The sequence below is a fragment of the Ruegeria sp. AN11 genome (assembly GCF_056536005.1).
Window position 1 is genome coordinate 1,294,092 of sequence record NZ_JBQFJD010000001.1, and the last position, 56,976, is coordinate 1,351,067.

General features: G+C 58.3%; 53 protein-coding genes (1 of these 53 cut by a window edge). 27 read left to right on the forward strand and 26 right to left on the reverse strand.

The window, feature by feature from the left end:
• Positions 1 to 46 precede the first annotated feature (46 nt).
• On the reverse strand, positions 47 to 436 hold the full coding sequence (locus ACR3EQ_RS06385) for a nuclear transport factor 2 family protein (protein ID WP_170610947.1): 390 nt from the start codon (positions 434 to 436) through the stop codon (positions 47 to 49).
• A 153-nt stretch (positions 437 to 589) separates the two neighbouring features.
• Here ACR3EQ_RS06385 and ACR3EQ_RS06390 point away from each other — a divergent pair, with 153 nt between their 5' ends.
• The 4 genes from ACR3EQ_RS06390 (at position 590) to ACR3EQ_RS06405 (ending at position 2,811) form a co-directional block, all read left to right on the forward strand.
• Positions 590 to 1,012: a DUF2852 domain-containing protein gene (locus tag ACR3EQ_RS06390; protein ID WP_170619150.1), complete on the forward strand. Its 423-nt coding sequence runs from the start codon at positions 590 to 592 to the stop codon at positions 1,010 to 1,012.
• Positions 1,013 to 1,078: 66 nt separating this feature from the next.
• Positions 1,079 to 1,510, forward strand: a complete 432-nt coding sequence (locus ACR3EQ_RS06395; protein ID WP_480490121.1) for an RDD family protein — start codon at positions 1,079 to 1,081, stop codon at positions 1,508 to 1,510.
• 77 nt (positions 1,511 to 1,587) lie between these two features.
• Complete coding sequence (locus ACR3EQ_RS06400; RefSeq protein ID WP_480490123.1) at positions 1,588 to 2,412, forward strand: arginyltransferase; 825 nt, start codon at positions 1,588 to 1,590, stop codon at positions 2,410 to 2,412.
• Positions 2,413 to 2,421: 9 nt separating this feature from the next.
• Entirely contained in the window at positions 2,422 to 2,811 is a 390-nt protein-coding gene (locus tag ACR3EQ_RS06405) for a VOC family protein (protein ID WP_170610438.1), read from the forward strand.
• 131 nt (positions 2,812 to 2,942) lie between these two features.
• On the opposite strand, the gene ACR3EQ_RS06410 is transcribed toward ACR3EQ_RS06405, so the two are convergent.
• The 3 genes from ACR3EQ_RS06410 to ACR3EQ_RS06420 form a co-directional block, all read right to left on the reverse strand.
• Positions 2,943 to 5,297: a TRAP transporter large permease subunit gene (locus ACR3EQ_RS06410; protein ID WP_170677533.1), complete on the reverse strand. Its 2,355-nt coding sequence runs from the start codon at positions 5,295 to 5,297 to the stop codon at positions 2,943 to 2,945.
• A gap of 17 nt (positions 5,298 to 5,314) precedes the next feature.
• Positions 5,315 to 6,241, reverse strand: a complete 927-nt coding sequence (locus tag ACR3EQ_RS06415) for a TRAP transporter small permease subunit (protein ID WP_170610432.1) — start codon at positions 6,239 to 6,241, stop codon at positions 5,315 to 5,317.
• Positions 6,242 to 6,361: 120 nt separating this feature from the next.
• Positions 6,362 to 7,444, reverse strand: a complete 1,083-nt coding sequence (locus tag ACR3EQ_RS06420) for a TRAP transporter substrate-binding protein (protein ID WP_170805523.1) — start codon at positions 7,442 to 7,444, stop codon at positions 6,362 to 6,364.
• 249 nt (positions 7,445 to 7,693) lie between these two features.
• Between ACR3EQ_RS06420 and ACR3EQ_RS06425 the strand changes: the two genes are divergently transcribed.
• Together ACR3EQ_RS06425 and ACR3EQ_RS06430 are read left to right on the forward strand one after the other, a co-directional pair.
• Positions 7,694 to 9,127, forward strand: coding sequence for a cache domain-containing protein (locus ACR3EQ_RS06425; RefSeq protein WP_170805522.1), 1,434 nt, complete (start codon positions 7,694 to 7,696; stop codon positions 9,125 to 9,127).
• Positions 9,124 to 9,771: a response regulator transcription factor gene (locus ACR3EQ_RS06430; RefSeq protein WP_170610423.1), complete on the forward strand. Its 648-nt coding sequence runs from the start codon at positions 9,124 to 9,126 to the stop codon at positions 9,769 to 9,771. Before ACR3EQ_RS06425 ends, ACR3EQ_RS06430 begins: the two co-directional genes overlap by 4 nt.
• Before the next feature lie 71 nt (positions 9,772 to 9,842).
• On the opposite strand, the gene ACR3EQ_RS06435 is transcribed toward ACR3EQ_RS06430, so the two are convergent.
• Positions 9,843 to 10,232: a bleomycin resistance protein gene (locus tag ACR3EQ_RS06435; protein WP_170815606.1), complete on the reverse strand. Its 390-nt coding sequence runs from the start codon at positions 10,230 to 10,232 to the stop codon at positions 9,843 to 9,845.
• Between the two features lie 50 nt (positions 10,233 to 10,282).
• A complete protein-coding gene (locus ACR3EQ_RS06440) occupies positions 10,283 to 11,128 on the reverse strand; it encodes a HalD/BesD family halogenase (RefSeq protein WP_170610419.1) in 846 nt (281 codons plus the stop codon).
• 422 nt (positions 11,129 to 11,550) lie between these two features.
• Between ACR3EQ_RS06440 and ACR3EQ_RS06445 the strand changes: the two genes are divergently transcribed.
• From ACR3EQ_RS06445 to ACR3EQ_RS06455, 3 genes are all read left to right on the forward strand, one after another.
• Entirely contained in the window at positions 11,551 to 13,302 is a 1,752-nt protein-coding gene (locus tag ACR3EQ_RS06445; RefSeq protein ID WP_170610417.1) for an acetolactate synthase 3 large subunit, read from the forward strand.
• A gap of 67 nt (positions 13,303 to 13,369) precedes the next feature.
• A complete protein-coding gene (gene ilvN, locus ACR3EQ_RS06450; protein WP_170610415.1) occupies positions 13,370 to 13,930 on the forward strand; it encodes an acetolactate synthase small subunit in 561 nt (186 codons plus the stop codon).
• A 316-nt stretch (positions 13,931 to 14,246) separates the two neighbouring features.
• Entirely contained in the window at positions 14,247 to 14,975 is a 729-nt protein-coding gene (locus tag ACR3EQ_RS06455) for a helix-turn-helix domain-containing protein (protein WP_480490126.1), read from the forward strand.
• A 27-nt stretch (positions 14,976 to 15,002) separates the two neighbouring features.
• On the opposite strand, the gene ACR3EQ_RS06460 is transcribed toward ACR3EQ_RS06455, so the two are convergent.
• The 3 genes from ACR3EQ_RS06460 to prfB all read right to left on the reverse strand — a co-directional run bounded on the left by ACR3EQ_RS06460 (position 15,003) and on the right by prfB (position 18,524).
• Positions 15,003 to 15,785: a DUF2189 domain-containing protein gene (locus ACR3EQ_RS06460; RefSeq protein ID WP_170610400.1), complete on the reverse strand. Its 783-nt coding sequence runs from the start codon at positions 15,783 to 15,785 to the stop codon at positions 15,003 to 15,005.
• 24 nt (positions 15,786 to 15,809) lie between these two features.
• Positions 15,810 to 17,210: an amidase gene (locus ACR3EQ_RS06465; protein ID WP_480490128.1), complete on the reverse strand. Its 1,401-nt coding sequence runs from the start codon at positions 17,208 to 17,210 to the stop codon at positions 15,810 to 15,812.
• Positions 17,211 to 17,396: 186 nt separating this feature from the next.
• Positions 17,397 to 18,524, reverse strand: a complete 1,128-nt coding sequence (gene prfB, locus ACR3EQ_RS06470; RefSeq protein ID WP_170610394.1) for a peptide chain release factor 2 — start codon at positions 18,522 to 18,524, stop codon at positions 17,397 to 17,399.
• Between the two features lie 130 nt (positions 18,525 to 18,654).
• On the opposite strand from prfB, the gene ACR3EQ_RS06475 reads away from it, so the two are divergent.
• A complete protein-coding gene (locus ACR3EQ_RS06475) occupies positions 18,655 to 19,014 on the forward strand; it encodes an aminoglycoside phosphotransferase family protein (protein ID WP_480490130.1) in 360 nt (119 codons plus the stop codon).
• Positions 19,015 to 19,036: 22 nt separating this feature from the next.
• Here the strand turns inward: ACR3EQ_RS06475 and ACR3EQ_RS06480 are convergent, their stop codons facing one another.
• The 3 genes from ACR3EQ_RS06480 to ACR3EQ_RS06490 form a co-directional block, all read right to left on the reverse strand.
• The gene (locus ACR3EQ_RS06480; protein WP_170610366.1) at positions 19,037 to 21,526 is read right to left on the reverse strand and encodes a PBP1A family penicillin-binding protein; all 2,490 of its coding nucleotides are present in this window, start codon (positions 21,524 to 21,526) and stop codon (positions 19,037 to 19,039) included.
• A 95-nt stretch (positions 21,527 to 21,621) separates the two neighbouring features.
• Positions 21,622 to 22,842, reverse strand: coding sequence for an N-acetylmuramoyl-L-alanine amidase (locus ACR3EQ_RS06485; protein ID WP_170816580.1), 1,221 nt, complete (start codon positions 22,840 to 22,842; stop codon positions 21,622 to 21,624).
• Positions 22,843 to 22,908: 66 nt separating this feature from the next.
• Positions 22,909 to 24,072: an aminotransferase class I/II-fold pyridoxal phosphate-dependent enzyme gene (locus ACR3EQ_RS06490; RefSeq protein WP_170824475.1), complete on the reverse strand. Its 1,164-nt coding sequence runs from the start codon at positions 24,070 to 24,072 to the stop codon at positions 22,909 to 22,911.
• On the opposite strand from ACR3EQ_RS06490, the gene ACR3EQ_RS06495 reads away from it, so the two are divergent.
• Both ACR3EQ_RS06495 and ACR3EQ_RS06500 read left to right on the forward strand, forming a co-directional pair.
• Positions 24,071 to 25,450, forward strand: a complete 1,380-nt coding sequence (locus tag ACR3EQ_RS06495; protein WP_480490133.1) for a M48 family metalloprotease — start codon at positions 24,071 to 24,073, stop codon at positions 25,448 to 25,450. The genes ACR3EQ_RS06490 and ACR3EQ_RS06495 overlap by 2 nt on opposite strands.
• Positions 25,447 to 26,205 (forward strand): DsbA family protein, encoded by a 759-nt coding sequence (locus tag ACR3EQ_RS06500; protein ID WP_480490135.1) that lies wholly within the window; start codon positions 25,447 to 25,449, stop codon positions 26,203 to 26,205. The genes ACR3EQ_RS06495 and ACR3EQ_RS06500 overlap by 4 nt, the downstream gene beginning before the upstream one ends.
• A gap of 59 nt (positions 26,206 to 26,264) precedes the next feature.
• Here the strand turns inward: ACR3EQ_RS06500 and ACR3EQ_RS06505 are convergent, their stop codons facing one another.
• The 4 genes from ACR3EQ_RS06505 to hemA form a co-directional block, all read right to left on the reverse strand.
• On the reverse strand, positions 26,265 to 27,113 hold the full coding sequence (locus ACR3EQ_RS06505) for an SDR family NAD(P)-dependent oxidoreductase (protein ID WP_170610350.1): 849 nt from the start codon (positions 27,111 to 27,113) through the stop codon (positions 26,265 to 26,267).
• 14 nt (positions 27,114 to 27,127) lie between these two features.
• Positions 27,128 to 28,249, reverse strand: coding sequence for a flavodoxin-dependent (E)-4-hydroxy-3-methylbut-2-enyl-diphosphate synthase (gene ispG / locus ACR3EQ_RS06510; RefSeq protein ID WP_170610347.1), 1,122 nt, complete (start codon positions 28,247 to 28,249; stop codon positions 27,128 to 27,130).
• Positions 28,250 to 28,320: 71 nt separating this feature from the next.
• Positions 28,321 to 29,535 (reverse strand): helix-turn-helix domain-containing protein, encoded by a 1,215-nt coding sequence (locus ACR3EQ_RS06515; RefSeq protein WP_170610344.1) that lies wholly within the window; start codon positions 29,533 to 29,535, stop codon positions 28,321 to 28,323.
• 130 nt (positions 29,536 to 29,665) lie between these two features.
• Positions 29,666 to 30,889 carry a 5-aminolevulinate synthase gene (hemA, locus tag ACR3EQ_RS06520; RefSeq protein ID WP_170610341.1) on the reverse strand — a complete coding sequence of 408 codons (1,224 nt, stop codon included), beginning with the start codon at positions 30,887 to 30,889 and terminating at the stop codon, positions 29,666 to 29,668.
• A gap of 327 nt (positions 30,890 to 31,216) precedes the next feature.
• Between hemA and ACR3EQ_RS06525 the strand changes: the two genes are divergently transcribed.
• Positions 31,217 to 32,602 carry a dipeptidase gene (locus ACR3EQ_RS06525; protein ID WP_480490137.1) on the forward strand — a complete coding sequence of 462 codons (1,386 nt, stop codon included), beginning with the start codon at positions 31,217 to 31,219 and terminating at the stop codon, positions 32,600 to 32,602.
• A 136-nt stretch (positions 32,603 to 32,738) separates the two neighbouring features.
• On the opposite strand, the gene lpdA is transcribed toward ACR3EQ_RS06525, so the two are convergent.
• Positions 32,739 to 34,133, reverse strand: a complete 1,395-nt coding sequence (gene lpdA / locus ACR3EQ_RS06530) for a dihydrolipoyl dehydrogenase (RefSeq protein WP_170610335.1) — start codon at positions 34,131 to 34,133, stop codon at positions 32,739 to 32,741.
• A 215-nt stretch (positions 34,134 to 34,348) separates the two neighbouring features.
• Here lpdA and ACR3EQ_RS06535 point away from each other — a divergent pair, with 215 nt between their 5' ends.
• The gene (locus tag ACR3EQ_RS06535; protein WP_170610332.1) at positions 34,349 to 34,783 is read left to right on the forward strand and encodes a hypothetical protein; all 435 of its coding nucleotides are present in this window, start codon (positions 34,349 to 34,351) and stop codon (positions 34,781 to 34,783) included.
• On the opposite strand, the gene ACR3EQ_RS06540 is transcribed toward ACR3EQ_RS06535, so the two are convergent.
• From ACR3EQ_RS06540 to ACR3EQ_RS06555, 4 genes are all read right to left on the reverse strand, one after another.
• Complete coding sequence (locus ACR3EQ_RS06540) at positions 34,780 to 35,358, reverse strand: DUF924 family protein (protein WP_170610329.1); 579 nt, start codon at positions 35,356 to 35,358, stop codon at positions 34,780 to 34,782. The two genes, ACR3EQ_RS06535 and ACR3EQ_RS06540, sit on opposite strands and share 4 nt — an antisense overlap.
• A gap of 108 nt (positions 35,359 to 35,466) precedes the next feature.
• Complete coding sequence (locus ACR3EQ_RS06545; protein WP_170610327.1) at positions 35,467 to 36,738, reverse strand: MFS transporter; 1,272 nt, start codon at positions 36,736 to 36,738, stop codon at positions 35,467 to 35,469.
• Between the two features lie 112 nt (positions 36,739 to 36,850).
• Positions 36,851 to 37,897: a tRNA preQ1(34) S-adenosylmethionine ribosyltransferase-isomerase QueA gene (queA, locus tag ACR3EQ_RS06550; protein WP_170610938.1), complete on the reverse strand. Its 1,047-nt coding sequence runs from the start codon at positions 37,895 to 37,897 to the stop codon at positions 36,851 to 36,853.
• Positions 37,898 to 37,941: 44 nt separating this feature from the next.
• Positions 37,942 to 41,322, reverse strand: coding sequence for a YhdP family protein (locus ACR3EQ_RS06555; RefSeq protein WP_480490140.1), 3,381 nt, complete (start codon positions 41,320 to 41,322; stop codon positions 37,942 to 37,944).
• A 72-nt stretch (positions 41,323 to 41,394) separates the two neighbouring features.
• Between ACR3EQ_RS06555 and ACR3EQ_RS06560 the strand changes: the two genes are divergently transcribed.
• The 4 genes from ACR3EQ_RS06560 to ACR3EQ_RS06575 all read left to right on the forward strand — a co-directional run bounded on the left by ACR3EQ_RS06560 (position 41,395) and on the right by ACR3EQ_RS06575 (position 44,761).
• Positions 41,395 to 41,856 carry a peroxiredoxin gene (locus ACR3EQ_RS06560; RefSeq protein WP_170610321.1) on the forward strand — a complete coding sequence of 154 codons (462 nt, stop codon included), beginning with the start codon at positions 41,395 to 41,397 and terminating at the stop codon, positions 41,854 to 41,856.
• 94 nt (positions 41,857 to 41,950) lie between these two features.
• Entirely contained in the window at positions 41,951 to 42,763 is an 813-nt protein-coding gene (locus tag ACR3EQ_RS06565) for a ferritin-like domain-containing protein (RefSeq protein ID WP_170610934.1), read from the forward strand.
• A 182-nt stretch (positions 42,764 to 42,945) separates the two neighbouring features.
• Positions 42,946 to 44,271: a DUF5930 domain-containing protein gene (locus ACR3EQ_RS06570; RefSeq protein WP_170610319.1), complete on the forward strand. Its 1,326-nt coding sequence runs from the start codon at positions 42,946 to 42,948 to the stop codon at positions 44,269 to 44,271.
• Positions 44,261 to 44,761 (forward strand): bactofilin family protein, encoded by a 501-nt coding sequence (locus tag ACR3EQ_RS06575; protein WP_170610317.1) that lies wholly within the window; start codon positions 44,261 to 44,263, stop codon positions 44,759 to 44,761. The genes ACR3EQ_RS06570 and ACR3EQ_RS06575 overlap by 11 nt, the downstream gene beginning before the upstream one ends.
• 77 nt (positions 44,762 to 44,838) lie before the next feature.
• On the opposite strand, the gene ACR3EQ_RS06580 is transcribed toward ACR3EQ_RS06575, so the two are convergent.
• Positions 44,839 to 45,486: a hypothetical protein gene (locus ACR3EQ_RS06580; RefSeq protein WP_480490142.1), complete on the reverse strand. Its 648-nt coding sequence runs from the start codon at positions 45,484 to 45,486 to the stop codon at positions 44,839 to 44,841.
• Positions 45,487 to 45,959: 473 nt separating this feature from the next.
• On the opposite strand from ACR3EQ_RS06580, the gene aqpZ reads away from it, so the two are divergent.
• Positions 45,960 to 46,649, forward strand: a complete 690-nt coding sequence (aqpZ, locus tag ACR3EQ_RS06585) for an aquaporin Z (protein ID WP_480490144.1) — start codon at positions 45,960 to 45,962, stop codon at positions 46,647 to 46,649.
• A 21-nt stretch (positions 46,650 to 46,670) separates the two neighbouring features.
• On the opposite strand, the gene ACR3EQ_RS06590 is transcribed toward aqpZ, so the two are convergent.
• The 3 genes from ACR3EQ_RS06590 to ACR3EQ_RS06600 form a co-directional block, all read right to left on the reverse strand.
• On the reverse strand, positions 46,671 to 47,636 hold the full coding sequence (locus ACR3EQ_RS06590) for a DUF3179 domain-containing protein (RefSeq protein WP_480490145.1): 966 nt from the start codon (positions 47,634 to 47,636) through the stop codon (positions 46,671 to 46,673).
• 362 nt (positions 47,637 to 47,998) lie between these two features.
• Positions 47,999 to 48,556, reverse strand: a complete 558-nt coding sequence (locus ACR3EQ_RS06595; protein ID WP_480490147.1) for a peptidylprolyl isomerase — start codon at positions 48,554 to 48,556, stop codon at positions 47,999 to 48,001.
• Positions 48,549 to 49,055, reverse strand: coding sequence for a peptidylprolyl isomerase (locus tag ACR3EQ_RS06600; RefSeq protein WP_170610303.1), 507 nt, complete (start codon positions 49,053 to 49,055; stop codon positions 48,549 to 48,551). Before ACR3EQ_RS06600 ends, ACR3EQ_RS06595 begins: the two co-directional genes overlap by 8 nt.
• Positions 49,056 to 49,189: 134 nt before the next feature.
• On the opposite strand from ACR3EQ_RS06600, the gene ACR3EQ_RS06605 reads away from it, so the two are divergent.
• The 7 genes from ACR3EQ_RS06605 (at position 49,190) to ACR3EQ_RS06635 (ending at position 55,590) form a co-directional block, all read left to right on the forward strand.
• Entirely contained in the window at positions 49,190 to 50,380 is a 1,191-nt protein-coding gene (locus tag ACR3EQ_RS06605) for a phosphoglycerate kinase (protein ID WP_170610301.1), read from the forward strand.
• A 69-nt stretch (positions 50,381 to 50,449) separates the two neighbouring features.
• The gene (locus ACR3EQ_RS06610) at positions 50,450 to 50,794 is read left to right on the forward strand and encodes a lysozyme inhibitor LprI family protein (protein ID WP_170610298.1); all 345 of its coding nucleotides are present in this window, start codon (positions 50,450 to 50,452) and stop codon (positions 50,792 to 50,794) included.
• A gap of 132 nt (positions 50,795 to 50,926) precedes the next feature.
• The gene (locus ACR3EQ_RS06615; RefSeq protein ID WP_170610294.1) at positions 50,927 to 51,226 is read left to right on the forward strand and encodes a septum formation initiator family protein; all 300 of its coding nucleotides are present in this window, start codon (positions 50,927 to 50,929) and stop codon (positions 51,224 to 51,226) included.
• Between the two features lie 180 nt (positions 51,227 to 51,406).
• Entirely contained in the window at positions 51,407 to 52,396 is a 990-nt protein-coding gene (gene pdhA / locus ACR3EQ_RS06620; protein ID WP_170610291.1) for a pyruvate dehydrogenase (acetyl-transferring) E1 component subunit alpha, read from the forward strand.
• A 15-nt stretch (positions 52,397 to 52,411) separates the two neighbouring features.
• Positions 52,412 to 53,782 (forward strand): pyruvate dehydrogenase complex E1 component subunit beta, encoded by a 1,371-nt coding sequence (locus ACR3EQ_RS06625; protein ID WP_480490150.1) that lies wholly within the window; start codon positions 52,412 to 52,414, stop codon positions 53,780 to 53,782.
• 3 nt (positions 53,783 to 53,785) lie between these two features.
• Entirely contained in the window at positions 53,786 to 54,271 is a 486-nt protein-coding gene (locus ACR3EQ_RS06630) for a hypothetical protein (RefSeq protein WP_170610286.1), read from the forward strand.
• A 14-nt stretch (positions 54,272 to 54,285) separates the two neighbouring features.
• Complete coding sequence (locus tag ACR3EQ_RS06635; RefSeq protein ID WP_480490153.1) at positions 54,286 to 55,590, forward strand: pyruvate dehydrogenase complex dihydrolipoamide acetyltransferase; 1,305 nt, start codon at positions 54,286 to 54,288, stop codon at positions 55,588 to 55,590.
• Positions 55,591 to 55,987: 397 nt separating this feature from the next.
• Here ACR3EQ_RS06635 and cysE read toward each other — a convergent pair whose 3' ends face one another.
• Positions 55,988 to 56,797 (reverse strand): serine O-acetyltransferase, encoded by an 810-nt coding sequence (gene cysE, locus ACR3EQ_RS06640; protein ID WP_170610280.1) that lies wholly within the window; start codon positions 56,795 to 56,797, stop codon positions 55,988 to 55,990.
• An 84-nt stretch (positions 56,798 to 56,881) separates the two neighbouring features.
• Here cysE and ACR3EQ_RS06645 point away from each other — a divergent pair, with 84 nt between their 5' ends.
• Positions 56,882 to 56,976, forward strand: partial view of a TraR/DksA C4-type zinc finger protein gene (locus tag ACR3EQ_RS06645; RefSeq protein WP_170619146.1) — the beginning only. The gene runs 244 nt beyond the window's last position; the window shows 95 of its 339 coding nt (coding positions 1–95); the start codon lies at positions 56,882 to 56,884; the stop codon falls past the right edge of the window.

Below are 56,976 nucleotides of genomic sequence, written 5' to 3' on the forward strand. Positions count from 1 at the left end.
CGCAGGTTGCGCATCACCGTTGAGCAACGTCAATGAGACAATCCGGTCACTCTCCGGTCAAAGGCGTGTCCTGACTGAAACTGTTCACCCAAACGCCGTGCCGCCTTTCCCAAAGAGATGAAATCAACATCGCCTCTTTCATCTTCGAATTCGGGCGCGTGTAGTCAGCGCGATAACTCAGCAATACGATGTCCTCCGTCAAAACCCGGAGCCTCGCATCGCCGAGTTCAAAACTGGCCATCGTCGGCGCATCCGCGAACTGCCCGACATGAGCGTCACGGTTCGCAAAGCCCGTTGGGTATACGCCTAAGAAATCCGGGCTCAGCAAGGCCCGGTCAGCCGTCGCGTCCCCCTCGACCAGCGCCGTCCAGACCTGGCGTTCAAGCGAAAGGATTTCTTCCAATGTCGGGGCGGATTTGTATTCGCGGTCATCCATAGCCGGAACCTGCGTGCGTGACGCCCCTGCGTCAACCGCAGTTGAGGAAATTGCCAAAATGTAAATCTTTTTCACATTACCCCTTGCAACCCGGTTTTACCGCTCCCATCTTGGTGATGTGAAGACGATTTACATCAACCCCGGAGACCTGAAATGACCGCATTGTCCGACCACGCCACTCCCCAAAACCCGGGATGGCTGCACCGTTCCGAGGCCTGGCTTGACGACAAAGGCAAAGGCGCCTGGATCGCCGTCATGGTGCTTGGTTTCATCATTTTCTGGCCGATTGGCCTGGCCCTTCTGGCCTACATGATCTGGAGCAAACGTATGTTCAGCAAATCCTGCAGCCGCCGCAAAACCTGGCACAGCCACATGAGCGCCATGAAACCTTCGGGCAACAGCGCATTTGACGCCTACAAGGCCGACACGCTGGCCCGACTGGAGCGTGAACAGGCAGATTTCGAAGCATTTCTGCATCGCCTGCGCGAAGCCAAGGACAAGGCCGAATTCGACCAGTTCATGGATGAACGCGCCCGCGAAAACCATGATGAGCCGGAAAACGGCGAGCGCGCCTGATCCAGCCTTGCCCTGTCCCGTCATTCGGGACAGGGTACACCTGCATAACCTCCCGGAATTCCTTTGATGACCCACCTGCCCGATCCCGACCGCCAGCCTGAATTCTATCAGTCCGTGGCGACCAAACGCTTTGTCGCATGGCTTTTCGACATCGCCTTCATCTCGCTTCTTTGCATCGTCCCGGTCTTCCTGACATTTGGAATGGGCGTTTTCTTCCTGCCCCTGATCTACGGGATCATCAGCTTTGTGTACCGGGTTGTCACCATCTCTAACGGATCCGCGACGCTGGGAATGCGCTTCATGAACATTGAATTGCGCGATGCCTTCGGTGCACGGATGGATACCGGCAAAGCACTGGCCCATACCGCCGGCTATTTTGTCAGCATGGCATTCTTCGTGATCCAGATCATCTCTGTCATCATGATGCTGACCAGTTCCCGCTGCCAGGGGCTGACCGACGCGTTCCTTGGAACCGTCATGATCAACCAGCGGGCATAAAAGAACCGACGCCTTAAATCACTTGGCGGCTCGTGGAAGCGTTGCTATCATCGCGTTGCGGGAAACACGGGACTTTCATGCGACACACGCTGCCAATAGCGCCACAGTTCTATGTGACGGCACCACAGCCCTGTCCTTATCTTGAGGGCAGGATGGAGCGTAAATTGTTCACCGCCCTTCAGGGTGATGGCGCCGATCAGTTGAATAACTCGTTGTCCCAACAGGGTTTTCGCCGATCTCAAAATGTACTCTACCGCCCGTCCTGCACGGACTGCGCCGCCTGCCTGTCCGCCCGGATCGACGTGTCGACCTTTCAACCCAACAAAAGCCAGAGGCGCGCCGCAAAACGCAATGAGGGTCTGGAGCGCCGCGCCAATTCCCCCTGGGCGACGGACGAACAGTACGAGCTGTTTCGCCGCTATCTCGATACCCGCCACGCCGATGGCGGTATGGCGGACATGGACGTTTTCGAGTTCGCCGCGATGATCGAGGAAACGCCGATCCGCAGTCGCGTGGTTGAATATGCTGACCCCAAAACCGGCGATCTGATCGCTGTCAGCCTGACAGATGTGCTCGATGACGGGCTGAGCATGGTTTATTCCTTTTACGACCCCGCCCAACCGTCCAACTCGCTTGGCACCTACATGATCCTCGATCATATCGATATCGCGCGCGAGGCTGGCCTGCCTTACGTATACCTGGGCTACTGGGTTCCGGGCAGTCCCAAAATGGGATACAAGGCCCGGTTCTCGGGTCTGGAAGCGTATATTCAAAACGAATGGAAACCTATCCGGGATCCTGATGGCCTGCCTGACGCACAGCATCATCCATTGTCTACAGCTCCGATTGCGGAACAAGTCGCCAATATCCAGCTGCCTGACCGCCACCCGACCAAAGGCTGAAAAGCATCCATGCACCAAAACCTGCACGCCGTCACGCTGGTGGTTCCGGATTATGACGAGGCGATTGCATTCTATACCGAAACACTGAATTTTGCGCTGTTGCAGGATATTGCGCTTGGCGAAGGCAAGCGATGGGTTCGTGTTGCGCCACCGGGTTCCGGAGGCGCATCGCTTTTGCTCGCACAGGCTGACGGTCCCGACCAAAAGGCCGCCATCGGCAATCAAACAGGCGGCCGTGTCGGCTTTTTTCTGGAAACTGACAACTTCCAACGCGACCACACCGCAATGCGTGAAAACGGTGTCCATTTCGAAGAGGACCCCCGCCACGAACCCTATGGCACCGTCGCCGTCTGGTGCGATCCGTTCGGCAATCGCTGGGACCTGATCCAGTTCACCTGATCCGTATCTTCATCTGGCTGAAAATATCCCGGGGATGAACCGGCCAAAGGCCAGGAAGGGGCTGGCCCCTTCCTACCAAGTTCAAAGCAAAGGGGGCCCGAAGGCCCCCTTTTCATTTTGTCAGTCTTTGATCAATTCGGGATCAGATCCGGCACAATGGTTACAATCGATGGGAAGAACCACAGGATTCCGATGCCCACGACCTGAATTAGGACAAACGGAACGATCCCACGATAGATATGACCTGTTGTCACCTCTTTGGGCGCGACGCCCCTCAGGTAGAACAGCGCAAACCCAAATGGCGGTGTCAGGAACGAGGTCTGCAGGTTCACCGCCACCATGATCGTCACCCATTTCGGATCGAACGACCCGCCATAGATCACTGGGCCCACGATCGGGATCACGATGTAGATGATTTCCAGGAAATCCAGCACGAACCCAAGGATGAACAGCACCAGCATCACGATCAGGAAGACCGTGAACTCGTTGTCGAAACTCTTGAGGAATTGCTGGATATAGTGCTCGCCCCCGAACGAGATCACCACCAGGTTCAGCAATTGCGAGCCGATCAGGATCGTGAACACCATCGAGGTCACTTTTGCGGTTTCCCGCACCACAGGTGTCAGAACGCCGCTGGAGAACAACACCCAGCATCCGAACAGCAACCCGAACAAAGCGAAAAGATAGGTGCCGTAGGCCAGGAAGAAGGCGACCCAGGTCTCAGCGGTGACACCGCCCTGATTGATCCTAAGGTCGAAATTCACCCCAAGCAGCAAGCAGATGATCACGGCAAAGGTCGACCAGATGATGATATTGCCCGACCGTTCCTGATCCTTCAGCTTGCGGTATGCAGCCAGCATGATCGCACCACCAGCCCCCAGCGCGGCTGCCGGTGTCGGGTTGGTCACACCACCAAGGATCGAGCCGAGAACGGCGATGATCAGAACCAGCGGCGGGAACACCACGCGGATCAGATCATTAGTCGCACAGCGCGCGGCGGCCTCCTTGCAGCCATAGATGGCCAGCGCAAAAGGCAACGCTAACAGCACGAACGTGGCCCCTGACGTGGTCGTTGGCGCAACCAGCAGCACATCGACCAGCAGCATCAGCAACAAGCCAATCCCACCCACGATCAAGGGCTGCACGGGACGGGATGGCGCGATGCCGCGGCCCAGCACCAGCGTCAGGCCCAACAGTACCACGACAATCGCAACGCCGGTTCCGATCGGCGCTGCGGCAGCGATCTTGGCTTCCTGCGCCGCGGCCAGTTCTTCCTCGCTCAGCCGCTGCGCCTCAGACACGCCACCGGCGGCGTCAATCGCCTCTTGCTCGGCGACGGCCTGATCCCATGCTTCCTGGCCATGCAAATCGATCATCGACGCCTGACATTCGGCCGACACGCTGGTCCGCAGCGAAGCGCCCTGCCCGATATCCGAAAACCCGGAGACAGTGATATTCTGGCTTCCGATAACGCCAACACTGCTCAGCAGAAAGGCACCGGCGATCAATGCCACCGGAGCACCCAACAGCCATGTCAGACCCTCGGCGCGCGTGATTGGTTCACCGCCACCGCCGGACATCTCGACCGCGGGCGCCTTTTCCGGGTTGAGCAGAGCGTAGCCAAAGGCATAAAGCGCATAGAGCAACGCGAGCATGATACCCGGCAGCAATGCCGCCTGAAACAGCGTACCCACCGAAACCACAGCAGGCTCACCCAGGTAGGTCAGCGCGTCGGTACACCCGGCCTCAACCGCCCGGGTTTCCTGTGCGGTGGAATACAGATCACCCGCCAGCGTTCCCAGCAGAACGATCACGATGGAGGGCGGAATGATCTGCCCCAGCGTGCCCGAGGCAGCGATCACACCTGTCGCAAGTTCCGGCGAGTAGTTGTTGCGCAGCATAGTGGGCAACGCCAGCAGACCCATGGTCACTACGGTCGCGCCCACGATACCGGTCGAGGCAGCCAGAAACGCGCCCACAACCACGATCGAAACGGCCAAACCACCGGGCAGCGGGCCAAAGACACGGGCCATGGTGGTCAGCAGGTCGTTCGCGATTTTCGAGCGTTCCAGGGTGATGCCCATCAGCACGAACATCAAAACGGCCAGAAGGGTTTCAATCGACTGCCCCGCCAGAACACGCTCGTTCATCCGGTTCACGATGAAGGATACGTTCCGGTCCAGCGCTGTTTCCCACCCTGCGGTAAAGACCGGTTCTGCGATTCTCGGCAAGTCCGGATATCGAAACACCGAGATCACATCTGGTTTGACACCCGAATTCACGACGTCCCGATAGGCTTGTGACCCGGTGTCGATTGCCTGATGGACCAGCAACCCGGCGCTGTCCAGTGCCGCGATGATCCCGAACGAGATCACCCCGGCCCCACCAATGGCGAAGGCCACCGGAAAGCCGCTCAGAATGCCTCCGAAAAGGCAGAAGAATACGATAATGAGGCCTATCTCGACGCCATCAAGTCCGAATAGCATTGTCTTGGTCTCCGTCCTTAATGTGCGCCTTCGTAGGCTTCTTCACCCTCACCAAGGCTGTCCTTGTCGAGGTATTTTCCTTCGCTTTCCGGCCCTTCCACAAATTCCAGGTAAGACCGGTAAAGGAATGCAATCGCGTGCAGGAACACCATTGCTGCAAAGGCAATCAGCAGAATTTTGAACAGGAAGTAGCCATTGAAACCATTGGGGCTGAAACCGATGGTTTCGACGTTCCAGCGCATCGCGCGGGATTTCATGACCAGCCTGTCCAGCGTGTCGCTGGCCGATGGTTTCGGCACGATCAGGTGCCGCCACATGAAGTACCAGCCGTACATCCAGGTCAGTACCGCCATCGGCATCATGAACAGGACCGACCCCAGCATATCGACCACACGCTTGGCCCTGTAACTGATCCCGGCATAGATCAGGTCGACGCGTACGTGACCGCCCTGCACAAATGTGTAGGTGCAGCACAGGCATACGACCATGGCGTTGTAAAGTTTAAGCTCTTCAGCATACCAACTGATGTCCATCTGGATCGGAATACCGAAACCAAATGCCATGTCCGGACGCGCGAACACGCGCTGCATGAAAACGATGACGATCTGCTGGATGACCATCAGCAGACCGGCCCAGGCAAAGAACCGGCCAGTGGTGTTGGCGAACCCTTCGAGACCGCGCACCATCCCCCACATAAAGTTCCTGAAATACAGCCCGACGGCCGTCAGAACCAGAAAGATGGTGAAAACCACAAAGAAGAACTCGACCGACCCGCCGTAGTAGACAAAGCGCATGATCGCCTCTTTGTCCGACCAGTTCAGCCAGAGCTGCGGATGCGTGATGGCGTATCCGAAATTATAGAAGGCTTCGGCAATGTTCTGAATGAACCACACCAGTCCATTCCACAGGGCGCCGAAGAACGAGATACCGTTTTCGTCCTGCATGTTGTCCCCAGGTCGCGTCAGTTGCACTTGTTATTATAGCCGGTTTGAAATCACCGTGCATGTGCAACAGGAAAGGTTCCCCCGCGTGTGCGGGGGAACCATGTGAGTGTGAGCCGGATGTTAGCCGCGGACGCGGTCGCGCTGCGAGGTATAGACGCCCGACGACAGGTTGAGCCATGCCGAAGACGCGGTCGACGAAGCAACCGCGCTGTCGTGGATCTTCTTGAACAGCTCGTCGCCCATGTTCTCGTCCAGCACTTCCTGGCTGGCTTGGCCAAATGCATCCCAGACGCTGTCAGGGAATTCCATGACCTTGACGCCACCCGACTGCAGACGCTGCAGTGCTGCACCGTTGTTGGCCAGGAACTGCGACAGGTTCCACTGGTGACATTCGCCTGCAGCGATCTCGATGATCTTCTGCTGGGCGGGTGTCAGGCTTTCGAACACGTCGCGGTTGGTTGCCAGCGACAGGCCCGCATTCGGTTCATGGAAGCCGGCGGTGTAGTAAACCTTGGTGATTTCCTGGAAACCGGCCTTTTCGTCGGCCCACGGACCGATCCACTCGGTTCCGTCAATCGCGCCCGAGGACAGCGCCTGATACACTTCCGAACCCGGAATGTTCTGAACCGAAGCGCCCAGTTTACCCAGTGCTTTACCGCCCAGACCCGGCATGCGGAACTTCAGACCGTTGAAATCTTCGGGGCTGTTGATCTCTTTCGAGAACCAGCCGCCCGCCTGTGCACCGGTGTTACCGGCCAGGAACGACTTCAGACCAAAGATCTGACCCAGTTCGTCATGCAGCTCCATGCCGCCATCCTGGTAGTACCAGTTCACCATTTCCTGCGCGGTCATGCCGAACGGAACAGCGGTGAAGAAGGCATAGCCCGGGTGCTGACCAACGAAATAGTAGTCAGCGGCGTGGTACATGTCGGCCTGACCGGACGATACCGCGTCAAACACCTCGAACGCGCCAACCAGTTCGCCTGCAGCTTTGATGTCAACGGTCAGATTGCCATCAGACATTGCCGTGATGCTGTCGGCGCAACGCTGGGCGCTGTCGAAAACACCAGCCAGACCACGACCCCACGAAGTCACCATGGTCAGCGTGCGCTTGCCCTGCGCGTAAGCCGGTGCCGCCAGCGTGGTGGCTGCAGCTGCCGAGCCGCCCAGTGCAGATGTTTTCAGAAATGAACGACGATCCATATGAGTGTTCCTCCCCTACATATTCAAAAACCCGGCGACAGCCGGGTCAGTCGTTTTCGGTGCGCGTCAGCCTAAATGTCGTCGCGGGAATGTGAATACCAAGTACTACGTAGACGATCAGTTTTTTTCATCTCGCCAGATGCAAATACCGTGCTTATCAGGCCCGTTCCGCTGAATTTCCGCCAAATCTGATTTTCCGTCCCCGCAATCCTTTTGCTTTTCCGGCCGGGCTTGCGTATCGATTCGAACATGGCAGGGCTTCGACATCTGGTCTCACTCACCTATGCGCAAAAGCTGTCGCTTGTTGCGGCAATTCCTTTGGTTTTGGCAGTGGCCGCGATTGCTTTGGTCGTCGCTTATGAATCGCGCGCAACTGCCGAAAGCGAGATACAGGCGCTTGAGCGGCGCCTGATCGAGGCCAAAAAGGAAGAACTGCGCAACTACGTCACACAGGCCCGCAACGGATTTGCCTACATCTATGGTCGCGCCGAGCCTGATGATGACACGGCTAAAAGTCTTGTGACGCAAATCCTGGCAGCGATGATCTATGGCAAGGACGGGTTCTTCTTTGTTTATGACTATGACGGCAACAACCTGGTCAGTCCGCGCCAGACCGAGTTCATCAACCGCAACTGGGTCGGCCTGACCGACAGTGACGGCACCCCTGTCGTGGATGAGTTCATCCGCATGGCCCGCCAGGGCGCAGGCTGGCACAGTTTCATGTGGCAAAAGCCCTCGACCGGGGAAGAAGCGCAAATGATAGCCTATGTGGTCGGACTGCAGGACTGGCGCTGGGTTGTCGGCACCGGCGTTTTTATCGATGACATCGTCGCCACGGTCGCCAACGCAAGGGCCGAGGTCGAAGCGAGGGTGCGACGAACATTCATGTATATCGGCGGCATTGTTCTGGCGGCGGTGCTGATCGTGTTCGCATCGGGCATGTTGCTAAATTTCCGCGAGCGGCGGCTGGCGGACGCCAAGCTGAAAGAGCTGACCCAACGCGTGTTTGACGCGCAAGAGGAAGAACGGGGCCGCGTGGCGCGCGAGTTGCATGACGGGATCAGCCAGATTCTGGTCGGTGTTCGATACGCGCTGGACAATGCGCGCCGACGTCTGCTTCGCGGTGATGATGACGGTGCCCGGGACCCGCTCGACAAGGGGATCGACAACCTGGGCTCTGCCATCACCGAAGTCCGCCGCATCAGCCGGGACCTGCGTCCCGGAGTACTGGACGATCTGGGCCTTGGCCCTGCCCTCAAGGCGCTGACCGACGATTTTGCCGAGCGCACCGGGATTGAAACCGAATTCACCACAGTCGTTTTCCGAAATCGACTGGATCAGGACAGCAAGATCGCGCTCTACCGTATCGCACAGGAGGCACTGACCAACATCGAACGTCACTCCGGGGCGACCCGTGTTACAATCGACCTGCGCGGGCACAAGAAGGGTGCGACCATGCGCATCACCGACAATGGCTGCGGCCTTCGCACCGGGCCGGACCAGTCCAGTGCCGGGATTGGATTGCGTAATATGCAGGAGCGTATCGAACAGCTTGACGGATCGCTGCGCATTCTGTCATCACGCGGCGCGCAAAGCGGAACCGTAATAGACGTCGACCTGCCCCTCAGCCACCTCTTGTCCCCTCAGGACGACGCGACACCGAACCGAAAGGCCGGGACATGACCGAGCAAACAATCCGAGTCCTTATCGTTGATGACCATCCCATGGTCGCCGAAGGCATCCAGTCCATCCTCGAAAGCTATGACGGGATCGAAGTCGTCGGAACCCTCGGCAGCGGGCAGGACGCAGTGGATCAGGCTGCGCGGTTGAACCCGGACGTTGTTCTGATGGATCTCAACATGCCGGGCATGGGCGGGCTCAGCGCCACTGAAATCATTCTGGAACGCCTGCCCGACATTCGTATCCTGATCCTGTCCATGCATGACAGCCCCGAGTACATTTCGACCGCCCTGAGTCATGGCGCGAAAGGATACATCCTAAAAGACGTCCCGACCGATGAGATAAAACATGCCATCGACGCGGTGATGAAGGGCGAACAATATCTGTGCACCGGGGCCAGCGGGTCGCTGAAACCAAAAGGCGACAACGCACGCGAAGCGCTGACCGGGCGGGAACAGACGATCCTGCTGGAACTTGCGCAAGGTAAATCGAACAAGGACGTCGCGCATGCGCTGGATATTTCCGTGCGCACCGTCGAAACGCACCGCAAGAACATCAAGCGCAAACTCGGCATCTCATCGACTGCCGGTCTGACCCGTTATGCGCTGGAACATGGCATGTTGCAGGGGACAAGCCCCGGCTTTTGATACGCGCGCAGCGCTGCCCGCCCCAACGAGAGGAGATGCGCCAAAGGCGTATTGACGATGGGCGGGAGGGTTTATCCCTGCGGTCTCTCTCTGATGTCCTCACCAAAGAAAACCAGTGTCCCGTCTTCATCTATCACGTGGAATTCGCGCTGCTCATAGGGCTGGTCAAACGGTGGGCGCACGCGGCCCGCTGGCAGGTCGGCCAATCCCGCACGCAGGCTTTCGAACAGATCGTCGATGCCCTCGACATCGATGTAAAAGGACTGATCATCGCCCAAAGGGCGGCCATCATCGCGTTGCGGGCATTGCAAAAGGCGGATCGCGACGGCTCCGTGCCTCAGGAATGCATAATTGTCCTGCCTGAAATTGCAGGTAAACCCAAGTCGTTCGGTGTAGAAGCGGATCTGGGCATCTAACGAAGAACACAAAACGAATGGTGTCAGTTGCAAAATTCGCGGCATGAGGCTCCTTTCGGCCGATAGATCACGGGTTCCCAAATCCCGATATGGGGTCAATCCAGCAACTGATCTCGCCGATTCCCTTCGCGTTCATAATGATGCGGCAATACGCGACCGTAAAGTTGCCGGGTCCGCTCGACACCGCCGCACATCCCTGCCGTCTCGACAAACGAGAATATCCCGACGTAGCGGTTGCGCGGTCCCTTGACCGGAGCAACCCGATGCAGCGCATACCGCCCCTTGAATATCTGCAGATCCCCCGGCTGAAGTTCCAGTTCACGTACCTGCGCCCGGTTGCCATCCAGTATCGAGGCCACCTGGCTGAAATTCTCGTCTTCTGCCGTGCGCAAATTGGGCACATATTCAAATGTTCCGCCGGTTTCGCCGTTCTGGATGGCAAGCGTAACGGTGAAATTGTTGGTATCGAAGTGCCACGGAAAGCCCTGCCCCTCCTCGACCACGTTGATAATCACGTCCGCCAGGGGATCGTCGTAACGGAAAAACCGGTCCTCGGACTCGTCAAGCGCATCCCGCACGAACGGCATGAAGCCTTCATATTCGTAAATCCGGCGCAAGGGGCCGGAATCCGGGAAATTGTCCGCCGGAACAAACGCGTTTGATCGGTCATAGAAGCGTCGTATCGGATGGCCGATCCCGAACCGGGGATCGTCCTTGGTGAAATAGGCGTTTGTCCGGTTGAACGAGCGATGTGCCTGGGGGGCGACCGCATCGGCTTCGCGCACCAGCAAGTCCAGCCCCGCCTGATGCACAAACCCGGGCAAAACCGCGCATCCGTCCCTGTCCAGATCCCGCCGCAGATCGGCGATCATCTGATCATAGGCGCGCGAGTCCGGCCGGTCGATCGGATACCGTCCCAGATCCACCAAATCCTGTAGCATGGTTCGCCTCCTGAAACTGTTGACCTGGGTTCAGCGTGACCCAGTCAATTGCACCTCTCATGTCAATTTCAGACATGGGGCTGACGCAATTAGACCACTGCTGACATGGCAAGGATTGACCCCAACCGGCCCAATTTCACGGAAATTCCGGGCATGCGGCAATCTGCGCAACAAAATGTCGCAAAAACCCTGCCCTGAGATAGAAAATTGGCACAATTGCCTGTTGACGCCCCTTCCCCCCGCTCATAATGTCCCCCCACGCAAAGAAGGAGCCTCTGGCGATGAAAACGCTAGTCGTAATCGTAGGAACCACGCGCATGGGCCGGTAACGGTAAACCATAATCGAACCCATGCGCCTCCGAAAATCTCGGGGGCTTTTTTTTGTCAAACGCAAGACACATGTCGCGAACGGAGCAAAGCAGATGACACGTGAGATGACCGGCGCAAAGATGGTGGTTCAGGCCCTCAAGGATCAGGGCGTGGACACAGTATTCGGATACCCCGGCGGCGCCGTGCTACCGATCTATGATGAGATCTTTCTGCAAAACGACATTCGCCACATCCTGGTACGTCACGAACAGGGCGCGGTTCATGCAGCCGAAGGCTATGCCCGCTCGACCGGGAAGCCCGGCGTTGCGCTGGTGACGTCCGGCCCCGGTGCCACAAACGCGGTAACGGGTCTGACGGATGCATTGCTGGACTCGATCCCGATCGTCGTTCTGACCGGTCAGGTTCCCACATTCATGATCGGCTCGGACGCCTTTCAGGAGGCCGACACCGTTGGCATTACCCGCCCATGCACCAAGCACAACTGGCTGGTCAAGGACACGGATTCTCTGGCCGCGACCATGCACGAGGCCTTTCATGTCGCCAAATCGGGCCGCCCCGGTCCGGTGCTGATCGACATCCCGAAGGATGTGCAGTTCGCCTCGGGCGAATACAGCCCGCCCAAGCCCTCGACTTCGCATTACCAACCGGTGCTGAAAGGTGATCTGGAAGAGATCACCGAACTTGTCGCGGCAATGGAAACCGCGAAAAAGCCCGTGTTCTATACCGGCGGCGGCGTGATTAACTCGGGCCCTGCCGCCAGCCAATTGCTGCGCGAACTGGTGGATGCGACGGGCTTTCCGATCACTTCAACCCTGATGGGTTTGGGTGCCTATCCGGCGTCGGGTAAGAACTGGCTGGGTATGCTGGGCATGCATGGTCTTTATGAAGCCAATCTAGCGATGCACGATTGCGATCTGATGATCAATATCGGCGCGCGGTTCGACGACCGGATTACCGGTCGGATCGATGCGTTCTCGCCCAAGTCGAAAAAAGCCCATATCGACATTGATCCTTCGTCGATCAACAAGGTGATCCGTGTGGACATCCCGATTGTTGGCGACGTCGCCCATGTTCTTGAGGACATTCTGAAAGTCTGGAAAGCCCGCGGGCGCAAAACCAATGCCGCTGCCGTCAAGAAATGGCAGGCTCAGGTCGATGAGTGGCGCAAGGTCAACTGCCTCGCCTATACCAACAGCGAAAAGACCATCAAGCCGCAATACGCGCTGCAACGGCTGGAAGAACTGACGAAGGACCACGACCGTTACATCACAACCGAAGTGGGCCAGCATCAGATGTGGGCCGCGCAGTATCTTGGGTTCGAAGACCCCAACCGCTGGATGACCTCAGGTGGCCTGGGCACGATGGGCTACGGCTTCCCCGCCTCCATCGGCGTACAGATGGCGCATCCCGACGCGCTGGTCATCAACGTTGCCGGAGAGGCATCCTGGTTGATGAACATGCAGGAAATGGGCACCGCAGCGCAGTATCGTCTGCCGGTGAAACAGTTCATCCTGAACAACGAACGTCTTGGCATGGTACGTCAGTGGCAGGAATTGCTGCATGGCGAACGCTATTCCCATTCGTGGTCCGAAGCGCTGCCCGATTTCGTCAAGCTCGCCGAGGCGTTCGGAGCCAAGGGTATCCTGTGCACTGACCCGGCCGATCTGGATGATGCGATCATGGAGATGATCAACTATGACGGCCCGGTGATCTTCGACTGTCTGGTTGAAAAGCACGAGAACTGCTTCCCCATGATCCCGTCGGGCAAGGCGCACAATGAGATGCTGCTGGGCGAGGCCGAAACGCAGGGCGTCATCGACTCCAAAGGCTCGGTTCTGGTCTGACAAAAATCGACAAATTTTGTCGGGCGCCTCTTGTGCCCGGCACTATGTGATGACGAAAGGGACATAAATGTCTGCCCTACATATCAAAAAAGGCGCGAACCGCCATTCGGCCTATAACCTACGCCCGACTTTCTCGGACGTGCAGGAACAGCATACGATCGCCGTTTTGGTCGAGAACGAACCGGGTGTTCTGGCCCGCGTGATCGGACTGTTCTCGGGCCGCGGTTACAACATCGAAAGCCTGACAGTGGCCGAGGTGGATCATACCGGCCATCTCAGCCGTATCACCATCGTCACCACCGGCACGCCGCAGGTGATCGAGCAGATCAAGGCGCAGCTGGGTCGGATCGTTACCGTCCATGACGTGCATGACCTGACCGTCGAAGGTCCCTCGGTCGAGCGTGAACTGGCGATCATCAAGGTTGTGGGCGAAGGCGACAAGCGGGTCGAAGCGCTGCGTCTGGCGGACATCTTCCGTGCCAACGTGGTCGACAGCACGCTGAATTCCTTCATCTTCGAGATCACCGGCGCCCCGGACAAGATCGACGCCTTCGCCGATCTGATGCGTCCTCTGGGCCTTTTGGAGATCGCCCGTACTGGCGTTGCCGCACTGCTGCGCGGCGACTGAGCTGAAAACTCCGCTCCGGACACAAGATCATTGCGACCAGGGCGGGCCAGCCCGCCCTGGTTAGCGCCCCAATTGACTGCAACGCGCACGTCGGTGTGGCTGCGGTTCAACTGCCATACGCCTCAGAAATCGAAAATAAGACCACTCAAATGGCGATTTAGCCTATTGCGTTTATTCCTTTGGGCGTTAGCCTCTACACGCAACGAGACGTGAACACACGTCCGTCAGGTGTTTAGTCACGATTTCAGACGCAGCGCGCCCTATGAGCCGCACGTGTCCTTGGTTCCAAAAAGAATACGTGAGTTCCGGGACGAGAATGACGAATGACTTCCGCAGCCCTGCTGAATTGCGCAGAATGTTCGGCGCAAATCTGAGATTGCTGTCTCACCAGTACCCCTCTGTCTCAGAGCTTTGCCGCCAGCTTGGTATCAACCGGACGCAGTACAACAGATATCTTAGCGGCGAGAGCTTTCCCAGGCCCGACGTACTGGACCGCATTTGCCGCTTTTTCAAAGTCGACGCCCGTATCCTGCTGAAACCACTGGACGAGATCGCCCAGCCTTTCCGCCACCCCGCAGCCTCGGCCCTGACCGAGTTCCTGGGGTCTGGCCCGAATGCCTTGCCCGAGACCCTGTTTCCTGCCGGATTCTACTATGCGACGGAATCGGCGCTGGACAGCAACAACGCGCTGCGGCATCGGTTGTTCTACGCCCGCAGACTGCCGCAATGTACGCTTGTGCGCAGCTACGAGCCTCGTCCCACCATGCCCGAGGCGCCGCCCAAAGAACGTGAGGTTCAGGGCATTGCCGCCTGCGCTGGTCGTCAGATCTATATCCTGATGTCACAGCGCGACGCGCAAAACAGCCGGATGTTCCTGATCTCTCATCATTCCGGAGATCAGGCCGGTCAACTGCGGGGCGTGGCAATCAGATTGTCGGACACATCCACGGACCCCAGCGGGACACGGCGGATCATGTTGCGGCATCTGGGATCGGACCGGTCCGCAGTCTTCGGCGCGGCAAGGGCCGCACGCGCCTGGCTATGATCCTGTACTTGGAACAAGCCCCCTGCCTTACTCGGAAACAGCATTCTGTTCCTGCGTGATCAGCCGGTACAGATGCCAACTGGCGTGCCCCAGTAACGGCAACACAAGAAACAACCCAAGAAACCAAGGCAACATCGCCACAAAGGTCAGAACCGCAATAAACATGCCCCATCCGACCATGACCGGGAAATTGTCACGAACATAGCTGAAGCTGGCGATCATGGCGGTTACGAAATCCAGTTCGCGATCCAGCAGCATCGGAATCGAAAGCACTGTGATCATATACAGCACGGTCGCGAATATTGCGCCAACGACCGAGCCGATGGCCAGCATCGCCAATCCGTTCGCAGTCAAAAACACCTCAATCGAGGAAGAGACATTCGTCATGGTGGAAAGCCCCATGAACAAAGCGAAAATCATGTGCCCCAGAAAGAACCAGAACAGAAACATCACTACGATGATCGCACAGATTGAGGGCAACTGGCGGCGGCCCTGCTGCAGCACCACGCCAAAAATCGACCCGAAATCCAGCGGTTCTCCCTGCTCAAGCCGATGGGATACTTCGTAAAGTCCAACCGCCGCAAATGGCCCAAGCAGCGGGAAACCGATCGCGGCAAGAACAAGCCAGTAGGTGGTTCCTGTTTTCAAAGTGACCCATGCCATTGCCCACCCGGCCAACACGTAGAATCCCGCGAACAGAAACCCGAATACCGGCGCCTGACGATAATCGGCCCATGCCTGACGAATAGCCTGCCGCAGCATCGCCGTATCGGCCTGCTGCATTGTCGGAACGCCAAAGGGTTTTTCCATGTCTGTCTCTCCTCCCCAGCGACCCTATTGCAGGGCCGGTCGTTTTTGGGGCCAGCCGGTTGCATCGTGATAGCTTGCCCCGATGGACAAAAGCTTTGCATCAGCGCCGCGCGGCCCGAAAATCTGCATTCCCATTGGCAGACCGTTCTCTCCAAAACCCACAGGAACCGACAGGCAGGGCAACCCGATCAGGCTGACCGGTGTGACGACCTGCATCCAGCGGTGATAGGTGTCCATCGCCTGCCCGTCTATTTCGGTCGGATACGCAGTTTCGACGGCAAAAGGCCACACTTGAGCCGTTGGCAGCACCAGCGCATCATACGTCTCAAACAAACGGGCGGCACATCGATACCACTCGGATCGCAGAACGCTGGCGTGATGCACGTCCATCGCACTTAGCGCCAGTCCCCGATCCAGCTCCCATTGTGCGGTATCCTTCAGCACGTCCCGATGCTCGGACAGTTCCAAAAGCCCAGCCGCAACGCTCCAGGATCGCAGTGTAATCCAGCTGTCCCAGATCTGGCTTGCGTAAAAAGGCGGTTTTGTTTCTTCGACCTCGGCCCCCAAATCCGAAAACACGGTCAGCGCGGACCGGCACAGATCGGCGATCCCGGTTTCGAACGGAAAGGCACCGCCCCAGTCACCCAGCCAGCCAACACGCAAACCGGTGAGATCAACCGGCAGCACAGGTGATACAGCGCCGCCATCAACTGACATTGGCTGACCTGCATCCGGACCTGCCATGACGTCCAGCAAAATACCCAAATCTTGCGGGCTGCGGGCCATGGGGCCCAATGTCGAAAGCTGATGCAGAAAACCGTCTCCGATCGGTTCACTCGGAACCCGGCCCCAGCTTGGCCGGAACCCGTATACATTGTTCCAAGCCGCCGGGTTGCGAAGGCTGCCCATCATGTCCGAGCCATCCGCCAAGGCCACCATACCCGTGGCCAACGCCACCGCCGCGCCGCCGGACGAACCACCGCAGGTTCGGGCGGGGTCGTACGGGTTGCGCGTGGCGCCATACACCGGATTGAACGTATGCGATCCCAGCCCGAACTCGGGTGTATTGGTTTTGCCGATCAGAATGGCGCCGGCAGCCCGCAATCTTTCTGCGATCAGATCGTCCCGCTCGGGCACGTTGTTTCGGTAAATCGGCGATCCATGAGACGACACAATCCCGGCCACATTGACCAGATCCTTGACCGCCATGGGCAGTCCATGCAGCGGGCCGCGCCGGGGACCGGCATCCAGCGCCTCAGCCTCGGACATCAACTCATCCTCATCGCGCAGGGCGACGATGGCGTTGACCTCTCCATTAACGCTGGCAATCCGATGCAAGGTTTCGCGCATCAACTCAGCAGCCGTCAATTGCCCCGAGGACAGCGCAGACAGCAATGCAACGGCGGAAGTTTGGCTCAGATCCATGGGAGTTCATCAGCTCAGATACAACGTGGTCGCCACCAGCCTAGCCGGGGCAACCTGCCAATTAAACCCACTGTTTACATGTATCTTTTCGGGACCCCCAGGCACCCCGACGGATCCGCTTCATCTGGCCAAAAATATCCCGGGGGAGTCGCGGCCCGCCGCGACGGGGGCAGAGCCCCCTTGGTATCAGCCGTCGCCCTGCGCTTCGGACCGGCTTTTGCCGGCAACGTTCTGGGCCAGCGTGGCTGCCATAAACCCATCCAGATCACCGTCCAGAACCCCTTTGGTATCCGAGGTTTCGTGATTGGTCCGCAGGTCCTTGACCATCTGATAAGGCTGCAACACGTAAGACCGGATCTGATTGCCCCACCCGGCATCGCCCTTGGCTTCGTGCGCCGCGTTGATATCGGCGTTGCGACGGTCCAGTTCCTGCTGGTACAGGCGCGATTTCAGCGCCTTCATGGCGATGTCACGGTTCTGATGCTGCGACTTCTCGGACGATGTCACAACGATGCCCGTGGGGATGTGCGTGATCCGAACCGCCGAGTCCGTGGTGTTCACGTGCTGACCACCGGCACCCGAAGAGCGGTAAGTATCGATGCGGATGTCCGACGGGTTCACCTCGATCTCGATATTGTCGTCTACCACCGGATAGACCCAGACCGAGCTGAACGACGTGTGCCGCTTGGCCGCCGAGTCATAGGGCGAGATGCGCACAAGCCGGTGCACCCCGCTTTCCGACTTTAGCCAGCCATAGGCGTTGTGGCCTGAAATCTTGTAGGCGGCAGACTTGATCCCCGCCTCTTCACCCGCGGTCTCGGACTGCAATTCGACCGTATAGCCCTTTTTCTCGGCCCAGCGCACATACATCCGCGCCAGCATCGAGGCCCAGTCACAACTTTCGGTGCCCCCCGCGCCCGAGTTGATCTCAAGGAACGTGTCATTGCCGTCTGCCTCGCCATCCAGCAGGGCCTCAAGCTCTTTCTTGGCGGCCTTGGCCTTCAGTTTCCTGATTGCGTCCTCGGCGTCGGCGACGACTTCTTCGTCCTCTTCCATCTCGCCCAGTTCGATCAGTTCGACATTGTCACTCAGGTCGGTCTTGATCGACTCGTAGGTTTCGATGGCATCGACCAGCATCTGGCGCTCGCGCATCAGCTTCTGAGCGTTCTCCGGGTTGTCCCAAAGGTTCGGGTCTTCGACGCGTGCGTTAAATTCCTCAAGCCGGTGCGGCGCCGTTTCGTAATCCATGCGCTTCGCCAGCAGCTCCAGCGACTTTTCTATTTCCGCCACAATATTCTGGGTTTCGGCGCGCATGGTTTTGTCCCAACTTGCTCAATCAGGCCTGCGTGATAGCAAGAGGCGTGAGCCACCACAAGACAAGTGAGGTGCGAATGAAGGATGCGTCGGGCGAGTTTTTGACAGTTGGGACCTGACACGCATCGCGTTGCTTGCGGACACGGGGCTGGCCCAAGATCTGTTAAGCAGTCAGCACACGCACGACCCGCTTCACGGCGATCTGCATACCGACAACGCGCTACTATCGGATGCCGGTCCTCGGGTTATAGATGCCAAGGGATATCTGGGGGATGCCGCTTTCGAAATGGCAAACGCTCTGCGACATCCAAAAGGCATGCCGGAACTTGTACGCGAGCCTTCGCAAGTTAGCCGCTGCCTGTCGTTCTATTCGGACGCACTGGACGTGCCGGCCAAACGGTTTGCCAAATGGGCTGCTGCCAAATGTGCGCTATCGATCTGCTGGCGGTCTTGTGAACAGATTACCGATGACAGCGAACTGACCTGTTGAACCTATTCCTACAAGTTGCGGACTAGTATAGTCCGCCCCCCTGCAGATCACCCTGGCTTGCGTTGGGTCCGACCGTAACTGTACTTCCGGTGGAAGTTGTCACCTGCCGACCCGATCCGCTTACTTCTTCGAACAGTGGCAAATCGGAACCCATGGCAAAGCCGCCATCGAAAATCCGGTCTATGAAGCCATCGACACCGTCGCGGAAATACTCGGCAACCACATATTCCCCGACCGCATCCTCTGGCAGGCGCGCCCCGCTGAAACGGTCAATCTTGATGAAGTGCCCGCCTGGCGGAACTTCGAACGGACCGCCGCCATATTTCTCGACCGCCTTTTCCATGAAACTTTGGAATACCGGCCCGCACATCGTACCGCCATAGGCGCCACTGCCCATCGGACGCGGTCGGTCGTAGCCAATATAGCAGCCGGCCACGATGTTCGAGGTGAAGCCGATAAACCAGGCGTCCTTGGATTCGTTGGTGGTGCCAGTCTTGCCGGCAGTCGGCACCGGCAGGTTGACAACACGCGACGCGGTGCCGCGATCAACCACACCTTTCATCATAGACGTCAATTGATAGGCGGTGATGGCATCCATAACCTGTTCGCGGTCGGTCACGATCTGCGGCGACTCATCCGGTTCCAGCCAGGTCGAGTTGCAGTCCAGACACTGGCGGTCATCATGCCGGTAGATCGTCTTTCCGAACCGGTCCTGGATACGGTCGACCAGAGTGGGTTCGACCCGCTCGCCGCCGTTCGCGAACATCGCATAGGCGGCGACCATTTTGTACAGCGTCGTTTCTTCCGATCCCAGCGAGTTCGCAAGGAACGCGCCCATTCGGTCATAAACACCAAACCGTTCGGCATATCCCGCAACCACCGGCATCGTCACCTCCTGGGCCAGACGGATGGTCATGAGGTTCCGCGACTGTTCGATCCCGGTGCGCAGCGGTGTTGGCCCGTAGAATTTGTTCGACGAGTTCTTGGGCCGCCAGAGACCCTGCGGCGTGTTCACCTCAATCGGGGCGTCCACAACGATGGTGGCGGGACTGTAACCACTGTCCAGCGCGGCGGCATAGACGAAAGGCTTAAAGCTGGACCCCGGCTGACGCTGAGCCTGCGTGGCACGGTTAAACACCGAATCCTGATACGAAAACCCGCCCTGCATCGCCAGAACACGGCCCGAGTTCACATCCATCGCGACGAAGCCGCCCTGCACCTCAGGCACTTGGCGGGCAGACCACTGCCCTTCTTCCCCGGCCATCACCAGAATGACATCGCCGCGCTTGAAATTGTCCTTGAAACTGCCCTGCATCCATTTGATGTCTTCGCGTGGAATGGTTCCGTCTGCCGGACCGTTTTCGATACCCACGGTCAGCGACTGATCGGCCACATTCATCACAACAGCCGGATACCATTGGGTCGGCAATTCGACATCGCGCGGAATTTCCATGATGGCCAGCGCCTCGCGCCACTGGGCTTCCTCCGCCAGTTTTTCTTCCGGGATCACCTCACCCGTACCGCGCCATTTCCCGCGCGAGCGGTCGTATTTCTGCAGGGCCGTGCGCAGGGCCTTGGCAGCTTCGACCTGCATTTCCTCGTCCACCGACGCGCGCACAGTGAAACCGCCGGTAAAGAATTCACCCTCGCCGAAATCTTCGCTTAGCTGGCGGCGGATTTCGTCGGTGAAATAGTCACGGGGCGGCAATGCCGTGCGGAAGCTTTCAAAGTCACCGTTCTGTACCGAGCGCAAAGGCATGTTGACCTCGGCCTCATAGGTAGCCCGGTCAATGTAGCCGTTCTGGTTCATTTCCCGCAGCACGTAGTCGCGACGCGCCAGCAAGCGTTCCTTTTGCAAAACTGGATGGTAGTTTGACGGCGCCTTCGGCATGGCAGCCAACATGGCGGCCTCATGCGGGGCCAGTTCCTGCAGCGTCTTGTTGAAATACGTCTGTGCTGCTGCCGTCACACCGTAAGAGTTCTGGCCCAAAAAGATCTCGTTCATGTAAAGTTCGAGGATCTGTTCCTTGTCCAGAGTGTCTTCAAGCCGGGTCGCAAGGATGATTTCCTTGATCTTGCGTTCGGCCTGCCGGTCGCCGGACAACAGAAAGTTCTTCATGACCTGCTGCGTGATGGTCGACGCGCCGCGCACGTTTTCACCTTTGGATTTCACCGCTTCGACACCCGCAGCAATTATCCCGCGCGGGTCATAGCCCTGATGGGTGTAGAAATTCTTGTCTTCCGCCGAAATAAAGGCCTGCTTCACCAGATCCGGGATTTCCTCGGACGGCGTGAACAGGCGGCGTTCCTGGGCGAATTCGTCGATCAGCTGCCCTTTACCGGAATAAATCCTGCTGATCGTGGGCGGCTTGTACTGCGCCAGTGATTCATGACTGGGCAGGTCGCGCCCATACATCCAAAAGACCGCACCGATGACCAGTGCCGCCATGAAGATACCCAGGGTCACGAGGCTGAAGATCGCCCCGAAAAACGAAAGAATGAACCGGATCACTGTACTGCCTTTTACTCGCGGTGCGGCCTATATAGTGTCGGCCCCATGCCAGGTCAAAACACCATGGCGTATTCTAGCCTGTTTGCGACGCGGGGTCACTGGCCAATCAATGAGCGTCTGATTACATCCTGCTGTCGCCAGTTTTCCAGACCGTTGTAAATCCCACGCGCCATTTGCGCGCGCCATTCGGAATTTTGCAGGTTTTTCAGGTCTCTGGGGCTGGAAAGAAAACCCAGTTCGACCAGCACCGAGGGAATGTCCGCCGCCTTGAGAACCGAGAAAGAGGCCGTACGGACGGGCCGCCGGTTCATCGGACCACCTTGCTGCGCCATGCCATTGGCCAAAGCCCGCGCCAATGCGTTGGTGCGCGGTCTGGTTTCCTGACGGGCCATGTCCAGCAAAACATCCGCAACCTGATCGTCGGCCCCGTTCAGATCCACCCCCGAGAGCAGGTCGCCCCGGTCGTGACGTTCCGCAAGTTTCTGGCTGGCAACATCCGATGCGTCAGTTGACAGGGTATACACGGCCGCACCATGCGCCTGCCCGTCCGACAGGGAATCCGCGTGCAGCGAGATGAACACATCGGCACCGGCCCGATGCGCCAGCGCAATTCGCCGCTCCAGCGAAACAAACTGGTCTTCGACGCGGGTCAGAACCACTTCATACCCGCCTGAACGCAGCAATAGCTCTTTCAGTTCGCGCGCAAAGGTAAGCATCAGGGTTTTTTCATCGGTGCCGCCAACCTCGGCCCCCGGGTCGATGCCGCCATGTCCAGGGTCCAGCATGACGCGAATGGGTCCGTCGGGATCACGCGGCACTGCCGGAAGTGGGGCGGTCGCTTCCGGCAAATCCCAACCGGGAACCTGAGGAGCACCGGCGCTGGCATTGAACAAGTCGAACTCGACCCCCTTGAGCATAAGGGACAACACCGCGGTGCCTGTTATCTGATCCAGCTTCAACTGCGCCGTATCGACACCCATCGGCGCACCAAGTTCCAGGACCAGACGGGACCAGCCGGGGACGTAAGTACCGAACTGCACCTCACTGATCCGTTCGGATTGCAGGAATTCACTGCTGATCAGACCCGTCCAGTCGACCTCGCGGAAGTCAAGCACCATGCGATACGGATCCCGCAAAGTGAAAACGCGGTAAGGCACGCCCTGGCTCAGCCCGATATCCACCTTCACGCCGGTTCGGCCGACATCCGTGATACGGCTTTTGTCCGGCTGCACGCGCGCAAGGGCGCTGAAATCCTGCGCTGCGACAGCGCCCGTCAGCGCCCAGATCAGCGCGAAGGCATAGAAAAGTCTGCTCATGGCCTCAAGTTTTCCCGAGATCGTGTTGCGCAGACCCTACTGTACCAGCGCCGGTTTGTGAACGGGTTACACTGCCTGCGGGATGGCCCCTCGTGCAGCCATGAAGCTGCGCAGCCGCTGCAACCCTTCCTGTATGTCCGCCGTCGAGCGGGCATAGGAAAATCGAAGGGTCTTGTGGCCGCGTTCGGGATCGAAATCCAGCCCTGGCGTCACCGCCACACCGGCCTGTTCCAAAATCTCAGCCGCAAAGGCGCGGCTGTCCTGCGTCAGGTCCGATACATCGGCATAAACGTAGAAAGCGCCGTCCGGCGGTGCGATATTGGTAAATCCGGCTTTGGGCAGCCCATCCAGCATGAGGGCTCGGTTTTGCCGGTAGACGTCCAGATTGGCCTGCAGTTCGTCCTCGCAATCCATCGCGGCCAGCGCCGCGACCTGGCTGGCGTGTGGGGCGCAGATGAACATGTTCTGAGCGATCCGCTCGACCACGCGCACTTGGTCCTCGGGCACCACCATCCAGCCGACCCGCCAGCCGGTCATCGAGAAATACTTGGAGAACGAGTTGATGACGTAGCATTCGTCCGTCAGTTCCAGCGCGGTGACGGCTTTGGCCTCGTATTCCAGGCCGTGGTAGATTTCGTCGCTTATGAATGACGCGTTCTGTCCACGGGCCGCATCAATCAGCGCGGCCATAGCCGGTCGATCCAGCATGGTACCGGTCGGGTTTGCCGGGGACGCCACCATCAAACCTTGCAGATCAAGCCCCGCGAAATCCGCCGGGACGGGTTGCAGGCGGTTTTCCGGCGCGGTCGGCAGATCGACCGGAACCAGCCCAAGCGCCCTGAGGATCTGCCGGTAAGAGGGATAGCCCGGCGCGCCGATACCGACCCGATCGCCGCTGTCGAAAAGCGCGGTGAACGCCAGCAGAAACCCACCGGAAGATCCGGGCGTAATCACCACCCGGTCAGGGTTCAGATCGACATTGTACCACTCGCCATACATTTGTGCGATCCGTTGCCGCAGCGCCGGCAGGCCCAGCGAAACGGTATAGCCCAGCGGCGACTGACCCATGGCCGACGCCAAAGCCTCGACTGCGCCTTTGGGGGCACCGGTTCCGGGCTGCCCGACTTCCATGTGGATGATATGGCGTCCTGCTTCTTCGGCGCGGCGCGCGGCTTCCATCACATCCATCACGATGAAGGGATCGACCCCGGATCGGGTTGAGTTTCTCATGGCCATCTCCCATGTTGCGGCCATGGCTTTTGAACGCGTATCCAGGCTGGCGTCAATCCCGGCCATGTTGCTGATTGCGGTGACATGGATAACCGGCGCTGTTCCCGCCAAGGCACAGGGCCTGATCCGCGATCCTGACATCGAACACGGATTGCGGGAACTGGCTTTTCCGGTGCTGCGGGCTGCTGGACTGAACACGAACAGGGTGCGGATTCTGGTCGTCCACGACAAGACGTTCAACGCCTTCGTCATCGATTACAACGCCATCTACGTGAACTACGGGCTGATCCTGACTGTCGACAGCCCCGAGATGCTGCAGGCTGTCATCGCGCATGAGGCCGCACATATCGCAAATGGCCATCTGGCCAGACGTGTGGAAAACCTGCGCGCCGCAAAGCGCAATGCTTCTCTGGGAACCGCTTTGGCGCTGATTGTCGCCGCGGCGGGCGGTGGCGAAGCAGCCGGCGGCATCGCTGCCGGGACATCCGGATCAGCCCTGCGCAGCTTTCTGGGGCATACACGCGCCGAAGAGGCATCGGCAGATCGCAGTGCGGCAGGTTATCTGCGATGGGCGGGCATCTCACCAAAGGGCATGGTGGCCCTGCATCGCAAGTTTGCCGGCCAGGAACTGCTGAGCGAGGCAAATCAGGATCCTTATACACGGTCCCACCCCACCAGCCGGGAACGCCTGCGCGCGGCCGAGGCGTTTCTTGACGAGTTCGGAGACAACTCGACCCACAACGCCAATGCCGACTACTGGTTTGCCCGCGTCAAGGGCAAGCTGTCTGCGTTTCTGCGAACGCCTGCCTGGACAATGCGACGCGCGCGCGAGGAAAGCGCGGAGGATATTCGCCTGATGCGCCAGGCAGCAGCGCACCACCAGAACCGAGATCTTGCCGCGGCGCGCGCGGCGATTGACGGGGCACTGGCCATTCGCCCGGACGATCCGTACTACTACGAACTCAAGGGGCAGATATTGCTGGAAAACAGGCAGATGGATCAGGCTGTTGCCGCCTACGGCCGTGCTGTTGAAATGGCCCCGAACGACTCACTTATCCTCGCCGGGTACGGGCGGGCGCTGCTGGCGCAAGGGCAAACCGAGAACGCCCTGCAAGCGCTTGAAAAAGCCCGCGCGCGCGATTATCGAAACGGTCGGCTGATGCAGGATCTGGGGGTTGCCTATTCTCAGGTCGGCAACAACGGAATGGCCGCGGTTGTGACAGCGGAACGATTTGCCCTGCAAGGTCGCATGGCCGATGCAGGCATCCACGCAAAACGGGCCATAAGGCAATTGCCCGAAGGGTCTCCGGGATGGCAAAGGGCGCAGGATGTGCTGATAGCCTCGGAACAGGTAGAAAAGAAAAGGAAACGCAGATGATCCTCAGACATGCAGCCATGGCCCTTGTTGGGCTTTCTCTGATCACCGGACCGGTGCAGGCGCTGGACCTGAACGACATGAGCGACGCCGAAAAGGCCGAGTTCGGTACACAGGTTCGCGAATACCTGCTGCAAAACCCCGAGGTGATCCTCGAGGCGATCAACATTCTGGAGCAGCGCAACGCTGCCGCCGAGGCCGTGGCAGACCAGGAACTGGTCGCCGCCAATGCCGAGGACCTGTTCAATGACGGCTATAGCTGGGTGGGCGGAAACCCCGATGGCGACATCACTCTGGTCGAGTTCATGGACTATCGCTGCGGATATTGCCGCCGTGCGGTTCCCGAAGTGGATGCTCTGCTGGCGGAAGACGGGAACATCCGGCTGATCATCAAGGAGTTCCCAATCCTTGGCGAAGCTTCGATGATATCGTCCCGCTTTGCCGTGGCGACCAAACATGTCGCAGGTGCAGATGCCTACAAGCAGGTGCACGATGCGCTGCTGGAATTCACAGGCGAACCCAACGAAGTCACGCTGCGTCGTATCTCGGATGGTCTGGGTCTTGAAACCGACGACATCATCGTCGCCATGGACAGCGACGCGGTTTCCAAAGAGATCGCCCAAACCCGAGAACTGGCGCAACGCATGCGGATTTCCGGCACCCCGTCGTTCGTGCTGGGTACTGAACTTCTGCGCGGCTACCTGCCTGCCGACCAGATGCAACAGATTGCGGACGGTGTTCGGGCCGAACAAGGGTAACGATTCCGGGATTACCCTTTGATGTTCATTGAAGAATAGGCCGCTTCGCGCGGCCTTTTTTACTTTTTCCCGGTGTTTTCGAAGTTTGCAAAGCCTTCGGCGAAGTCGGAGTGCCATCGGGACAAGGGCGGACGGTTCTGGGTGATATCCTCGACATTCCACGCGATCCGGCGCTCGTCGCGGGTTCGGTCCACGTCATTGTCCGGGCAAAGGATGTAGAAATCCCCGTCCGCCATACGATGGATGAAATGATCTACCGTTTGCTCGCTTGTCCAGGCCCCGGCAGGCTTTTCCGGCAGAAAGGCGGCGATCATCCCGGTGTAGGTAAAGCCCGGAACGAAAAGATGCACCGATATCGGCGCGCGCGCCTCGCGCAACTCATACGCCAATTGCTCGCTCAGCACTTTCACGGCGGCCTTGCTCACATTGTAGCCGGGATTGCCGGGCGGAGTCGTGATGCCCTGCTTTGATCCGGTATTGATCACGACTGCCGGCCGGTCCGCCTCGATCATGCGGGGCAGAAAGGCCTGAACGCCGCGCAATACGCCCAGAAAGTTGATTTCCAGCAGTTTCAGCCAGTTCGCCATCTCCGACCACGCTTTGGTCGGCAGACCGACCCCGGCATTGTTCATGAGAACTGCAACCGGACCGGTTGCAAAGGCCTTTTCGGCCAGTGCGTCGATGTCTTCCTGTTTGGAGACATCGGTGGCAACACCAATGACCTGCGCACCTTCAGCAGCGTTGGCACTGACCTCGGCCACGGCCTCGTTCAGCTTGTCCCCCGGCAAATCCGCCAGAATGACACTAAGCCCGCTTTGCGCAAACCTAAGGGCCGCAACCCGCCCTACACCGCTGGCCGCCCCTGTGACAACGGCGACACCGCCTTGTTCAATTGCCTTTTCATACATCGCTGACCTCTGGTTTACTCGGCGGCCTCCTGTGCGGCATCCAACTCAGCCGCCTTCTTCTCGACCTGTTCAACAATATGGTCGATCATCTGATCGTTCGACATCTTGTGGCTGGCCTTGCCGGCCAGATAGACCATGCCCGAGCCTGCCCCGCCGCCGGTAAAGCCGACATCGGTCATCAGCGCCTCTCCGGGGCCGTTCACGACACAGCCGATGATGGAAAGACTCATCGGGGTCTTGATGTGTTCAAGACGCTGTTCCAGCGCTTCGACTGTCTTGATCACGTCGAACCCCTGGCGCGCGCAGGAGGGGCACGAGATGATGTTCACCCCACGATGGCGCAGGCCCAGCGATTTCAGGATTTCGTATCCTACCTTCACCTCTTCGACCGGGTCAGCCGACAGGCTGACACGGATCGTGTCACCAATGCCCATCCACAACAGGTTGCCCAGACCGATTGCGGATTTGATTGTACCCGAGACAAGTCCGCCAGCTTCGGTGATCCCCAGATGAATCGGGGCGTCCGTTGCTTCGGCAATGCCCTGATAGGCCGCTGCGGACAGGAACACGTCGCTGGCCTTTACGCTGATCTTGAAGTTGTGGAAATCATTGTCCTGCAGGATGCGGATATGCTCCAACCCGCTTTCCACCATCGCCTCGGGGCATGGTTCGCCATATTTCTCAAGCAGGTGCTTTTCCAGGCTACCTGCGTTCACGCCGATCCGGATCGAACAATTGTGGTCGCGGGCTGCCTTGATAACCTCTTTCACCCGCTTCTCGTCGCCGATATTGCCGGGGTTGATCCGCAGGCAGGCAGCGCCGGCTTCGGCGGCTTCGATGCCGCGGCGGTAATGAAAGTGGATATCTGCCACAATCGGTACCGGGCTTTCGCGCACGATCTCTTTCAGCGCTTTCGATGACGCCTCATCCGGGACCGACACCCGCACGATGTCCGCGCCGGCCTCGGCTGCGGCTTGCACCTGTGCCACAGTGGCCGCCACATCCGTTGTCAGGGTGTTCGTCATCGTCTGAACCGCGATCGGTGCATCACCACCTATGGCGACATCTCCGACCATGATCTGACGGGATTTGCGGCGGTATATGTTACGCCACGGACGAACGTGATTGAGCGACATGAGGACGGGTCCAGAACAGCCAGAGTTGCGACTTTAGATAGTCCGGCAACGGGGCTATCGCAATGGCAAGATCACTCGGACGGGGTTTCCGCCGCCTGCGTCTGCAACTCGGCGACCAGTTGCTTGAGCGCACTGTTCTGTTCTGCCTCAAGGTCGGCAACCTGGAACCGCTCTGCCACCGCGTCTTTCGACAGCACGACACCCTTGGTGACTGTACCGGGTGCCCCAACAGGACCGAAGTGTTCACCGTTCATCGAGAAGTAAACCGCGCCCGATGCCCCTGCCCGCAATTGAGGCGGTTCTTCGGTCAGCGGCACTTCGAATGTACTGCCTTTTTCGACCGTGCCCAGCGTCCCTTCGAACAGAATGCTGCCATCCGCCGCCGTGATCCGCATCCACGATGGGTTCACAGCTACGATCTTGAGGGTGGTGTCGATCTGTTCGACCACCTGCGGCAGCGCGGGGCGTTCGACAGTGTGAACCTCGGCCAGTTGAATTTCGGGCAGCTCCGGCGGGCGGAACGCGCCCACTTCCCGCGGATCAAGGGTCGAAATCGGTGCGTCACGCGCGACCAGAACTGGAACGTCCAAAGCCTGCGGGCGATAAAGGCGGTCCAGTGCCTCGGCGCTGGGTGTCTCCAGTGCCGCCACTTCCTGAACATCTTCTTTCGAACGCGCAGCATCCAAGGGATCAAGGTCGGACAGAACCACCGGTGCCTGTTCGACCGGGCTGACCTGAACCTGCTGAATCCGGTTCAGAACCGACCAGCCGCCATATCCAATGCCGCAGATGACAGCCACAAGAACCAGTGAAGATCCTATGGCGCGCGGCTCGATCTGACTTACGAACGATTCCCTGCCGGGCAGATACGGTGTGTTCGGAGAAATAAACGGGTCACGGCCCATCGGTCCCCGGGATGGCAGATTGCCTGTACCCTTGCGGATGACCGAAGCTTCGGCCGACATGCCGTGCGCAACCTCGAACCCGCTTTCCTGGCAGAACGCGGCGAAGGTATCATCCGGGTTCATACCCAGATAACGCGCGTAAGAACGCACATACCCGGCGATAAAGCCGGGCGTGTCGAAGGCGTCAGGGTCGGCGTTTTCTATCGCAGCGATGTAGTTGGCTTTGATCCGCAACTCGCGCTGAACATCCAGAAGCGACTTGCCCATTGTGGCGCGTTCGCCACGCATCACATCACCCAGCCGAACCTCGTAGTCGTCAAAACCCTTCGGTCTGACGTCGGTATCCTGTTCGGAATCGCGCTGAGATCTGCGCCCAATCATTCCTGCTGCCCCATTCTGCCTTCGCGTGTGTTTCACGCTAACGGCGAATCATCCCCAAAACGATTCGTCCGATGCTTTTGTTGCCGTTAGCTTAACACGCGTCAAACACGTTGCACACTTTGGTGTTAGATTAACCTGCAAGTTCGGCGCGATTTAGCGCACAATGTGACCAAAGTTCGTCCATAGCGTGTACAAGGCGGTCCATTTCGTTCGGACCATGCACTGGAGAAGGGGTAAACCGAAGACGCTCGGTTCCACGGGGGACAGTTGGGAAATTGATTGGCTGCACATAAATGCCGTAATCGTCCAACAGCATATCGCTCAGCTTTTTCGTGTGTACCGGATTTCCGACAATCACCGGAACAATGTGACTGCCGTGATCGATCAATGGCAGACCAAGCCCCTTAAGCCGCAGCTTGAGGATGCTTGCCTGCGTCTGATGCTGTTCGCGCAGTTCGGGCGCCCGCTTGAGATAAGCGACCGAAGCCGCCGCCCCGGCTGCAACCGCAGGCGGCAGAGAGGTGGTGAAGATGAAGCCCGGCGCATAAGAACGCACGGCATCGCACATTTTTGCGCTGGCGGCGATATACCCACCCATCACACCATAAGCCTTGGCGAGCGTTCCATTGATAATGTCGATGCGATGCGCCAGGCGATCACGCTCGGTCACGCCACCGCCGCGCGGGCCGTACATGCCAACCGCATGCACTTCGTCGATATAGGTCAGCGCGCCGAATTCATCGGCCAGATCGCAGATTTCTTCGATGGGGCCAAAATCGCCGTCCATTGAATATACGGATTCGAATGCAATCAGCTTGGGCGCGGCCGGGTCGTCAGCCTCCAGCAGCTCACGCAGATGTGCGACGTCGTTGTGACGGAAGATCCGCTTGGCCCCGCCGTTGCGGCGCACGCCTTCGATCATCGAGGCATGGTTCAGCGCATCGGAATAGATGATCAGACCGGGGAACAGTTTCGGCAGCGTGCTGAGCGTCGCATCGTTGGCGATATAAGCACTGGTAAACAGCAGCGCAGCTTCCTTGCCGTGCAGGTCAGCCAGTTCAGCTTCCAGCCGTTTGTGGTAGACCGTCGTGCCTGAAATGTTGCGCGTTCCGCCCGAGCCTGCTCCGGCTGCATCCACCGCCTCGTGCATGGCGTCCAGAACGACCGGGTGCTGGCCCATCCCCAGATAATCGTTGCCGCACCAAACAGTGATGTTTTGCTGCGAGCCATCCGGGCAAGTGCGTACAGCATGGGGAAAATGGCCCTTGCGACGCTCGATGTCGATAAAGGTCCGGTAGCGCCCTTCTTCATGTAGCCTGGCAATCGCTGAATCGAGCTGAGCTGTATAATCCACCGGTCTCTCCTTGCACCCCGATCTGGTCGTCCACAACCGGGTAACTTACTTTATCAACTGGCACCTTTTCAGGCCATAGCGGCCAGGTTCCTACCCCGTCTGCCTATCCGTGTTGCGGGGCGGGCCACTTTGATTTGCATCAACTATCCCCTATCACAACGGCAGACAAGTAAAGTTACGGCCATCAGACGCGAGGAAACGACGCAGGCCGCCGTGTTTGGCACTTCGATTTCATCAGTATAGACCAAATTCCCGTCGATACACACTGGACGGCGCGGCCAGCACTGGTAGGCTCCGCGCAAATTCACAACCATTCAGGAGAAAGCAATGCCGCTTGACGCTGTTCTGAGCAGGATCGACGACGATCTGACCACTTCTATCGACCGTCTGATGGAGTTTCTTCGCATCCCCTCGATCTCGACAGACCCGGCCTTCAAGGAAAAGGTCGATCAGGCGGCAGACTGGCTGGTATCCGACCTGCAAAGTATCGGTATCGACGCCGAAAAACGCGTGACACCTGGTCACCCCATGGTTGTCGGTCATGTTGGTGACGACAATGACGCCCCGCATGTTCTTTTCTATGGTCACTATGATGTGCAGCCGGTCGACCCGCTGAACCTCTGGAACCGCGATCCCTTCGACCCGGCGCTGGAAGACACCGAACATGGTCAGGTCATTCGCGGGCGCGGCTCTTCGGACGACAAGGGCCAGTTGATGACCTTTGTCGAAGCTTGCCGCGCCTGGAAAGCGGTTCACGGGAAACTGCCCTGCCGCATAACATTCTTTTTCGAGGGTGAAGAGGAGTCTGGATCGCCATCGCTGGTGCCGTTCCTTGAGGCCAACAAAAAGGAATTGCGGGCTGACCTGGCCCTGGTTTGCGACACATCCATGGTATCGCGCGGTGTGCCTTCGATTGCATCGCAGCTGCGCGGAATGCTGAAAGACGAATTCACCATCGTCGGCCCCCGCATCGATCTGCACTCGGGCCACTATGGCGGCCCGGGCCTGAATCCTTTGCGGGAGCTGTCGAAAATCGTCGCCTCTTTCTATGACGATGAAACTGGACGCATTGCGGTTGATGGCTTCTATGAGGGCGTCCACGAAGTTCCCGCCGAACAGTTGCGCCAGTGGGAGGGCTGCGGATTTGACGAAGCCGAATACCTGAACTCGGTCGGGTACACACAGCCGCATGGCGAAAAGGGTTATTCCACGCTGGAACAGCAATGGGCGCGCCCAACGCTTGAGGTGAACGGGTTGTGGGGGGGCTACAACGGCGCGGGATCGAAAACCGTTATCCCGTCCGAGGCGCATTGCAAAATCACCTGCCGTCTGGTGGGCGACATGGACCCTGACGCGTTGCGCAACAAAATCCGCAAACATGTCGAAGACCGCCTGTCACCCGATGCCAAAGTTATCTGGGACAACGATCTGGAAGGATCCCCTGCTTCGGTCATGAACCTTGACCGCCCTGAATTCGAAGCGGCGCGCGGCGCGCTTTCGGATGAATGGGATCGCGAAGCGGTCTTCACCGGCATGGGCGGATCGATCCCTGTGGTTGGCTATTTCGATACGGTTTTGGGATTGGATTCGATGCTGGTCGGGTATGCCAATGACGATGATGCTATTCACTCACCGAATGAAAAATACGATGTGAAAAGCTTTCACAAAGGCATCCGCTCATGGGCCCGTATTCTTGACGCCCTGACCCGCTGAACCGGTTTTAGGCGAGGCTCTGCCTCGCGCTCCGGGATATTTGGGGCCAGATGAACAGGGGATCCTTCATTCATCTGGCTCAAAATATCCCGTGGGAGTCGCCTATAGGGCGGCGGGGGCAGCGCCCCCTGATGCGCTACATGTGGATTACACGCCCATAGGCATCGAGAACGCTCTCATGCATCATTTCTGACAGGGTCGGATGCGGGAAGACCGTGTTCATCAAATCTTCTTCCGTGGTCTCCAACTGACGCCCCACAACATAGCCCTGGATCAGTTCGGTAACTTCCGCGCCGATCATATGGGCCCCCAGCAACTCACCCGTTTTGGCATCGAATACGGTCTTGATCAGACCTTCCGGTTCACCCAAAGCGATGGCTTTGCCGTTGCCGATGAAGGGGAAGCGGCCGACTTTTACGTCATACCCAAGTTCCTTTGCCTTGGCTTCAGAATAGCCGACAGATGCAACCTGCGGCTGGCAATAGGTGCATCCCGCAATGCTCTCAGGTTTCACCGGGTGTGCGTGCTGACCTGCGATCAAGTCTGCGACCATGACACCTTCGTGACTGGCCTTGTGCGCCAGCCAGGGCGCACCGGCGATATCACCAATCGCATAAAGACCATCGACTCCGGTGCGGCAATATTCATCCGTCACAACATGGGTTCGGTCAATTTTGACGCCCAGCGCCTCGAGCCCCAGGCCTTCAACATTTCCGACAATGCCCACGGCAGAAATCACGGTATCAAAATCGTGCTTTTCGACCTTGCCCTTGACCTCGATATGGGCCGTGACTTTACCCTTCGCGCGATCCAGTTGCTTGACCATGGCTTTTTCCATGATCTTCATGCCCTGCTTGGTAAATGCCTTCTTCGCCAGACCGCTGATTTCCGCGTCTTCAACCGGCAGAACCCGATCCATGACTTCAACTACGGTCGTGTCGGCACCCAACGTGTTGTAGAAGCTGGCAAATTCGATGCCAATTGCGCCGGAACCAATGACCAGCAACTTTTTCGGCATCCGCGGTGGTTGCAGCGCATGCTTGTATGTCCAGACCAGATCGCCGTCGGCCTCGAGGCCCGGCAGTTCGCGCGCACGGGCACCGGTGGCCAGGACGATATTCTTGGCGGTCAGTTCCTCGGTCCCCTTGTCGGTTTTGACGCTGACTTTCCCTTTGGCAGGGATTGTTGCCTCACCCATCACGACGGTGACTTTGTTTTTCTTCAGAAGATGTCCAATTCCGCCCGACAGTTGGGCTGCAACTCCGCGCGAGCGTTTGACAACCGCGTCGAGGTCATAGCCGACCTTATCTGCGCTCAGGCCGAAATCCTTCGCGCGTTCCATCAGGTGGAAAACTTCGGAAGACCGCAGCAGCGCCTTTGTCGGGATACATCCCCAGTTCAGGCAGATTCCCCCCAAATGTTCACGTTCGACAACAGCGGTTTTCAGACCCAGCTGTGCGCCGCGAATGGCAGCGACATATCCGCCGGGACCGGCACCGATTACGATCAGATCAAAAGATTGTGCTGCCATGTGTTCCTCTCGGCGCAGGTCGATTGAAAATTAGTTTACCATTAAACTATTCTCCGCAATGCATCAATATACCGTCTCCGCGACAAAAGCGACGCAAGGTCACCCAAATCGAAAGGCGCGGATTTCTGCCTATACCGACGGAAGAACGGGCGTTAGAACAAAAGCGGCGGAGTTCTCCGGCCTTTCCTGATCAAGCTTCTATAGAAAGATGCCTCATGGCCAAAACGCTTAAAGATCTTGTACTTGCCCTGCTGAACGCGACTTTGCTTCTGCTGGCGCTGTGCCTGTTTTTGGGATGGAAACTGGCTTCAACCCTCGAAGGGATAACAACCGGGTTTGCTGAAAAGCTGCAGGTCGTGGCGCCCCTGCAGGAACAGGCACAAGGTATCAGGGATGAGATCAAGGGGTTGCGGGATGAACTGACACTGATCCATGTAAATGGTGACGTTCTGGATAGCGCAGTAAAACTACGCGTGACAACCGCACTGGATCGGTTGCAAGAAACACAGGATCGTCTGCAATTGGTTCAGGAGCGCTTCACTGATCTGTCAGAGTCCCCGGACGATTTGATCAACAATGCAATTCATACATCTGCCGACGCTATCGCCGACAGAGTCATCGCGATCCGTGAGTGTAAGCCTGCGTCCTAGCTTGCGGCCTGCAATTCGCGAACGGTGGACCCGTAGCCACCTTTGCTTACATAAGCGGCCTCATGTTCCGTCATCTGCCGCGACAACGCTTCGTTGCGATAGGGAAAGCGACCAAACTTGCGGATAACTTCGCGATGCGCGCGCGCGTGCAACAGGTTGCCCGGGTTGCATTCGCTGAGGTTCTGACAAATCAGGCGTACACACCGTTCCTGATCACACAGATTTTCCGAATGCATCATCGGAAGATAAAAGAACTGCCGGGCGGGTTCATCAATCTTCAGATCCCAGCCTTTGTCGACCGAACATTTCGCAGCCGCCAGCGCTGCACGATCCGTCGAGAATGCCTTGCCAGAGCCCCGGAACATGTTTCGCGGGAACTGGTCCGTCAAAATGATGTAGGCCAAAGCACCGCTGGGATAGGTGAGCCAAAGAGAAAACTTGCCCTCTTTCGCGGCTTCCCAGGTTTTTAAGAACTTGTCCCGGATTTTCGCGTCCAGCGCGTCATCCTGAATATACCATCCTTCGGGGCCAACTTCATCTAACCAAAAACTCAATACTTCTTCAGGCGTAACCATTGCCGTCACTCCGTGCATTGTCCTCCCCAGGGACGTAACGTCATTTAAGGCCGTTTTACAGAAGTGTTACAGTAACATATTGCAACACTTGCGACATAAATCTGTGTCCTAGGCATCAACCCGCTCAGCCTGCTCGGCTTCGGCGGCTTCGATGGCAACCTCCTGCGCCAATTCAAACGCCACAGGCGAAGCCGTCGGGTAAAGGGTCGACATGGTGCCAGTTTCGTCGACCGGTACAGAAGCGCGCTGTGTCATACGGTATAGCGAATAGAAGGCCATCACGAATAACAGTGCGGCAATAAACAGAAAAAAGCCCGGTGGCCCGAAGATCGCATCGCCCATCAGCCAACCGGTGATCAGCGGGCCTGCAATTGCTCCAAGCCCGTTGATAAACACCAGACCGCCGGATGCGGCGGGCATGTCATCGTGGTCCAAGAAGTCGTTCGTGTGGGCAATCAGCAGGGAATAAAGCGGGTTGGACATTCCGCCGATCAGGAAGGCCGCGCCCAGAAGGATTGGAAACGATACGCCGAAAAGCATGGCCACTGTTGACCCGCAGCCACCCAGCGTTGCGACGACAAGGATCAGCACACGCCGGTCCATACGGTCGGAAAACCAACCCAACGGGTATTGCAGTACCATCGCGCCGATATAAAACGAGGCGACAAAGGTCGAGATTTCGACCAGCGAAAGCCCTGCCCGCGCGCCGTAAACGGCGGCCATGCCGAACTGAGCTGAAAAGACGCCACCCAGCAGGAACATGCCCACGCAGCCCAGGGGTGATATCCCCATTAGCTGAAGCAACGTCATGGGTTTGGCGGTGTCAAATGCCGGGGTTGGTGAAATCGACAGCAAGATGGGCGCAAAGGAGACCGAAACAAGGATCGATGCGATCACGAATGTCTCATAGCCTGCCGGGTCGCCGACCAGCATAAGGGCCTGAGCACTGATGATCCCCGCCATCTGCACAATCATATACAGCGACAGCGCCTGCCCGCGGTTTTCATTGCTGGCCGCGTTGTTCAGCCAGCTTTCAGCGGTCACATAAACACCGGAAAAGCAGAAACCGATTACGACGCGCCCGAGAATCCAGGCGATCGGATCGGTCAGCATCGGGTACATGATCATCACAGCCGAGATGAACGAGGCCAGCGCCGCAAAAACACGTACATGGCCAACTCGCCGGATCATTTCTGGCGCCAGACGGGACCCACCCAGAAATCCAAGGAAGTATGCCGACATAACAAAGGACATCTCGAGGGTCGAGAACCCTTCGATTTCGCCGCGGACACCCAGGATTGTACCCTGCAGGCCGTTGCCGATCATCAGCAACCCCATACCGAGAAGAAGCGCCCATGCGCTGGAAAGAACCTGAAGCATCGGGGCCTCCGAAAATTGCCAATCTATCTGTCCGCACCGCAGTCAGATCAAAAAACACTCTGATCGTGCTTGTCTATGATATTGCCAGCGCCTGATCCAGCGAACGCGCCATTCACGGGATTAAAAGCGACGCGTCTCCGTACGAAAAGAAGCGATACTTCCGGGCGATTGCGTTCGCGTAGACCTTGCGCATCCGATCCTGTCCCATCAGGGCCGAAACCAGCATCAACAAAGTGGATTTCGGCAAGTGGAAGTTGGTCATCAGCGCATCTGTGACGTTAAAACGAAAGCCGGGATAAATGAAGATATCCGTATCCCCTTCCCAGGCTTCGATCTCGCCATTTCGGGCCGCGCTTTCGATCAGACGCAATGCAGTGGTTCCCACAGGAATGACCCGCCCGCCCGCGGCTTTGGTCGCCCGGATATCGGCGGCGGCTTCGGCACTGACCCTGCCCCATTCTGCATGCATCTTGTGGGTTTTGACATCCTCGACCTTGACTGGCAGGAAGGTTCCGGCCCCGACATGCAGAGTGACATGAGTGATCGAAACACCCCGGTCCGCCAGCGCCTGCATCAAGGGTTCATCGAAATGCAACGACGCGGTCGGCGCGGCCACCGCGCCCGAATTTCTGGCCCAGATCGTCTGATAATCGGTCTTGTCTTGATCGTCCGCCGGACGTTTCGCTGCAATGTAAGGGGGCAAAGGCATCGCACCGGCCTGTTCAAGCGCCGCATCGAAATCCTGGCCCGTCAGGTTGAAGCGTAAAAAGGCCTGTCCGTCTGCGACGGTCTCCAGCGTCGCGCTCAGTTGGTCCGAGAAGCGGATTTCCTCACCCGGCTTCACCTTCTTCAACGGTTTGACCAAAGCGGACCATGTGCCATCGGACTGCGGATCCAGCAAAGTCGCCTGGATCGCGGCCGATACCGGCCCCTGCGCGCTGTCGCGATGGCGGTGTCCGTTCAGGCGTGCGGGGATCACGCGCGTATCGTTCAGTACCAGCCTGTCGCCGGGCTGCAACCAATCGGGCAGATCGAACACATGCCCGTCAGAAATTGAATCCCCCTGCGCCACCAGCAAACGGGCCGAGGAACGCGGGCTGGCGGGCCGCGTGGCAATCAGGTCTTCGGGCAGATGGAAATCAAAATCGCTGAGTTTCATGGCCGCGCCATACAAGGCCGCGATAGATTCGGCCACAGTTGCGTTCAATGATCTTTTGGGGGAGAACCGTAGGTGCGTTTGGGCTCATCCGGCTTGGGTGCCTGGGCATTCGGGCCATCCGACACGGTGGGTGCAGGGGCACGCATCAGGTCCCGCAGAAACAGGGGCGCCAGACCCGACAAAGGATTCACCGAAACCTTGGGATTCGTCAGCGGCCCCTTCAGTGTGTAGTTGAAGCCAAAAACACCTTCGCCCTTTCGGGTCAAAACGCTACCGATGGCATTCACCAGGTAGATGGGTGAGATCGCCCCGCGCAAATTCAGTCGCTGGGCTACAGTATCAATGCTTCCGTCAAAAGACAGGCCCATCGACGGCCCAACCGCGCTGCCGCTGAGCACCTTGATCTCTGTCGGCGTGATCCGCATCCGGCTGTCGATTGCCGAAAAGAAAATGCCCTGCCCTGCCATTTCATCCACCAGCCCCACCAGGCTTATTGCATTCAGAAGCGCCGCCATGGCTGGCGCATCCTTGATCCGCGTATCTACGATCTTTAGGATAACGTCGTAATTTCCGGGACCTGCAACCGGCTCAAGTTGCAGGTCAAATCCTCCGCCCCGCGCCTGCGTTATCACCCCGGCCGAGCGCAAAACCGCCCCCGCGTCCTGTGATTTCAGGGTAACGGCGCTGCGCCCCGCGCGCGGCGTGACCTGACCCTGTACGGTCGCCCCGCCATTGACCTGTGCAGTGAAACCGCCATTGACGCCCCCGGTTGTCGCAAACGCGCCTTTGAAACCGGTCAATGCAACGGCTTCCGTGATCTGCAGTCGATCCAGCGCGACGTTCAGTCTTGGCCCTGCCCCTGCACCACCACCGCCACTGCTTTGGCCAAAGGTTGCCTTTGCCATGTTCATGACACCGCCCAGCACCCGAATGTCCGGGGCCCCGGCCCCGCGCGCGATCAGTTCGGCAGGCACGGCCAGCCAATCACCCAAATCGAACGAGCTGAAGCTGACCCGGTCGAACGCCCCCCCTTCGCGGAACGAAATCGACGCCTTGCTGCGCAGCCCTGCTGCGTCGATCTGCAACTGATCCACCTTCAACTGATCGCCGAGCGTCGCTTCGACATCCATCGTGCCCGCGCTTCCGTCAGCTTTACGCCAGCCAAGTTCCGGTACCGCCAGACCAACGCCGACAAGATCAGACGTCGCCGTCAGCCTTGGCGGCTCTCCTCCACCGATGCCCAAATCGAAATCGGCCGTCCCCTGCCCGGTCAGCATCCCGTTTGGCAGGCCGGCCTTGAGTTCATCCATAAGGCGGGGTGAGAGTTCAATCTGGCCGCTCAAGGTGCTGCGCTGCGCACCGCCGGTGACAATCGGCTGGTTCCAGCGCGCCTGTACCGGCACAGCACCGAACAAACCGTAACCTTCAATGGCAATGCCGTTCTGATCACCGGTCAGCGTCAGACGATCCGCGCTGACGGTGAAACCAGGCACCAGCCGGTCGCTGAACAGGTTTCCCAGCTCACCGATGAAATGAAACTCGGTATCCTCAAAATCCAGCCCCTTGTGCATTGGCAAGGCCAGCGTGCCTTCAACCTTCAGGTCGCCATCCGCCAGTTCAACCGGCAGATTTGCCTTGCTCATCAGTTGCAATGGTGGGCGCTCCAGCAGTGACAGGGCCGCCGTTGTGCTGCCGCTTGCCTGAATACGTGCGATGGCCGGAGAGGACTTCTTGATACCTGTATCAGGAATAATGAAGGACGTGCCCGATGCGTCCACGGGCCCACCTACGTCAGGGATCACGACCCCACTTTGCGCGGTCACGGTGAACCGGTCGCTCAGTAGGCTTGCCTGCCCCTGTGCGTCCTGGACCGGAGGCAACGTTTTTGCAAATCGGACAGTCGTTTCACTGAACCCGAAGTCCAGATAGATATCGGGCTTAGCTCCCGGTTGCAGCCGCAAAGCAAAATCCACGTTCGAAAGATTGCCTTGGTAGACGTTCTCGGAAACCCATTTCCTGGGTTTTGGGGCCAGATGCTCGGGCCAATAGTTCAACAGATCGTCGGACGGCATTTTATCCAGATGAGCATCCAGCCCTCCGGCCCAGCCTTCGGTCAGACCTTCCAGCCGACCCGACGCAAGCAAACGGTGGCTGCCATCCTCAATCACCATTTGGCCAAGTCGCAGGCGAAATGGGGCAAGCTTCATCTGGAAATCAAGCTCGGCACGCGACAGTTCGAGCGTCTTGGGAAACAGATTGGCCGGGTTGATCCGGATGGCGCTCAGCCTCAGCTGCGATGACAGGCTTTCAAGCACATTATTTTCCAGACCGTGCAAAAACGCCTTGCCGTCGGCATGTACGGACCCCCATGCCGACTCGATGGACACCTCGTTGAAATCCAGCGTCTGGCCTTTGGGATCGTAGGTGAAATACGTGCGCGCGGCTTCAAACGGGATCGGTTTGATATCTGCTGTAGGCTGCACAGCACCCGCCCCGAGGTTCAGCGTTGCAAACACCGGACCCAAAGCACCTTCGGTATCGAAACTGCCGCGCAACGCGCCAGAGATCGGGGTCTTGAGCACCTGCAACCACGACAGTGCCAGACTTTGCCCGGCAATATCCTCGGAGGGCAGATCAGTAATGGAAATGCCGAAACTGGCCTGCGGCGAACCCAGTGTACTTGTGTAATTTGCCTCGATCGTGCTGGCGTAATCGCGCCCGGTCAGTACCGAAAACCCGGTGGCAAGCCGCATCTCTTCCGCGCTGCGAATGGCCTGAATGTGGCCCCCGTCCAGAACCCAGGACCGGCCCAGGCGCAAATCCTGATAGCCCAGAGTGATCGCATCCAGTTCCACCGACGTCAGAGCGGACAGGAGCGGCGACAGGAATATCTCGTCGGCTTCCTCGATCAGTTGTGCCAGATCGGGCGCCTCTTGAACCGGCGCGCTGCCGGAGCCGACGGTCAGTGTCAGCGCACCGTCCAGCCCTCGGGTCAGGTCGATCTGGGCACCGCTGAGCATGATACGCTTGGGCCGCACGTTACCGCGCAACAGGGGGCGCATCGCCAGGCTGGCCTGCAAGTCAGAAACCTGTGCGATTTGCTGACCTGCCGCATCGCTGATACTTACGTCGCTCAGCCGCAATCTGGGTCGCCACCCTTCGTGGATAACGAAAGTGACATCCCCAAAGCGGATCTGCAGCCCGCCCAGCGTCCTCTCCAGACGTTCTGCGACCCGGTCGCGCAGCCAGGCGGGCGCATGCATCGTCTGGCCCAGAACCATGAATCCGGTGAAAAGACCCAACAGAACCAACAGCGCGACACCCCGCATCGCCCAAAGGCTGGCGGCGCGGCGACGTGACCGCCGGCGTGGAGGCTGGCTGGCCTCTCCGGTCTGCTGTTCTTCGTTTTCCGTCAAAGCGTTCACTACACCTTTCAACCTGCTCGTGCCGCCCTATAGTCCGCTAAACCGAACTTGACCAATTCAACGGAGTTTCCAATGCCCGATGTTTCAGACATAGCCCCCGATTTCGCCCTGCCACGGGACGGAGGCGGTGAAATTACCTTGTCGGACCTGCGCGGCCAAGCCGTCGTCTTATTCTTTTACCCCCGTGATGATACGCCGGGCTGCACCAAGGAATCCATCGGTTTCTCGGAACAACTTCAGAGCTTTGCGGAAGCTGGCGCTCAAGTTTTCGGCATCTCGAGGGACAGTGTGGCCAAGCACGACAAATTCGTCGCCAAGCATGGACTGACCACACCGCTGTTGTCAGACGAGGGATCGACCACTTGCGAGGACTACGGGGTCTGGGTGGAAAAGAACATGTATGGGCGCAAATCCATGGGGATCGAAAGATCAACCTTTCTGATCGACGCTGATGGTCGGATCGCCCGGGTCTGGCGCAAGGTCAAGGTGCCCGGTCACGTCGACGAGGTGCTGGAGGCTGTACGCGCACTTTAGGTTCGGCCCCCTCGACCCAGGCGACCATACGGTCTATCAACCGCGCGACACCAGGCTACTGCGGAGGATACACGTGTCCGACACGCTGACGACGATGGCGACCGAAGTTCTGAACACGGCAGATGGGCGGGCCAAGACCGCGCTTTCCAAGCGCCATGCCGCCGCATGGTTTGCTGCCCGCAAGGGTGAAGCGCCGCGGATTGAAATCGGCACCGCCACGCCACCTCTGAACCCGGCACGGCCTGAAAAGCCCGAACTTCGGTCGCCGCGCGACGTACCCAAACGCCGCCCCGGCTCCGAGGCCGGTCGCATCGCGCTGTTACACGCAGTGGCCCATATCGAGCTGAATGCAGTGGACCTCCACTGGGATATCATCGCCCGGTTCGGTCACATCTCCATGCCGATCGGGTTTTATGACGATTGGGTCAAATGCGCCGAAGAGGAGTCGCGCCATTTCGAAATGGTCTGTGATTGCCTTGAACAGATGGGCAGTTTCTATGGCGCCCTGCCCGCCCATGCCGGAATGTGGCGCGCGGCTGAAGATACGGCCGACGATTTGATGGGGCGGCTGGCCGTGGTGCCAATGGTGCTGGAGGCACGTGGTCTGGACGTCACGCCGGGCATGATCGAAATCTTCCGCAAGGCTGGTGCAGATGAAGCCATCGCCGCGCTTGAGGTGATCTATGCCGAAGAGGTCGGCCACGTGGCGTACGGCTCGAAATGGTTTCATTTTCTGTGTGGACGCGAAAACGCCGACCCAAAAGACGTGTTCCACCAGCTTGTCCGGCGCTACTTTCATGGCGCCCTGAAACCACCTTTCAACGAAGAGAAACGCGCCGAAGCGGGACTGCCTCCGGATTTTTACTGGCCCCTCACTGAAGAGATGCCATTGCCGGGAAGCACATGATCTGGGGGCCAATGCGGCTGTTTAGGCAAAATCCCGCCGACAATTGGCCCGTTACTGGCTGTTAAGTTGTCTCTCCGGTCAACAAACTTGCCCAAATCGAACCGGCCCTCTATGCACTTCGCCCAAGGGACGGCTATCACTCACGACCGATCCCGGAAATGGGGACGAGAGAGGGAAGACGCGTGCGAACACGTCTGGCAATCAAAATTCACTCACTGCTCGAGCGGCACTTTCCCGAGCGCAGAGTTTTTCTGAAATCCGACCAGGACACCCGGTTCATACGGCTGAGTTCCGAAACCCAGATTGCGGCGGTTGCCGGTGTGGCCATCATGGTCGGCTGGACCGCCGTTGCCACGGCGATCCTGCTGATGGACAGTATCGGGTCGGGCAATTTCCGCGATCAGGCAAGGCGCGATCAGGCGACATATCAGGAACGGCTGAATATCATCTCGGAAGAACGCGACGCGCGCGCGCAGGAGGCATTGGCCGCGCAGGACCGGTTCAACGCCGCGCTTGAGCAGATTTCCGTAATGCAATCAGAGCTTCTGGCATCGGAAAACCGCCGCCGCGAATTGGAAACCGGGATCGACGTGATCCAGACCACGTTGCGCGCGACGATGAAGCAGCGCGAAGAGGCGCGAACCGAGTTGGCCCAAGTGCAACAGGGCACCGATGGGGGCGACGTCTACATGGCTGCTGCCGCGAACCCCGCGCAAATGGATTTCATGACCGAAGCGCTGGCGCGGACGGCGCAGGAACGCGATCAGATCGCCGCCAATGCCCGCGATGCGTTGGATCAGCGTGACGAGCTTGAACTGGAAATTCGCCTGATGCAGGAGCGCAGCGACGAGATTTTCCGGCAACTGGAAGAAGCGATGGTCATTTCTGTCGAGCCACTGGATAAGATGTTCCAGCAGGCAGGTATGCCCACAGACCGTATCATCGAAGAGGTCCGGCGCGGATATAGCGGTATGGGCGGTCCGCTGACCCCTTTATCCTTCAGCACGCGCGGTGAGGAGTTATCTCCGGAAGAAATCCGCGCGAACCGTCTGCTGCAGCAGATGGACCAGTTGAACCTCTACCGTATTGCGGCGGAAAAAGCGCCCTTTGCGAGCCCGGTGCGTGCCGCGGTGCGATACACCAGTGGGTATGGCACCCGTCGTGACCCCAAAACCGGTGGGCGCCGCATGCACAATGGTGCAGATTTTGCCGGACCGCACGGCACGGATATCTTTGCCACGGCCGATGGCGTTGTCACCCATGCGGGCTGGCAATCAGGCTTTGGGCGGCTGGTTAAGATCAAGCACGCGTTCGGACTTGAGACACTTTACGCTCATAACACAAAGATCCGCGTGAAGGTCGGTCAAAGGGTCTCGCGCGGGGATCATATTGCTGATATGGGTAGCACCGGACGGTCAACCGGCACGCATCTGCACTATGAGGTGCGGTCGAACGGGAGACCTGTGAACCCAATGACTTACATCAAGGCTGCGAGAAATGTTTTCTAAGAGCAAAATCAACGAGCCCGGTTCCAAGGCACCTGAAGCGGCCAAGCCGGCCGCCCCGGCAACACCGGCAGCACCCACCTCAACGGAGACCAAGGCCAGCACTCCGCCCAAGCCGAAGCCACCAGCTTCGGTTCTGTCGTCGGACCTGCACATCACAGGCAACATCAAGACGTCCGGCGACATCCAGGTGGAAGGCACCGTCGAAGGCGATATTCGCGCCCATTTGCTGACCATTGGCGAGACGGCCACCATCAAGGGTGAAGTGACCGCCGATGACGTGGTGATCAATGGCCGCATTGTCGGCCGGGTCCGCGGCCTGAAGGTCCGCCTGACTTCGACCGCACGGGTTGAAGGCGACATCATTCACAAGACCATCGCCATCGAAAGCGGTGCGCATTTCGAAGGTTCGGTGCAGCGTCAGGACGACCCGCTGAACCCTGGCCGCAGCGGCAAGTCGGGTGCTAACCCGGCAGCGGAAGTCAGCCAGTAACCTCTGCTGAAACAGAAAATGTCTGGAAAACGCCGCAGCAACACTGCGGCGTTTTTCTTTGACTGCATCTGGGCCTTCTAGGTCTCACGCTGGTTCCACGTGGCATTGGTTTCTATGATTCCCGCAACTGCAATTGCCTTTTCGGCAAGTTCTGCCTTGGTGTCGTCTGCAAAAGCCAACTTCTCAAACCTCTGATGCATCTCTTTTGATGTGTAGAAGTCGAATATTCTGGAGTTGTTCGGGCTTGGCCAAAAGGCGGTGATCCAAATCGCCTCGCGACCAGGTACGCGACCGGCGCACCAGTCGTTCCAGAAACGGCAGACCAGCTTGTCATCGGCAACATCCGCAACCTGCGCCAGCAGGGTTTCCAATGGCCACCCACCCAGGCTGAACATACAGATCGTATCATCCAGGTAATCATGTCCTTGCCGGTCGATCTCACGCATCAGGAAGAGGCGCTGAAACCGATCGAGCACATTCCATTCCTCGGCTGACCAGTTATCCGGGTTTCCGGTTTCAAACCGGCTCAGGCTGACTTCAAGCCCGTTCGAGCTGACGTCTTCATCACATGCCAGAACTTCCAGTATACGTGGCAGGAGATAGGCCCAAATTGTCTTATCGACGCCTTTCGGATCACATGCCGCAAAGAACCAATCCCGAATATAGTGCAGAGGCAGGTCTTCAATATCCGGATTGAAGAAATCCGCTTCGATGGATGCCTCCATGCAGCATCTTTCACAGACGCCGGTTCGTGTTGGCCTGGGGTAGGAAAAAACGCGATATGCTTCTTCGATGACACCGGCGAACGGATGGGCCCTGGGAAGCTTTGCACTAGGTGGCATTTTTTGTTTTTGACCCATCCAAGATTTGACCTTGATCGCAAACGACTGAACAAGACTTACTGCCGAGGTCCCGTCACAGAAACACTCATCAGGAATTTACACAATATCTCGGTCCTCGGATGTAATGCTCTTGCCGCAGTCGGCAACTAACGGTCAATAGAACATCAGCTCAGGATGCCAATGCGACGCGTGTTTCGCGTCCGCTGTGCTCAGGCGAATGAGCAGCGAAGCCAGGGCGTCCTCGGCAGTCTGTTGAGTGCGGCCCGTTTTCGCAAAAAAGCTCTCCGATTTCATTAGTTTCACAAAACGTGTTTTTTGAATTAACCTGAAAATCATTGTTTTCTGGAGGACTTTTGATGTCATCAAAACTAATGGCAGAGTTTTTCGGCACCTTCTGGTTGGTGCTGGGCGGGTGCGGCAGTGCGGTACTTGCTGCAGGTGTAGCTGATGTTGGTATTGGCTGGCTGGGCGTTTCGTTTGCGTTCGGCCTGACCGTGCTGACAATGGCCTATACGGTCGGGCATATTTCAGGCGGACATTTCAACCCTGCCGTCAGCCTGGGGCTTATGATTGGCGGGCGGTTTCCGGCCAAGGATCTGTTGCCCTACTGGGGCGCGCAAGTGGTTGGCGCGATTGTTGCGGCGATTGTTCTGTATATGATCGTCAGCGGTGCACCCGGTTTTGAAGGCGTGGGCGGGTTTGCATCGAACGGGTACGGTGATGCATCGCCCGAAGGGTATTCGATGATGTCCGCACTGGTCATCGAGATCGTTCTGACGGCGTTCTTCATTCTGATCATTCTGGGTGCGACGTCTGCCGGCGCGCCTGCGGGTTTTGCCCCGATTGCCATCGGTCTGAGCCTGACTCTTATCCACCTGATCTCGATCCCGGTCACGAATACGTCGGTCAACCCGGCGCGGTCGACTGGTGTGGCGCTGTTTGCGGATGGTCCGGCGCTGGCGCAGCTGTGGCTGTTCTGGGTCGCGCCGCTGATCGGGGCCGCGATCGGAGCGGTAATCTGGAAAGTAATGTCCCCGGAAGACTAGGGTGAATTCTGTCGGAGGCCGTTAAGGGCGGCCTCCGACCATCCATTGCCCGTTCGGCCAGAAGGCATGAAAGGCAAAGGCAAACATGACATCGTGGAAAACGTCCCTGCCCTTGTCATCCCGCACGCGGATCGATCCGATATCACGCCCTTTTGCTATCCGTCCCGTGTCCAGCGCCGAGGCCTGACCCGGTGACCACCGTATCGTCAGCCCCGCTTCCTGCACTTCATGTTCTTCGTTCAGGCGCGTCAGTGGCCACGCCCTGTCCCCCACACGCACGACCCGTTCAAGCGGTGGGATTCCGTTCGGCGGGTCTTGTCCGGAGTACAGAAACGGTCGACGCGACGTGTCATAGCCCCGATAGGGGTTGCGCCCATAGTCGCGGTTGTAGGCGGGTTCAGCCATCACCAGCCCGTCGGGATTGCGGGCGCTGAAATCGGCCCAGCTTTCCATCCAAACCGGCAAAGTCCTGAGTTCGCGACCTGTCATGCGTCCGACAATGGCCTGACCCGTCGCCTGCTGCCACCAGCTTTGGGTTTCGCGGTCATACATCACCATATCGGAATGACGCAGTTTACCGGTAACGCCAAAACTCAACACACGATTGGACAAACGCCGATCAAACACGATGGCCGAGTTGCAAAGCGGACAAAATGTAACTGCGATGGGGGTGCTGCCGATAAGGTCGTTCACGATCTCATGCCACATCAGATAGCGGATTGGATAGGCGCGTGGCGCGGCTCCCGCCAGTTCCACAGTTATCACAGGTTCGACATCTGCAAGCGAGCCATTGGAAACGCGGACAAACCCGGGATCGTCCAATGCCGGAATCCCATCTTTCGGCGGACCCCCTGGCCGGATTTCCGACCAGTTCGCTATTGCGGATTTTCTGAAATCGGTCTCCGGCCATTCCGCACGCCATTCATCAGGATCGGCTCCTGCGGCCGTGGCCCACATCATCAACGCACATGTAAAGAGAACGCGCATCAGCCCACCTCTTGACGTTCTGACATGCTGACGCAGCTTTCCCCCTTGGACCAGACCGATACACGCAAAATTGAATGCACCGGATCGGGGTAAAGAAGCTTCCGCTGGCACCCAATTCTGTCGCCATCATCAGCCAAAATCATGGGCCGTCAGAACCGGCGCACCATTCAAGGAGGCTATCCTGACGGATTTTTCACAGGCAATCGCCGATGCGATCCCTGCTGCTGCAATGTTGACATTGAAAGATGTAAGCCACTTAGCTTCGTTTCAGACGCCGGAAGCTCATACCGTGCGATCCACGATTTTATCGATGGGTAGCGGAATGGGAAAACCCGGCGCGAAACAGCGCCGGGATTGAGGTATTACTCGGTCACGGTGACTTTTTTCATCACGTCAGGCTGCCCTATGACGGCCCCGTTCTGCCCTTCACCGCGTTTGATCGCATCAACAACATCCATGCCGTCCGTGACTTTTCCGACCACCGTGTACTGGCCGTCCAAAAACGGACCGGGCTCGAACATGATGAAGAATTGCGAGTTGGCGCTGTTGGGGTTATTACCCCGCGCCATGCCTACAACGCCACGATCGAACGCCACGTCCGAAAACTCGGCAGGCAGGTCCGGACGTTTGGAACCGCCGCGCCCGGCTAAACCCGCGTTGAACTCATCAGAGTTCTGATCGCCGAAATGCACGTCACCCGTCTGTGCCATGAACCCGTCAATCACGCGGTGGAAGATCACACCGTCATACTGACCTTCGCTGGCCAGCGCCGCGATCTGTTCAACATGTTTGGGGGCTACGTCGTCGAACAGTTCGATGGTGATGGTGCCATTGGCCCCTTGACCTTCGACTTCGATCTCAAGCCCGGTTGCCAGCGCCGGGCCGGCAATCAAAGCAAAAACTGCCGCCAGCTTATGCATCGGCCGCCACCTTTACGCTGACCATCCGGTCGGGGCTTGCAGGCGGCTCGCCGCGGGTGATGGCGTCGACATGCTCCATGCCTTCGATAACGCGGCCGTAAACGGTGTACTGGCCGTTCAGGAAATGATTGTCCTTGAAGTTGATGAAGAACTGCGAATTCGCCGAGTTCGGGTTCTGTGACCGGGCGGCACCCAGTGTTCCCCGGTCGTGGGGCAGTTTCGAGAATTCCGCCGGAACGTTCGGCAGGGACGAACCGCCAGTACCTGCCATGCGCAGGTTGAACCCGTCTTCCATGTCGCCATGCTGTACGTCGCCGGTTTGCGCCATGAAACCGTCGATCACACGGTGAAAGGCCACGTTGTCGTATTCGCCCGCACGCGCCAGTTCCTTCATCCGCTCACTGTGTTGGGGCGCCACGTCCGGCAGAAGCTCGATGACGACATTGCCATCCTTCAGTTCGATGATGATGGTGTTTTCGGGATCCTTGATCTCGGCCATTTGGCCCTCCTGTCGTTTATCTTGCGCAAATACCTATGATGCGGGCGCATGAATGCCAAGTGACGCATTGACCTGAATGCAAAATGCAGGAAAAGAACCGCCTAGATCGGTTCAAAAATGACGAGGATTGGGCGATGAGCTGGAAAACGCTGGACGATATGGACATGGGCGACAAACGGGTGCTGGTGCGCGTGGACATCAACGTTCCGGTCGTGGACGGCGTCGTGACCGATGCAACCCGTATTCAGCGGATCGTTCCGACCGTGCGCGATATCCTGAACGCAGGCGGTAAACCTATCCTGCTGGCCCATTTCGGACGCCCCGGCGGTGAACGCCGCGAGAGCCTGTCTCTGAAACAGCTGGTACCGACCCTGGAGGCTGCTTTTGGAGCCGAGGTTCTGTTTGCCGCCGATTGCGTCGGTGCCGAAGCCGAACTGGCCGCGCAGGAACTGAAGCCCGGTCAGGTGCTGCTGTTGGAAAACACCCGTTTCCATGCGGCAGAGACCAAGAACGATGTGGACCTGGCCGCAGGTATGGCACGCCTGGGTGATCTGTATTGCAACGACGCGTTTTCCGCCGCGCACCGCGCCCACAGCTCGACCGAGGCGCTTGCCCGTTTGCTTCCCGCTTGCGCCGGTCGTCTGATGCAGGCCGAACTTGAGGCGCTGGAAGGCGCCTTGGGTTCACCGAAACGCCCCGTCACTGCCGTTGTCGGTGGGGCCAAGGTATCGACCAAGCTGGAGTTGCTGGGCAATCTGATCGACAAGGTCGACTATCTGGTCATTGGCGGAGGTATGGCGAACACATTTCTTGTCGCCAAGGGCATTGATGTCGGGAAATCGCTGGCCGAAACCGCGATGAAGGACACGGCTGCGGAAATTCTGGCAAAGGCGGAGACGTCGGGCTGCACGATTGTCCTGCCCCGCGACATCGTGGTCGCCGAAAAGTTCGAAGCCCATGCTCCGCATCAGGTTCTGCCATCTGATGGATGCCCCCCGGAGGGTATGATCCTGGATGCCGGCCCCGAAAGTGTCGCGGCCATCACCGAAATCTTTGCGCAAAGCCAGACCCTGATCTGGAACGGCCCGCTGGGTGCTTTCGAGCTGGAACCCTTCGACGCTGCCACAAACGCCGCAGCGCTTAAAGCGGCTGCGCTGACCCGGTCGGGCAAGCTGATCTCGGTTGCTGGTGGGGGTGACACGGTTGCCGCCCTTAATGCGTCGGGGGCAGCCAGCGATTTCACCTACATCTCAACCGCCGGCGGCGCGTTTCTTGAGTGGATGGAAGGCAAAACCCTGCCCGGCGTCGCGGCATTGGAAGGCTAGTCGTAAAGACAAATTGGCTGCATTTCGCGCCTCATGATAAACTCTCCTTATTGATTTGGAGATTTTGTCATGAGGTACCTTGCCTGCCTGATCGTTGCATTGATCCCCGCCTATTCCGCCGCACAATCCAGTTGTGGCGGACAAACCCAACTCGACGCCAATTTCTGTGCCAAGGAAAAATGGGAAATCGCGGATCGCGAGTTGAACCGTATCTGGGCCGAAGTCAAACCGCTTGCCGATGCGCGTGGGAACGGTCAATCCCTGTTGAACGAACAGCGCGCCTGGCTGAAAGCGCGTGACGCGACTTGCGATCCGGAGCTGGCAAGCGATGGCAGCGCGGCGCCCATGTTCTATTGGGCCTGCATGGAGCAGCAAACTCTGACCCGCAATCAGGCGCTGGCGGCATGGCGCTGAGAAACCTAATTCGGCAATTCGCAAAAAAGTGCGAATCAAGGGATTCACAACGCGAATCGCCTGTGACATAGTGCGATCAGATGTCCGCAAAGGGCACGTTTTTGAGGCAGACTTCATACGGCGGTTAACAGAGTGTCCCGTTCCCATCGGCCCGGTTTGGGCTCAGTTTTGTTCTTCATGGTGGCTTTCATGCTGGGTGTCTATTTCACCTTCGCCGCCGTGCAGGGCGATTTTGGCCTGTTCAGACGGGTCGAGATTGCTGCGGAACGGGACGCTCTGTCGCGCGATCTGGCCCGGCTTGAGGCTGAGACCTCGCAAATGGAAAACCTGACCCGCCGTCTTTCGGACACTTACCTGGATCTTGATTTGCTGGACCAGCAGGCCCGTTCGGTTCTGGGTATGGTCCGCACGGATGAAATCGTCATTCACTGATCCCTGAGGTTTCAGATTTTTCATCGAAAAACCTTTGCCCGCAGTCTTTTAACGAAGACCGCAAGGCCAAGGATCGCGCATCCTGCCCCTGCGTTACTTTTACTCTCGCCAGATGCGGTCAAATGCTCTATGAGATAGTTTAACGCTAAACTATCTTGCCGAAAGGGGGAGATTGCCACAATGGCTGCGCGAAAAACCACAAAGAAACCAAACGTTTCTGCGGACGAACTCAAACTCTATTATCGCGAAATGTTGCTGATCCGCCGATTCGAGGAGAAGGCGGGACAACTATACGGTATGGGTCTGATCGGCGGATTTTGCCATTTGTACATCGGTCAGGAGGCCGTTGTGGTCGGTCTCGAAGCTGCTGCCGAAGAAGGCGACAAGCGCATCACCTCTTATCGTGATCATGGCCATATGCTGGCCTGCGGCATGGATCCCGGCGGCGTGATGGCCGAACTGACCGGGCGCGAGGGCGGCCTGTCCAAGGGCAAGGGCGGCTCGATGCACATGTTCTCGAAAGAGAAACATTTCTACGGCGGCCACGGCATCGTGGGCGCGCAGGTGCCATTGGGCGCGGGTCTGGCCTTTGCCGACAAGTACAAGGGCAACGGAAGGGTGACATTCACCTATTTCGGCGACGGAGCGGCGAACCAGGGTCAGGTGTATGAAACCTTCAACATGGCTGCCCTGTGGGATCTTCCCGTTGTCTTCGTGATCGAGAACAACCAGTACGCCATGGGCACCGCGCAAGCCCGCTCTACCTCGACCCAGGACATTTACGTTCGCGGAGAAGCCTTTGGCATTCCCGGCGAGATCGTCAACGGCATGGATGTTCTGGCCGTCAAGGAGGCCGGCGAAAAGGCCGTCGCCCACTGCCGCGCGGGCAAGGGTCCGTATATCCTTGAAGTCAAGACTTATCGCTACCGCGGCCACTCGATGTCTGACCCGGCCAAGTATCGCACACGGGAAGAAGTTCAGAAGGTCCGCGAGCAAAGCGACCCGATCGAACATGTGCGCGAGCTGCTGTTGTCCGGCAAACACGCGACAGAAGATGATCTGAAAGCAATCGACAAAGAGATCAAAGAGGTCGTCAACAAGGCCGCCGAATTCTCGAAAGAAAGCCCCGAGCCGTCGCTGGACGAGCTCTGGACCGACATCTACGCCTGAGAGGACGAATAAGACATGGCAACCGAAATTCTCATGCCCGCCCTTTCGCCCACGATGGAAGAGGGCACGCTGGCCAAATGGCTGGTCAAGGAAGGCGACACCGTTTCATCCGGCGACATCATGGCCGAGATCGAAACCGACAAGGCCACAATGGAGTTCGAAGCCGTCGACGAAGGCATCGTTGGCAAGATCCTGATCGAGGAAGGCACCGAAGGGGTCAAGGTGAACACTCCAATCGCCATTCTGGTTGAGGAAGGTGAAGACGCCTCGGCCCTGCCGTCGGCCGCGCCCGCTGCTGAAGTGGCGCCCGAGGCTGCCCCGGCGGCGGTCCCTGCTGCGGCTCCGGCTGCTGCACCGGCGGCACCGGTGGTGGATCTGTCCCCTGACTGGCCGGCAGATGCCGAAATGAAACCCCAAACCGTTCGCGAAGCCTTGCGCGACGCCATGGCCGAAGAAATGCGTGGCGATGAGGACGTTTACCTGATGGGCGAAGAAGTCGCCGAATATCAGGGCGCCTACAAAATCTCGCAGGGCCTGCTGGACGAATTCGGCAGCAAGCGTGTGATCGACACTCCGATCACCGAGCACGGGTTTGCCGGTATCGCGGTGGGTTCGGCCTTTGGTGGGTTGAAACCGATTGTCGAGTTCATGACCTTCAACTTCGCCATGCAGGCAATTGACCAGATCATCAACTCGGCCGCCAAGACACTTTACATGTCCGGCGGTCAGATGGGTTGTCCGATCGTGTTCCGTGGCCCGAACGGCGCAGCGGCACGCGTTGCAGCCCAACACAGCCAGGACTATGCGGCGTGGTACATGCAGGTGCCCGGCCTCAAGGTTGTCATGCCTTACTCTGCCGCTGACGCAAAAGGTCTGCTGAAGTCTGCCATCCGCGATCCCAACCCGGTCGTTTTCCTGGAAAACGAAATCCTGTATGGTCGCAGCTTTGACATGCCTCAGGTCGACGACCTGACCGTCCCGCTGGGCAAGGCCCGTATCTGGCGCGAAGGTTCCGACGTCACCATCGTCAGCTTCGGTATCGGCATGCAGTTCGCACTGGAAGCCGCCGACAAGCTGGCCGGAGAAGGTATCAACGCCGAAGTGATCGACCTGCGCACAATCCGCCCGATGGATACAGGCGCAATCATCAATTCCGTGATGAAGACCAATCGCCTGGTGACTGTCGAGGAAGGTTGGCCTCAAGGTTCGGTTGGCAGCTATATCTCATCCGTGGTGATGCAGGAGACGTTCGATTACCTCGACGCGCCGGTCATCAACTGCACCGGCAAGGATGTTCCGATGCCCTACGCTGCAAACCTGGAAAAACTGGCGCTCGTGACCACCGATGAGGTGATCGCAGCCGTCAAACAAGTGACGTACCGCTAGGCGATGATTGCAAGGAACGCAGATTATCCTTCGGGAGCAGATTGGCTTTTCGAAAGCCTCGATGCCGCACGAAAGGACAACAACCGCAATCTGCTTTATGTTTGCGCAGCGTTCCTTGCCGTTTCCTTCATCAGCATAGCTTTGAATCTGGAAGGCCTGAACGGGATCGAGTTTCAGTTTTCCTTTATCGTTGGAAGTCTGACCGACGCCTGGCCTATCCGGGCAATGCTGAGCGTTGCCTGTATCGTTTCGTATGCTTCCGTCATCTACATCGTGCTCGAGCAGCAGCGCTTGCAGCTTGGCATGGATTACCTGGCGGTTTTGGATCACAGCGACGCGGCGGCACTGGGGAACTTCACTGAGTGGCTGAAGACAAACCACCCGCATGTGTCGCGCGCGCGTTCCATGGTGATCGGTGTGTTCGTCACCTTTTGTGCCGCCATTTTGCTTATCGACATCGCAACGCTGATCTACTCATTCTCGAAGTAAGAGGACATGAAGACATGCCCACCGAAATTCTGATGCCCGCCCTTTCACCCACCATGGAGGAAGGAACACTTGCCAAATGGCTGGTCAAGGAAGGCGACACCGTCGCCTCGGGTGACCTGCTGGCCGAGATCGAAACCGACAAGGCCACGATGGAGTTCGAGGCCGTCGATGAAGGTGTTGTTGGTAAGATCCTGATCCCGGAAGGCACCGAAGGGGTCAAGGTCAACACCGCTATTGCGGTTCTTCTGGACGATGGCGAAAGCGCCGATGATATCGCGGCCGCACCTGCCGCTGCTCCAGCGGCTGCGCCTGCAGCCGCCGCGGGCAACGAGGCTGCCGCGCCCGCGGCACCCGAGGCGCCGGCCCCTGCCCCGGCTGCTCCGGCCAAAGCCGATGGCGGACGCATCTTTGCATCACCTCTGGCCAGACGCATCGCGGCGCAGAAAGGCCTGGATCTTGCGCAATTGTCCGGATCGGGTCCCCATGGCCGTATCGTCAAGGCAGATGTGGAAGGCGCGACAGCAACCGCACCTGCTGCGGCACCCACCGCAGCCGCGTCAGCACCTGCAGCGGCGGCGGCTCCAACTGGCCCATCCGCCGATATGGTTGCCCGCATGTACGAGGGTCGTGAATACGAAGAGATCAAACTCGACGGGATGCGCAAGACCATCGCCGCGCGTCTGGGTGAAGCTAAACAGACCATCCCGCATTTCTATCTGCGCCGCGACATCAAGCTGGATGCACTGCTCAAGTTCCGCAGCCAGTTGAACAAACAACTGGAGGGCCGTGGCGTAAAGCTGAGCGTCAACGACTTCATCATCAAGGCCGTCGCCAACGCGCTGCAACAGGTCCCGGAATGCAACGCCGTCTGGGCGGGCGATCGGGTGCTGCAACTGAGGCCGTCGGATGTCGCCGTTGCGGTTGCAATCGAAGGCGGCCTGTTCACCCCAGTTCTACAGGACGCCGACACCAAATCGCTTTCTGCGCTGTCAACCGAGATGAAGGACCTCGCCGGTCGTGCCCGTGAACGCAAGCTGGCACCGCATGAATATCAGGGCGGTACATTCGCGGTTTCGAACCTCGGCATGTTTGGTATCGACAATTTCGACGCCATCGTGAACCCGCCCCATGCAGGTATTCTGGCCGTTGGTACAGGGTTGAAGAAGCCGGTCGTGGGTGAAGATGGCGAACTGACGGTCGCCACGGTCATGTCGGTCACAATGTCGGTTGATCACCGGGTCATTGACGGCGCGCTTGGCGCACAGTTGCTGCAAGCCATCGTGGACAATCTTGAAAACCCGATGGTCATGCTGGCCTGAAACAAGACAACAGCCTCGCCGCATCCTTGATCCGGCGAGGTTTTGCCCCTTGTTCAGGATGTGAGAAGGCGAGATCACCATCGGCTTTGTTCAGAAAGATCGGCGTCTCGCATCTCATTGCGCATGGCTCCTTTACCTGTCGGAGTGCAATGACCTCTGCGAAATCAGTCAGAATTTTGCTGATGCTCATTTTTGCTGGCGACAGCACTTCCAGCGCCATTAAGGGCCAAGCCCAACAGCTACCCGCGCGAAAATTCCCGTTTCAGTTCATCTGATCCTGCTGTATTCGCAAGACAGAAAACGGCGCGATAGTTTGATCAAAGAGCGCAAGAAGCGATGGGGAGAAAGAAGGTGCGAGCGGTCGGAGAAAATGAACAACCGCTCGAACTGATTTGCCTTACTGGTCTTTGCCCAGCATGTGGTCCATCGAGATCGACGGCTGATCACAGCCCGCCTCACCCACGATCTTGGCAGGAATGCCCGCCACGGTCTTGCAAGGCGGAACCTCCTGCAGCACCACCGATCCGGCGGCTATGCGACTGCAGTTACCGACCTTGATATTGCCAAGCACTTTGGCCCCGGCCCCAATCAGAACACCGTTTCCGATCTTCGGATGGCGCTGTTCTTCTTCCTTGCCGGTTCCGCCAAGCGTCACAGAATGCAGCATCGAGACGTTATCACCGACAACGGCGGTTTCCCCGATCACGATGGAGTGTGCGTGATCGATCATGATGCCTTTTCCGATCTGCGCTGCCGGGTGAATGTCGATCCCAAAGATCTCGGACGAACGCATCTGGAAGAAATAAGCCAAGTCATGACGGCCCTTGCGCCACAGCCAATGCGCGACACGATACGCCTGCATCGCCTGATAGCCTTTGAAATACAAAATGGGCTGCAACAAGCGGTGGCAGGCCGGGTCGCGTTCGTAGACGGCCATCAGGTCTGCCCGCGCTGCTTCTATCAATCCGTGGTCGTCGGCATAGGCCTCGTCCACGATCTCGCGCAGAACCATCATCGACATCTCGTTCGAACACAGCTTGGCCGCCACCCGATACGACAGCGCACGTTCAAGGCTGCGGTGATGGAGGATACACGCGTGCACCAACCCGCCCATCAGTGGCTCTTTTTCAACAGCCGCGTGCGCCTCGGCCGTGATCCGATCCCAGACCGGATCCATGTTTCTCACTTTGGTGCGCGTTTCAAACATAGCTATTGATCCCTTGCTGCGCCTAGAATGCCATTTAGTTGTAAAAACACCAAACGCAAACCCTTGATCCGCAGTGTAACGAAAATGAATGAGTCCGAACTGGCCGATTTCGAAACACAAATTCGCGACCGATTGCGCGAACTGGCCGCGCAATCAGAGGCGGGCAAAGACGCCCAGGC

Bases quoted from the DNA above. Each gene is read 5' to 3' on its own strand.
- ispG (WP_170610347.1), bottom strand. From the start codon at position 28,249: ATGTCGCTCAATCACGTTCGTCCGTGGCGTAACATATACCGCCGCAAA.
- ACR3EQ_RS06595 (WP_480490147.1), bottom strand. From the start codon at position 48,556: ATGCATAAGCTGGCGGCAGTTTTTGCTTTGATTGCCGGCCCGGCGCTG.
- ACR3EQ_RS06505 (WP_170610350.1), bottom strand. From the start codon at position 27,113: ATGTATGAAAAGGCAATTGAACAAGGCGGTGTCGCCGTTGTCACAGGG.
- ACR3EQ_RS06395 (WP_480490121.1), top strand. From the start codon at position 1,079: ATGACCCACCTGCCCGATCCCGACCGCCAGCCTGAATTCTATCAGTCC.
- ACR3EQ_RS06630 (WP_170610286.1), top strand. From the start codon at position 53,786: ATGATTGCAAGGAACGCAGATTATCCTTCGGGAGCAGATTGGCTTTTC.
- ACR3EQ_RS06545 (WP_170610327.1), bottom strand. From the start codon at position 36,738: ATGCTTCAGGTTCTTTCCAGCGCATGGGCGCTTCTTCTCGGTATGGGG.
- ACR3EQ_RS06490 (WP_170824475.1), bottom strand. From the start codon at position 24,072: ATGAGAAACTCAACCCGATCCGGGGTCGATCCCTTCATCGTGATGGAT.
- ACR3EQ_RS06410 (WP_170677533.1), bottom strand. From the start codon at position 5,297: ATGCTATTCGGACTTGATGGCGTCGAGATAGGCCTCATTATCGTATTC.
- ACR3EQ_RS06560 (WP_170610321.1), top strand. From the start codon at position 41,395: ATGCCCGATGTTTCAGACATAGCCCCCGATTTCGCCCTGCCACGGGAC.
- ACR3EQ_RS06405 (WP_170610438.1), top strand. From the start codon at position 2,422: ATGCACCAAAACCTGCACGCCGTCACGCTGGTGGTTCCGGATTATGAC.
- ACR3EQ_RS06605 (WP_170610301.1), top strand. From the start codon at position 49,190: ATGAGCTGGAAAACGCTGGACGATATGGACATGGGCGACAAACGGGTG.
- ACR3EQ_RS06430 (WP_170610423.1), top strand. From the start codon at position 9,124: ATGACCGAGCAAACAATCCGAGTCCTTATCGTTGATGACCATCCCATG.
- ACR3EQ_RS06610 (WP_170610298.1), top strand. From the start codon at position 50,450: ATGAGGTACCTTGCCTGCCTGATCGTTGCATTGATCCCCGCCTATTCC.
- cysE (WP_170610280.1), bottom strand. From the start codon at position 56,797: ATGTTTGAAACGCGCACCAAAGTGAGAAACATGGATCCGGTCTGGGAT.
- ACR3EQ_RS06445 (WP_170610417.1), top strand. From the start codon at position 11,551: ATGACACGTGAGATGACCGGCGCAAAGATGGTGGTTCAGGCCCTCAAG.
- ACR3EQ_RS06625 (WP_480490150.1), top strand. From the start codon at position 52,412: ATGGCAACCGAAATTCTCATGCCCGCCCTTTCGCCCACGATGGAAGAG.
- ACR3EQ_RS06635 (WP_480490153.1), top strand. From the start codon at position 54,286: ATGCCCACCGAAATTCTGATGCCCGCCCTTTCACCCACCATGGAGGAA.
- ACR3EQ_RS06575 (WP_170610317.1), top strand. From the start codon at position 44,261: ATGTTTTCTAAGAGCAAAATCAACGAGCCCGGTTCCAAGGCACCTGAA.
- ACR3EQ_RS06415 (WP_170610432.1), bottom strand. From the start codon at position 6,241: ATGCAGGACGAAAACGGTATCTCGTTCTTCGGCGCCCTGTGGAATGGA.
- ACR3EQ_RS06460 (WP_170610400.1), bottom strand. From the start codon at position 15,785: ATGGAAAAACCCTTTGGCGTTCCGACAATGCAGCAGGCCGATACGGCG.
- ACR3EQ_RS06425 (WP_170805522.1), top strand. From the start codon at position 7,694: ATGGCAGGGCTTCGACATCTGGTCTCACTCACCTATGCGCAAAAGCTG.
- ACR3EQ_RS06390 (WP_170619150.1), top strand. From the start codon at position 590: ATGACCGCATTGTCCGACCACGCCACTCCCCAAAACCCGGGATGGCTG.
- ACR3EQ_RS06535 (WP_170610332.1), top strand. From the start codon at position 34,349: ATGGCCAAAACGCTTAAAGATCTTGTACTTGCCCTGCTGAACGCGACT.
- ACR3EQ_RS06565 (WP_170610934.1), top strand. From the start codon at position 41,951: ATGGCGACCGAAGTTCTGAACACGGCAGATGGGCGGGCCAAGACCGCG.
- ACR3EQ_RS06485 (WP_170816580.1), bottom strand. From the start codon at position 22,842: ATGAGCAGACTTTTCTATGCCTTCGCGCTGATCTGGGCGCTGACGGGC.
- pdhA (WP_170610291.1), top strand. From the start codon at position 51,407: ATGGCTGCGCGAAAAACCACAAAGAAACCAAACGTTTCTGCGGACGAA.
- prfB (WP_170610394.1), bottom strand. From the start codon at position 18,524: ATGCGCGCCGAAACCCAGAATATTGTGGCGGAAATAGAAAAGTCGCTG.
- ACR3EQ_RS06400 (WP_480490123.1), top strand. From the start codon at position 1,588: ATGCGACACACGCTGCCAATAGCGCCACAGTTCTATGTGACGGCACCA.
- ACR3EQ_RS06540 (WP_170610329.1), bottom strand. From the start codon at position 35,358: ATGGTTACGCCTGAAGAAGTATTGAGTTTTTGGTTAGATGAAGTTGGC.
- ACR3EQ_RS06455 (WP_480490126.1), top strand. From the start codon at position 14,247: ATGACGAATGACTTCCGCAGCCCTGCTGAATTGCGCAGAATGTTCGGC.
- ACR3EQ_RS06465 (WP_480490128.1), bottom strand. From the start codon at position 17,210: ATGGATCTGAGCCAAACTTCCGCCGTTGCATTGCTGTCTGCGCTGTCC.
- ACR3EQ_RS06495 (WP_480490133.1), top strand. From the start codon at position 24,071: ATGGCCATCTCCCATGTTGCGGCCATGGCTTTTGAACGCGTATCCAGG.
- lpdA (WP_170610335.1), bottom strand. From the start codon at position 34,133: ATGGCAGCACAATCTTTTGATCTGATCGTAATCGGTGCCGGTCCCGGC.
- ACR3EQ_RS06385 (WP_170610947.1), bottom strand. From the start codon at position 436: ATGGATGACCGCGAATACAAATCCGCCCCGACATTGGAAGAAATCCTT.
- ACR3EQ_RS06580 (WP_480490142.1), bottom strand. From the start codon at position 45,486: ATGGAGGCATCCATCGAAGCGGATTTCTTCAATCCGGATATTGAAGAC.
- ACR3EQ_RS06525 (WP_480490137.1), top strand. From the start codon at position 31,217: ATGCCGCTTGACGCTGTTCTGAGCAGGATCGACGACGATCTGACCACT.
- queA (WP_170610938.1), bottom strand. From the start codon at position 37,897: ATGAAACTCAGCGATTTTGATTTCCATCTGCCCGAAGACCTGATTGCC.
- aqpZ (WP_480490144.1), top strand. From the start codon at position 45,960: ATGTCATCAAAACTAATGGCAGAGTTTTTCGGCACCTTCTGGTTGGTG.
- ACR3EQ_RS06435 (WP_170815606.1), bottom strand. From the start codon at position 10,232: ATGCCGCGAATTTTGCAACTGACACCATTCGTTTTGTGTTCTTCGTTA.
- ACR3EQ_RS06420 (WP_170805523.1), bottom strand. From the start codon at position 7,444: ATGGATCGTCGTTCATTTCTGAAAACATCTGCACTGGGCGGCTCGGCA.
- ACR3EQ_RS06440 (WP_170610419.1), bottom strand. From the start codon at position 11,128: ATGCTACAGGATTTGGTGGATCTGGGACGGTATCCGATCGACCGGCCG.
- ACR3EQ_RS06500 (WP_480490135.1), top strand. From the start codon at position 25,447: ATGATCCTCAGACATGCAGCCATGGCCCTTGTTGGGCTTTCTCTGATC.
- ACR3EQ_RS06590 (WP_480490145.1), bottom strand. From the start codon at position 47,636: ATGCGCGTTCTCTTTACATGTGCGTTGATGATGTGGGCCACGGCCGCA.
- ACR3EQ_RS06515 (WP_170610344.1), bottom strand. From the start codon at position 29,535: ATGATTGGGCGCAGATCTCAGCGCGATTCCGAACAGGATACCGACGTC.
- ilvN (WP_170610415.1), top strand. From the start codon at position 13,370: ATGTCTGCCCTACATATCAAAAAAGGCGCGAACCGCCATTCGGCCTAT.
- ACR3EQ_RS06600 (WP_170610303.1), bottom strand. From the start codon at position 49,055: ATGGCCGAGATCAAGGATCCCGAAAACACCATCATCATCGAACTGAAG.